Consider the following 57,671-nt stretch of genomic DNA (forward strand, 5'->3'; position numbering starts at 1 on the left):
CGCACATCGGCGTGTATCCGCCGGTGAGCGGGGATGAGGAGCTGCAGCGCGAGCTGGCGCCCTTCGCGGGGCCCAAGGGAAATCTGAAGTTTTCCCTGGACCAGCCGATTCCGCTGGAGCTGATCGCGCGCGTCGTGCGCCAACGGCTGGTGCTGGATCAGGCCCGCCGACCCTCGCGACGCAAGGCTCCACCCACGACCTGACTCACACACTCAGCATGTTCAAGCGCGGCGGCGGGCCAATGCCACGCCCAGGCCGAAACTGGCGGCCCCGATGGCCAGCAGCACGGCACCGGGCACCAGCATTTCGGCCAGGCTGAAGCCCCGCCAGATCGCGCCTTCCAGAGACACCACCACCCAGCGCACGGGGCTGATCCGGCTGAGGGTCTGCATCCAGCCGGGCATGAAGATCAGCGGAATCATGCCTCCGCCCAGCATGGCCAGCAGGGACATGATGCCCCAGCCGATGCCGCTGGCGGCCTGCTCGCTCTTGCCCAGCAGCGAGAAGCAGAGGCTGAGCCCCACGAAACAGAGCGAACTCTGGAACACGGCCAGTACCAGCAGGCCCCAGGAAGCGGGCCGCAGGCCAAAGACCAGGGCGGCCACCGCGAACAAGAGGACACTGATCAGCAGCATGCTCAGCAGGGCGGCCAGCGCGCGCGAGGCCAGCAGCTCGAAGGCGCCCAGCGGGGCGTGTTCCAGGCGTGCGGTCAGACCGTTGCGCCGCTCGCCCACCATGGCCACCCCGAAACTGGCGGCACAGGCGATCAGGGCCCAGACCACGCCCTGGGGGAACGAGACGGCAAAGGAACTGGCAGGGCCCTTGCGAATCACACTTTCCTCGTGTGTCGTGATCTTCAGCGGCACGAATCCGTCGCCCGTGTTGGCCCGGGCCGCGCTGTCGGCCTGCGCGTGATTTCCCGTGGCCTCGACCACGGCGGAAAGGCTGTCCAGACTCTGATAGAATCGGTCCAGGCCCGCGAGCCAACCGGGCACCTGACCCGCCGGATCACGCAGCAGTTCACGCTGGCGCTTCAGCAGGGAGGTGGTGTTCTCGTTGAAACTGAAGAGGGTGTTGAAGCGCTGGGCCGCCTGCTGCTGAAGCAGGCCCTGCAGCAAACCGCCTTCGGCCTTGCGGCTGGGGTCCAGCCCCAGTTCGGCGCTGGGTGGCTGGCCCATGAAGAGGTTCTGGCTGTCGTCGCCAAAGCCCTGCGGCAGGCGCAACCAGGCGGCCACCTTGCCCCGGCGCACCAGAGCACGGGCGTCGTCGAGCGACGCACGCCGCACGGCGAGCCCCGGGTTGCCTTCCAGGCCCGTCACGAAGGCCTGGCTGGCGGCGCTGGAATCTTCGTCGGCCACCGCCAGACTGATCTTCGCGCCGCCGCCGCTGCCCCCGCCCGAGAACATCAGACCGAAGAACACCGAGAACAGCAACGGAAAGAGCAGCACGCTGAACAGCGCGCCGCGATCGCGCCAGAGCAGGCGCAGGTCTTTGTGTGCCAGCAACAGGATGCGGTCGAGCATGCGGGAACTCCCGAATTGTATGACAGACAGGGCGGGCCGGGGCCCGGGACTCAGTCGCGCAGGGCGCGGCCGGTGAGGTCCAGAAAGACCTGTTCCAGGTCGGGGCTTTCCACGCGCACCCGGCCCGGGTGGCCGTGGGCGGCCAGTTCCTGCAGGTCGCGCCAGGGCTCCTGGCTGAGAATGGGCTCGCGCCCCGGCAGCAGAATCCGGTGCGGACCGCCGTGGTTGGCCAGCAGGGTCTCCAGACTGTCCAGGGCCAGCAGGCGCCCGTGATCCATGATCCCGATGCGGTCGCAGAGCGCTTCCGCTTCCTGCAGGTAATGGGTGGTGTAGAGGATGGCCGCCCCGCGTTCGCGCAAATGCTTGACGCCCTCGAGGATCGCGGCGCGACTCTGGGTGTCCACGCCCACCGTGGGCTCGTCCAGAAAGAGCAGGCCCGGGCCGTGCACCATCGCCAGAGCCAGGTTCAGGCGTTGGCGCTGGCCGCCCGACAGCTGGCCCGCGGGGCGGTCCTTCAGATCTGCCAGCTGGGCAAAGTCCAACGCGTCATTGCACCCGCGGCGTCGTTCGGCCCCGCGCAGACCGTGCAGGCCGGCGAAAAGCTCCAGGTTCTCGTGCACGCTCAGGCCTTCGAACACCGAGCCGCCCTGGGGCGCCACGCCCATGGCGGCGCGGGCACGTGGCAGGCAGGGATCGAGCGGGCCACCTTCAGCCGCGATGCGCACCTGGCCCGAGTCCGGTGTGAGCTGGCCCGAGCAAAGGCGCACGAAAGTGGTCTTGCCCGCGCCATTGGGGCCCAGCAGGCCGACGATTTCTCCGGCGTGCACCTTCAGGCTCAGGCCAGCGACGGCCCGGACCTGCCCGAAGGACCGCACCAGCGTGTCCGCTTCCAGTTGTGGAGTCTGCATGGAATTCCTTTCCTGTAGGCCGCCAATCTGGCACAATGGCCGCTGGCGAGGAACCGGGAAAAAGCATTTGCGGAACTGACACTTGCGGCACCCGCCGGATTTCAACAGGATGGGGGTGCGTCCGCGGTCAACGAAGGACGCGTTCATAGCGGGAAAGGGCCTTGCGTGATCCAGATGGTCGATATCCGGCTTGCCCCCGAGCAGGCGGGCGACGAGCAGCTTTGCCGCCAGGCCGTGGCCCGCGTGTTGAAGGTGAGCCCCGCCCGGATCACGGAACTGCGGCTGCGCAAGCGCAGTCTGGACGCGCGCCAGCGCCAGATCGCGCTGCAGTTGCGCTATGAGGTCTGGGTGGACGAAGCCGCGCAGCCCGAACCGCCCTTGCTGCCCGCGCTGCCCGCCGTGCATGCGGCCCCGCGCGTGCTGGTGATCGGGTCCGGCCCCGCGGGGCTCTTCGCGGCCCTGAGCCTGATTGAGGCCGGCCTGCGCCCCGTGGTGCTCGAACGGGGCAAGGATGTGCGCGCACGGCGGGCCGACCTGGCCGCGATCCAGCGCCGGGGCGAGGTGCATCCCGACAGCAACTACTGTTTCGGTGAGGGCGGAGCCGGCACCTACTCCGACGGCAAGCTCTACACGCGCGCCACCAAACGCGGCGACGTGCACCAGGTGCTCTGCACGCTGGTGGCTCACGGAGCCCCCGCGGAAATTCTGGTGGAAGCCCATCCTCACATCGGTTCGAATCGCCTGCCCGCCGTGGTGCGCGCCATGCGCGAGCGGGTGCTGGAGCGCGGCGGCGAGATCCGCTTCGGCAGCCGGGTCACTGCGCTGCTGCGGGATGCGGGGGGCGCCACCGCCGGGGTGCGGCTGGAATCGGGTGAGGAACTGGACTGCCCGGCTGTGATCCTGGCCACCGGGCACTCGGCCCGGGATGTGTTTCAGCTGCTGGCGGCCGCCGGAGTGCGGCTGGAGGCCAAAGCCTTTGCCCTGGGAGTGCGCATCGAGCATTCCCAGGCCCTGATCAATCGTCTGCAGTACGGCGACCGGGCCAGCGACGAGCGCCTGCCCGCGGCCTCCTACCGTCTGGCCACCACCGTGGAAGGCCGGGGCGTCTTCAGTTTCTGCATGTGCCCCGGGGGCTTCATCGTGCCCGCCGCCACAGCCCCCGGCGAACTGGTGCTCAATGGGATGAGCCTGGCCCGCCGGGACTCGCCCTTCGCCAATTCCGGACTGGTGGTGGCCGTGGAACCCGAGGACCTGCCGGGCGACGACCCCTGCCGCGGTCTGGAGTTCCAGAGCCGCGTGGAAGTGGCGGCCTGGCAGGCCGGAGGCGGCACCCAGTGCGCGCCCGCCCAGCGGGCCCGGGATTTCGTGGCGGGCAAGGTCAGCCGCGCGCTGCCTGCCACCAGTTATCACCCGGGGGCCACCTCGGTGCCGCTGGAAACCGTGCTGCCCGAGAGCATCGCGCGCCGCCTGCGCCATGCCCTGCAGGATTTCGAGCGCCAGCGCCCGGGCTATCTGGCGGAGGAGGCCCTGCTGCTGGCCACCGAGTCGCGCACCAGTTCACCGGTGCGCATCCCGCGGGACCCCGCCAGCCTGGCCCATCCGGATGTGCCCGGGCTCTATCCCTGCGGCGAAGGTGCGGGCTACGCGGGCGGCATCGTGAGCGCGGCCATCGACGGCAACAAGGTGGCCAGGGCCGTGGCGGCCTTCATGGGGCGCTGACGAACGAAGCCATGCCTGACGCACGCGAGTGAAGGAGAGATCGGATGAGTCTGGAAACCTTGCTGAGCTACCGGATCCTGCAGGTGGATTCGCTGCAGATCACCGGTTACAAGGTGGTGCTGGTGATTCTGATCGTGCTGCTGGGGCGCGTGACTCTGTTCCTGATCAAGAAGGCCCTGCTGCGGCGCACGGAGGATTCGGTCTGGGACCGTGCGCGCCGCATGTCGATCTACCTGCTCTGCCGCTACATCATCTGGGTGGTGGTGATCCTGCTGGTGCTGCAGACCCTGGGCATCCAGCTGACCCTGCTGCTGGCCGGTTCCGCCGCTCTGCTGGTGGGGTTGGGGCTGGGCATCCAGCAGATCTTCAACGACATCGTGTCCGGCATCTTCCTGCTGGTGGAAGGCACGATCAAGCTGGACGACGTGCTCGAGGTGGACGGGCTGGTCTGCAAGGTCAAGGAAATCAGCCTGCGCACCAGCAAGGTCGAGACGCGCGACGACATCATCCTGATCATTCCGAATCACAAGTTCATCAACGACAACGTGATCAACTGGAGCCGCCAGCCCAGCATGCACGCGCGGTTCCATGTGGCGGTGGGCGTGTCATACAATTCCGATCCCGAGCGTGTCCGTCAGGTGCTGGTGGACAGCATGCTGGCCCAGTCGGACATTCTGGTCGAGGACCCCTGGCAGCCGACGGTGCGCTTCACGGGTTTCGGCGATTCGGCGCTCGAGTTCGAGATGCTGTTCTGGAGCACCCAGACCTTCCGTATCGAGAACATCAAGAGCGAGCTGCGTTTTGACGTGTTCCGGCGGCTCAAGGAAGCCGGCATCGAGATCCCCTTCCCGCAGCGGGACCTGCACATCAAGTCGATGCCCTCCGCGGAACACGGCTCGTCACGGGCACCTTCCGGAATCTGATTGCCTGCGCGGTCTTGGCCGGGCGCGGGATCTCAGGCGTCGGCAAGGGGCAGGTAGCGGTGTTCGACGAAGCGGTTCCAGCCCTTGCTCGTCCGTGATTCAACCACCCAGCTGAAGCCACCTTCCGCTTCGGGCCAGAACACCATGCGCGCCAGTCCCGCGGGCATCCGGGCTTCAAAGCCGATGGCCTCGGGATGCAGGTCGATGGCATCCGTCAGGTGTCCGTGCGAATGTTTGCCGTCCGAGGTGAAGGACCAGAATTCCGGCTGGCCGGAATCACCCACTCCGATCAGCGCGTGTTCTTCGTAGACCTTCGCCGAGCCCCCGGGACCGAATTCCCAGCGCACCGTGTGCTGCAGGTACTTGCCACCCAGCACCGGTTCCAGCCTCCGCAGGCAGCGCAAAGGCCCCATGGGTGAGTCCGCGCGGGCAATCCAGTGGCCCAGCAGGGGCTGGAACAGACCAAGTCTGCCCCGTCCTTTCTTCCAGAGTGAGGCCATCGGCTCTCCGGTTTCGTGTTGCATTCTGGAACGCCATGCCCGACGGATCAGTCGGCAAACGGACCCGCCGGTTCCTGGGGAATGATCAGCCACAGCAGCAGGTAGACCAGGATTCCCGGAAACGCCACCGAGACGATCGAGCCCACCACATAGATCACGCGGGCCATGGTGTGATCCATGCCGGTGCGGTTGGCCAGACCGGCGACCACGCCGGCGATCATGCGCGTATTGCGCGGGCGTTGCAGGAGAGTCGGATGAGCGGACATCGGGGGTCCTTTCGGATGGGTGTGCCTGAGAATGGAGCTGGCTGCAATCTGCTGTCCCATGATACGGGATCCGGCGGACGGCACGCAAGCCCGGGCATTCCATTGCGAAAGGATTTCACCACGGCGCAGCGGAAGAGTGAATCCTCCGCCGAGGTGGGTGTTGCGGTTGGTTGCAGGTTCCTGGGAGCACTCAGAGCGAGGCCCGGGGCAGATCCTTGAGCACGGTGGGGCAGACCCGCAGCTGGACATCGATCCTGCAGATGTGATTCACGAGCCAGTCTTCAAGTGACTTGACCAGCTCGGTGGCCACCGGGAGACTGAAACCGTCGTTTTCGAAGTCCTGCTGGAAGCGGGTCACGTACTGCACGAACTGGGCGTGGGCCAGCTGGTTGTTCTGCGCGGCCGGACACTTGTGCACGTGCATGCAGGTCTCTTCCAGCCCGAAATGCTCGAGGGCATAACTGGACAGCAGGTTGAGCCCGAACTGATAGATCGAGGAACAGTCTTCGCTTTGCAAGGCCAGCTTGAGTTCATCCACCAGAGCAAAGAGTCGCTGGTGCTGTTCGTCGATGGCTTCGATGCCCGTACAGAATTCGTCGCGCCATTCCATGATGCCTGTCTCCGGGTTGGCCCTGGCCGGCTTCTTTGCCATGCTGATGAAGGCACTATCGGCAGAACCTTGCTCAATCCTGCCCGAAACGGAGCCAGGTGTCCCCGCCGCATGTGCGCGGTGGGGACACCCGGCTGCAATCGACGGCTCATTTCCTGAACAGCGATTCCAGTTGTCCGGACACACGGGTCACATTTCTGGCCGCTTCCTGTGAGGTGGCGGCGTTCTTCTCGGCTTCGGCCGCAGCGGTGGCCACGCCCTTGATGTTCTCGACCACATAGCCCACGCCGGTGGAGACTTCGCTGGCGTTGCGCGCGATGCTCTGCACCGTGGTGGACTGTTCCTCGACGGCGGCGGCGATCGAGGTGGCGTAGCTGTCGATCTGGTCGATGACCTTGGCGATGCCTTCGATGGCCTCCACGCTCATGGCCGTGCCGTTCTGGATGGTCACGATCTGGTGGCCGATCTCCTCGGTGGCTTTGGCGGTCTGCTTGGCCAGTTCCTTGACTTCGTTGGCCACGATGTCCAGCCAGAAGGCCGCGCTGTCCAGATTGGTGACGATCTCGGCCGCCAGCTTGGTCGCGGTCAGGTCTGTGGCGTATTTGACCACCTTGACTCGAGGCGATAACCGAGCACGTCTGGGAAGTTCTGGTTGGCGGTGAAAATCGTGCCGTCCAGGTGAACTCGATCACAGCCTGGGCTTTGGAGATCGCGGCCAGCTGGCCCCGGAACCGCAGGCTGAGCGCGTCGCGACTGCCAAGGCGGACCACGAGTCCGATCCGGGCCAGCAAGCCGCGCATGTGCCTGCTGCTTGTGCCACCCCGGATACCGATCCCGGAACTGCGGCGGGCGTCATCAAGTACCCCCACCGGCATGACGCTCGGGCCGCTCCGGATGGCCGTTCAACCGCGCGAGGCACTCGAGCCCTGACCTGACTCACCGAAAGGAATTCACGATGCATGTTCAGTTCAGCACCGACAAGAACATCGAAGGTCTCGAGAAGCTTTCCGCCCATGTCACGGAGGTGGTGGAGAGGGCGCTGAGTCATTGCGGCGATCGCGTGACGCGCGTCGAAGTCCACCTGGGCGACGAGAATGGCCCCAAGGGTGGCCAGCACGACAAACGCTGCATGATGGAAGCCCGGCTCGAGGATCACAAGCCGCTTGCCGTCACACAGCACGCAGCCAACGAGAGCCAGGCCATCAGCGGCGCGGCGGGCAAACTGGCTCGCCTGATCGAGAGCACTCTCGCCAAGCGCAGCGACCAACAGCTGCGCCGGTCCGACCCCCGCTCCCCGGTTTCCGATCTCTCATGAGCGACACCACGGCCAGCCTGTGGCACAGCGCTCTGTCGCCCAAGGGCCGGGTCATGGGTGAGCCCATGCACGCCCAGCCTGATCCGCCTGATCGCTGGTGAGCGTGAGGTGCGCTTCCTGGTGGTCGGAGGCGGGGCCCTGAGTGGGTCTCACGATGGCAGTGGCATGAGGCGGGGCGGTCAGGTGGCCGGTGTGCACTGGATGTGGTTCCCCACCATGGTCATGGTCGGAGTCGGCCTGCTGCTGGGCTGGGTTCTCTTCGGCAGAAAGTAGCCGGGCGCGTGGGGAGCCGAAGCACGATTTCTGCCTTGCGGCAAGGCTGTTGCCTGCCCGTGGTTCGCAGCTGGAGCCGTGATGCTCGGTTGGTGCGCGCCGGCCGTTGGCTCAGCTCACCGACTGGCCCGTGTGTCACGCCCCATCCGTCAGGGAAGCGCCCCACTGGCGGGGAAGAGACGCAGGCGGGCCGAGATCGAGGCATTTTCCTTGACGTCCCCACCGAACAGACCCACCACGTCAAGGGTGTGGTTGGCACCTGACAGGGCCAGCTCCGAGCGCCAGCAGCGGTTGACGGAGCCGATGCGGATCTTGCTGCCGCGGTTCGCCATCAGACCCCAGATCACGAGGGAACCGAGCACGGGGATCACCGACAGCAGCGCCATCATCACGCCCCAGAGCAGGGGTGTGGACATCCCCAGCCACCGGAACATCAGCCCTCCCCGCAGGCCATGGGCGGCTGAGACCACCAGAGTCCGCAAACGGCGGCAAAGAGCGGTTCTTCCAGACGTGCCGACTTCCGGACTTGGATCGCAGGAGTGGCTCTGGACCCCGATCCATATGACCGCTGGGAACCATCAGAATGAAGGAGTGAGATGCCGGGGCAAGCCGAGAACCCGAAGGTTGGGGGATGGGCCGCGGAAGCCGACCTGTGGCGGAGCAGAACACAAAGGGTTGCGAAGCATTCGCAACCCTTTGTGTTGAGTCAAGGCTTTCAGCCACTACCCCGCCAGGACTCGAACCTGGAATGTCTGAACCAAAATCAGAAGTGTTGCCATTACACCACGGGGTAAGATCACGAGGCTTCCGGAGCGCGAGACTTCCCGAGAAAAGAACAGGAATCACACGCGTTCCGGAAGCCTCGCGCCGCGCAAGCTAAGATCCTGCCAGCAAACTGTCACGGGGTGCCGCTGCCGCTGCTCCAGCCGATGTGGAATTCCCGGACCCACTCGCCGCCGGGGGCGAGCGCATGGCCGTTCCAGCGGGCGACCGCGAGGTCCAGCTGGAGCACACCGGCCGGGCGCTGGCGGCCGGAGAAGGCCAGGCTCAGGGGCTGACGGCAGTCCAGGCGCAGGCGGCGCCAGTCCTGGCGTTCGAGGATGCCTTCCAGCAGGCGTACGTGGTCGGGGTCGATGCCTTCGCGGTGGCCTTCGTCGATGCGGCCACCAATGTTCAGCCCGGGGGGATTGGCGCCGTGCAGCGATTGGCCGCCTTCCAGTGACAGGCCCAGCAGGCCCGGCTCAAGGGTGATCGCTCCGATGCGGGTGCTGCTGGTGCGCTGGTCCAGTTTGAGTGCCAGGTCCAGCAGGCGGCTGTTGGGTTGCCCGGCGCCCATCAGGCTCTGGCCACCGTGGGTGTAGCTGCTGATCTGGTGGAAGTGGCTGCCGAACCAGGGGCGGATCCGGCGTTGTTCGGCGATGAACCAGATGCTGCGCCTGCCCGTTCCGCCCAGCGGGTTGAGGACCTCCAGCGGGGGCGCCCAGGCCAGGCCCAGCAGGGTGGCGGTTTTCTGGCCTTCGGCGTCGCTGCCGAAATCGCCCAGAGTGTAATCGTCCATGCTCAGTTCGCCGTAGAGCATCCCGGGGCCGGGCAGCCAGCGGGGAAGACGGACACGCAGGTCGGCGAAGAGCAGTGTGTTGTCGCGGTCGCCCGAGGCGTGCTGCTCGCTCCAGAGGAAGTTCACCGGGTTCAGGTAGCCGGGGCCCGGGAACTCGTCGCCCACCACCACCAGTTCGCCCAGACCGGCAGCCCAGCTTTTGCCACGCAGGTCCAGGCGATGTCCCACCAGCCACTTCTGGCGCCAGGGCTGGCGCACACGGACCGGATCCGCGTGCAGGGCCAGCGAGTCCACCAGCTGGCTCTCCAGTTCGGCCGTGATGAAGGTGAAAGCCAGGTCCCCGGAGTCAAGGCTGGTGCGGAAAAGATTGATCCCGGGGGCGCGTTCGCCGCGCAGGATCACTCCACCCAGCAGACCGGGCCCCCAGGTGGGCTGCTCACGTCCGATGCTGACGCGCAGCGTGCTTTCGCTGCCCAGCGCATGAGCCCAGCCCAGCCGGGCCAAGGTCTCGTCGTGGGTCAGGCTCCGGCCATCCGGGGAGGTTTCCTGCCAGAGCCAGCTGGTCGAGCGCTCAAAGCCCGGGTGATTGCGCGCGGCCAGGTCGCCCGTGAGCTGGGCATCGCGGAAGCTGAGCTGCACCGCCCATTGATCCAGCCAGAGAGCTTCCAGATCCAGCCCGTTGCCCGCTTCCTGCATGCCTGACTCGCGGGATTTCCAGTCCCGCACGGTCAGCACGGGTGCCAGCGCCAGCGCGAGATCGGGCTGAGTCCAGCGAGCGGGCGCCCAGCGTGCCAGGCCATTGGAATCAAGATCCTGACTGGCCAGACTGGAACGGGGACCCGATTCTGCCGAAAGAACAGGACTGCGAGCCGCCGGCCAACTGGCTGCAGGCGCTCGCCGATCCCTTTCCAGCAACCAATCCAGGCCCGCATGCAGGCGCAATTGCGGGTCAGCCGGGTGGTCCAGCGGCGAGATGGACCGAGCCTCGGCTGCTGCCAGCGGGAGCAGCAGAAGCAGCGATTTCAGGAACCGATTTTTCATTCGGCGAATATAGTTCCGGTGTTCCTCGCCTGGAACCGCACCTGCCGGGAAACGGTCGGGCGTTGGAAGCACCCTGTTTTTGTGGTACTTTCGCGCTTCGCGGTGGTGCGGCCCAGCTTGAATCGGGGCCGGTTCCCCCCATCGCCCGGCACAGGCGCCCATCAGAAGCTTGAGCCAATCCCGATAGATCAGGGTCCTGAATCTGCAGGACGAACGCACCGGACCCAGTCTGGACTCACCGTCGCACAAGCCTTTCGTATAACGACACTGGAGGGAATTGAACCCATGAAACGACTGCTTCTTGCCTCTTTGCTGGTCACCGCCGCTGGCGCATTCGCCGCGGGCCATCTTGGTACCAGCCACAAAGGGCCGTCCGAACGTCTTGACAATGCGTCCCGCGATGGCGAGCGCACCGACTCCCTGTTCTTCTTCGAGGACTTCGAGAACGGATTGAACGGCTGGACTTCCATTGACATCACCGCCGTGCAGCCCGCCTGGCACATCGACGCAACAGGCGGGTTCGATGGCAACTCCTGGTGGAGCGGCGACGCCACCATCGGGGGCTATGACAATCATTGGCTGCATTATCTCGAAACCCCCACCATTGACCTGACGGGTACCACCGCCCCGACCATGAGCTTCCAGATCAACCACTGGGTGGAAGCACCCGGCGGCGAGCCTGCCGGCTACAACGCCTGGGACGGCGGCAACGTCTGGGTGTCCGTCGACGGTGGTGACTGGACCGTGCTCGACGGCTTCACTGGCTATCCCTACAACGCCACCAGCCTGTATTCCTTCGGGCTTGAGTTCGGCATGGGTACAGGAATCGCCGGCTGGGTCGGCAATTCCAGTGGCTGGCATGCCGCTGCCAAGGACCTCAGCAGCTACACGGGATCGACCGTCCAGTTCCGCTTCGCCTTCTGCAGCGATCCCGGTGCCAGCACCGTGGACGGGGGCAACGTCGACTGGTTCGGTTTCCGCGTGGATGACATCCTGATCATGGATGGCAACACCACCCTTTTGAGCAACAATGCCGACGACGCTCCGGTGCCTTCCGAATTCACTCTGGTGAATGGCGAAGAAGCCTCCGGCGACTGGTGGGAACTGACCACCGACTATTCCCACAGCCCCACCACGGCCGCCCGTTGCAGCGTGTTCCCCAACCTGCGTGACGGACTGACCACGCCCTGGATCACCCTTCCCGAAAACTGGGAGTACTGGTTCCAGTGGTGGCTGATTTCCGATCTGCGCGACTTCGCCGGTTCCGGCGGCACCAACCTTGAAGACTATTACCGCGTCGAGGTGCAGGTGCAGGGCAGCATCGAATGGACCTACCTGCTGCACGACTACTCCGATGTGGGTCGTCCGGGCTTCAATGTCGACGAGAACAACCTGGCCTGGGATCAGTACGACCCCCTGCTGGATCCCTTCAACGACGGCACCGCCAGCCTGACCCCCTACGCCGGTGAGACAATTCGCCTGCGCTTCGTGGTGATCACGGACGACAACGACGACGGCGGCACGGGTGCTGGCCTGATCATCGACGACTTCCAGATCTGGGGCAGCAACGTGCTGGCCAACGATCTGGGTGTGACCGGCGTGTGGGGCTCCTGGCCGCGCACCCAGGGCGTGCCGATGGATGTGGGCGTCGACCTGCGCAACTACGGCAGCAACGCCGCTCAGCAGGTGCTGACCTGGGTGGATGTCAATGGCAACCACGTGGGCTTCATCAATCCCCGTCTGGACGTGGCACCCCTGAGTTCCGCCAGCGGCCAGATCCAGTTCACCCCGTCGATGTCCGGCGACATCAGCGTGCGCAGCTACGCCGTCTTCGGCGACGATCAGAACGCCGTCAACGACACCAGCTACGCCGACTGGACCCTGGGCACCAGCCCCGACCTGACCTTCGGTTACTACTACCATGGTGACGAGATCGCCACGATCTTCTTCGTGGAGCCCGGCGAAGGCCCCTTCTGCTACTTCGACCTGGCCGAGAACTTCGGCGCCGGCGACATTTCGCTGGACACCATCACCGCCGTGCTGGGTGACAACAATACCCCGCACAACGGACACAGCGTGGTGATTCACATCTACGCCGACAATGGTGGTACGCCGGGTGCCGAGCTGCACAACCAGACCATCAACCTGACCAATGTCCAGACCGGTGCCGTGCTCTACGAGTGGGCCCTGAGCACTCCCGTGACCGTGTCCGGTGCCTGCTGGATCTGGCTCGAGATGCCCGACGGTTTCCCCGATGCCATCGGACACGATCTGGTCTGGAACGGTGGACACTACGGCATCAGCGATGGCACCAGCTGGGATCTGGACTGGTCGACCCCGGCCGGCCAGGACGCCAGCCTCTACCTGTTCGCCAGTGGCTCGTCCACCGGCACCGACGTGGTCGTGGGCCCCAGCCGCCCCGCCAGCTTCGAGCTGTCCGAAGCCTACCCCAACCCCTTCAACCCGAGCACCCGGATTGACTTCCGTGGCCCCGCCGGCCAGGAAACCAGTCTGAAGGTCTTCAACCTGATGGGCGAGGAAGTGGCCACCCTGTTCAGCGGCACCACCGACGGTGCCAGCCAGAGCGTGAGCTTTGACGCCAGTTCCCTGTCCAGCGGCGTGTACTTCACCCGCCTGGTCAGTGGCCAGCACGAAGCCACCCGCAAGCTGCTTCTGGTCAAGTAGCCCAACGCATCACGCACAATAAGGCCCCCGGCACCCAAAGGCCGGGGGCCTTTTCTTCTGAAAGACCGGCCACTTTGCGACGCGCCCAGCTCCCGAAAGGAGCACAACCGGCCAAAACCAATTGCCCGCCCCGAATTGTCCCATCCGCCAAGTTCCCGAAGGGAACACAGGCGCACACAAAAAGGACTCCGCGGGGCCAAAAGGAAGCAGCAGTTTTTCGCAGCGCGAAAAACTGCGCCTTCTGACACGGTTGTTGCGAAGCGACAACCGTGTCAGAAGCCGGGGTGGTGGAACTGGTAGACACAGGAGACTTAAAATCTCCTGGCCCTCGGGCCGTACGGGTTCAAGTCCCGTCCCCGGTATGCTGGCCCTGAACGGAGAAGGCCCGGAGTCCACAGGATTCCGGGCCTTCTTGATGCATGCAGCATTCGGCTCACCCTTCGAGCAACTCGCTCAGGTCGGGGTCGTCGCCGTTCTCGTCCCGTTCGATCAGCAGGATGCCGCCCAGTGGCACCAGCAGGTACTCGCTGTCGGCGTAGCGGATCTCGATCGCACTCTTCTGCAGGAAGAGCACGTAGTCGCCCACTTCCACTTCCATCGGCAGGTAGCGCGCTCGCGGTGTCGTCTCACGCCAGGCTTCACCGCTGGAGGACTCCGGGTCGGGCAGGGGAGTACCGGGGCCGACGGCCACGACCCGCCCGCCCTTGACGGTCTGACCGGCTGTCACACTGGGTGGCAGATACAGCCCGGCTCCCGTGCGCGCACCTCCGGTATCCGGATCGATGAGAACCCGGTCGCCCACCACGCGCAGTCTTTGCAAGGATCGTGTCATTCTCCCTCCCTGTTCCAAGGAGTCGTGTGTCAGGACTGGGGAACCAGCACCAGCAGGCCCAGCGGCGGCAGGTTGAGGCTGAGTCGGGCCGGGAATTCGCCCCAGTGTTCATCCCAGGCCACCGCGCTGCCGCCATTGCCGTGATCGGTTCCGCCATACAGTGAGCTGTCCGTATTCAGACGTTCCTGCCACGTGCCCGCGTGAGGCACGCCAAGCACGTACTGGTTGCGGGGCACCGGAGTGAAATTGCCCACCACCAGCACACTGGCGCCCGTGCGCGGATCCCTGCGGATGAAGGCGTAGACGGAATTGACCGCATCGTCCACCACCACCCACTGGAAGCCTTCCTGGCGGTGTTCGGCCACGTGCAGCTCGGGGCGTTCCCGCAGCAGACGGTTCAGGTCACCCACCAGACGTTGCACACCAGAATGGGCCTGGTGATTCTGCAGGCGCCAGTCGATGTCCTTGCCCTCGCTCCACTCGCTGTACTGGCCCAGTTCGCCCCCCATGAAGAGCAGCTTGGCGCCCGGGTGGCACCACATCCAACCGTAGTACAGGCGCAGGTTGGCCAGCTTCTGCCAGGAATCGCCGGGCATTTTCGAGAGCAGCGACCCTTTGCCGTGGACCACCTCATCGTGGGAGAGCACAAGAATGAAGTTCTCGTGCCAGGCGTACATCATCGAGAAGGTCAGCAAGTCATGATGGAAGCGCCGGTGCACGGGATCCAGCTGCATGTAGCGCAGGGTGTCGTGCATCCAGCCCATGTTCCACTTGTAGTTGAACCCCAGCCCGCCTGTGTACACGGGACGCGAGACGGCTGGCCAGGACGTGCTTTCCTCGGCGATCGAGAGCACTCCGGGGAATTGGCGGAACAGCTCGGTGTTCAGTTCCCGCAGGAAGTCGATGGCATCCAGATTCTCGCGGCCCCCATAGGCATTGGGCAACCACTCGCCTTCCTTGCGACTGTAATCGAGGTAGAGCATCGAGGCCACCGCATCCACGCGCAGGCCATCCACGTGGTATTCGCTGATCCAGTAGAGGGCGTTCGAGATCAGGAAGTTGCGCACTTCGCGGCGGCCATAGTTGAAGATCAGGGTGCCCCAGTCGGGATGCTCGCCCAAGCGTGGGTCTTCATGCTCGTAGAGGGCACTGCCGTCGAAACGGGCCAGGGCGAAATCATCCTTGGGAAAATGCGCCGGAACCCAGTCGAGGATCACACCATACCCGCGCTGGTGCAACAGGTCCACGAAGGCCCGGAAATCGTCGGTGCTGCCGAAACGGCGGCTGGGCGCGAAGTAGCCGGTGACCTGGTAGCCCCAGGACCCATCGAAGGGATGTTCCATCACGGGCAGCAGTTCCACATGGGTGAAGGCGGTGCCGTCCAGATAGTCGGCCAGCTGGGCCGCCAGTTCCCGGTAGTTCAGCCAGGTGCCTTCGGCATCGGGATTCCAGGGCCGGCGCCAGCTGCCCAGGTGCAGCTCGTAGATCGAGAGCGGCTGCCCCAGCGGCTCGCGTGTCGTGCGGGCATCAATCCAGGACTCATCGCCCCAGGTGTGTGCACTGCCGCTGGTCACGATGGACGCCGTTTCGGGCCGCAGGCAGGTTTCATAGGAATATGGATCGGCCTTGGTGATCCGGCGGCCGTCGGCCACCAGCAGGCTGTACTTGTAGCGCAGTCCCGGTTGCTGATCGGGCAGGAAGAGTTCCCAGAGTCCGCTCTCGCCCCGGTTGCGCATGGGATGGGCCTGGGGATTCCAGCCATTGAAATCGCCCACCACGCTCACCTGGCGCGCATTGGGCGCCCAGACCACGAATCGCAGCCCATCGACGCCCTGATGGGTGCAGGCACGCCCCCCCATGCTCTTCCAGCTTTCCAGCAAGCGTCCTTCCTTGAACAGGTGCAGTTCCATGTCGTCCAGCAACGGCGCGAAGAGCCAGGGAGAATGGGCGATCCAGTCCGGTTTGCCGGCGACCACATGGCGAAAAAGAACCGTGCTGGCATCGAGGGTCGTTGTCAGTTCCAGCTCGAACAGCCCCTGCCCGTTCCCTTGCAGCTCGAGTTCCTGTCCACCTCGTGCATCCTGCAGAAAAAGAGAGTCGCAGCCGATCTCGAGCAGACGCAGCTGAAGCCCGCCACGGCGTCCGGGGCGAGGGTGTTGGCCCAACCACTGGAAGGGATCGTGAAGCGGCAGCTGGGGAAAGTTCTGGAAGACATTCATGGCGGATCCTGTTCGAGTGTCCGGATTTTCCGGAAGTTAAGGCAAAGTCCGTCCTGTTGGGCGATTCGGACCATGGGAAATGCGCGGGATGACGCATTGGAAATTCAGGTTCCAGGCTCGAATGGCTTGCCTGAGTGCCGATGCCGGATTAAGTTCAGGCTCCACCAGATCCTGACCTCACATTCGCCTTGTCAAGTTCCGGTTTTTCACTTCGGAAAGATGCCCTGTGTCCCTTGATACGATCATCTGGTGCGTGGCCCTGCTGCTGACGCTGCTGGTGCCGCTGTTCTATGTCCTGCGGGAGCGCAATCGCTCGGCCCGGGCCCAGGAAGCACTGGAGCTTTCCCGGGAGACCGGGCGCGACGAACCCCCCTCGCTGCACCCCGTCATCACCAGCCGCTGTGCGGGGATGGGCGCCTGCGAGCGGGTCTGCCCGGAAGGCAAGGTGATTGGCCTGATCCAGAACCGGGCCCATCTCATCGATGCCGCCCGCTGCATCGGCCACGGAGAATGTGCCGAGGCCTGCCCCGTGGATGCGATCCGTCTGGTCTTCGGCACCGCGCGTCGCGGGGTGGATCTGCCCGAGGTGGGCGGCGATTTCCAGTCCACCGTCCGTGGAGTCTACGTGGCCGGCGAATTGGGCGGGATGGGGCTGATCCGCAACGCCTTCACTCAGGGGCGACAGGCCATGCAGGCCATTTCGGCCGACCTGAAGAACGATTCCGCGAAGAGCGATGCCGAGGTCCTGGATGTGGTGATCGTGGGAGCCGGCCCCGCCGGGCTGAGCGCGGCGATCCAGGCACGCCTGGATGGGCTGAAGGTCGAGTTGCTCGACCAGTACGGGCTGGGGGGTGCGGTGTTGAGCTATCCACGGCGCAAGCTGGTGATGACCCGTCCGGTGGAAGTCCCGGGTCAGGGTCAGTGGAAGCATCACAAGATCGGCAAGGAAGAGCTGCTGGAACTGTTCCAGACGGCAGCCCACAACGCGGGCATCGAGGTGCGCGCCCCATGGCAGGTCACCAAGGTTCTCGGGGAGCTGAATCAATTCGTCGTGCATGGCCCCGAAGGCGCTACCCTGCGTGCGCGGAGAGTCCTTTTGAGCATTGGCCGACGCGGCACACCACGCAAGCTGGGCATTCCCGGAGAAGACTCGAACAAGGTGTCCTACCAACTGCTCGAGCCGGAAATCTGGGCCGGCAGCAAGGTGCTGGTGGTCGGTGGTGGCGACAGTGCCCTGGAGGCGGCCGTCGCCCTGGCTGGAGAAGGCTGCGAGGTGAGTCTTTCCTATCGCCAGGACACGCTGGCCCGGGCGCGCGAAGCGAATGTGGCCTCCTTCGAGGGGGCCGTGGCCACTGGCCGGATCCGTTCATACCTGTCGAGCCAGCTGGTGAACATCCAGGGCTCCTGCGTGCTGTTGAAACAGAAGGACACGGACGTGCTGCTCGAGAATGACCACGTGTTCATCTTTGCCGGCGGCGAGTTGCCCACGGCCTTTCTCGAAGGCTGCGGAATCGGCATGCGACGCCATCACGGGAGGCTGGATGACTGAGCGATTCGGGATGCTGCCCTTGCTGGTGGCTCTGGTTCTGGCCAGCTGCGGGGGGCCGCAGAAATCCACACCGGCTCCCGCACAGGAGTCTCAGGATTCGCTGGCGAGTGCGCCCACGGATTCCATCGCCGTGCTGAGCGTGCTCTGGGACCGCCACCCAGGGCATGTGCCGGTGGCCCAGCGCATCGGGCAACTGCTGGAAGAGGCGGGCCGCAACGAAGAGTCCCTGGTCTGGTGGCGACGGGCCCGGGAGGCGGATGCCCCTGAGAACAAGCCTGCCTATTGGCTGGATCACGCGCGCCTGCTGCACGCACTCCGCCGCGACACCGAAGCCGCCGCCTGTCTCGACAGCCTGCTGGAGAGTCGTCCCGATTGGCCCGAGGCATTGTACAACCGGGGCGCGCTCTGTGTGAACACAGGAGATGCGGCCGGGGCACGCCGCCATTGGAGCCGCTTGCTGGAACTGGCTCCCGACCATCCCATGGCCGAGCGCGTGAGTGCCTGGATGTCCAGCCAGGGTGGCATGCAGTGATCCGATGTCCGTTGCGCATGGGCTGGCTGTTGCTGGCGTGTCTGCTCCTTGCCCTGCCCGCGGGAGCACAGCTCTCACCGGGCAAGCTGGCCAGGCCCCACGCCGCCCTCGAGGGCCTGACGAAATGCACCTCCTGCCACGAGCTCGGGAAGTCGGTCAGCGATGACCGCTGCCTCGTCTGCCATACGGAGATCAAGGACCGCGCCGGTGCCGAGCACAGTGTCCACAGTCGCAAGGAGCTGTCTGGCAAGACCTGCGCCAGTTGTCACTCGGACCACCACGGGCTGGACTTCGAGTTGATTCACTGGCCCGATGGTCAAGAAGCCTTCGATCATTCCCGCACAGCGTTTGAATTGAAAGAAGCGCACGGGGAACTTGATTGCCGGAAATGTCATAAGCCGGAACTGCAGCGCACGGATCTGGTGACACGTTACCCCAATCTGGTTCCCGAGCGCAGTTTTCTGGGCCTGCAGAGCGAATGCCAGGCCTGCCACACGGATCCTCACAAGGAAAGCCTGGGAGCGGATTGTCTGCGCTGCCACGGCCAGACCGCCTGGGACAGACTGCCCGGATTCAAGCATGAGGACAGCTGGCCCCTGGAAGGCGCTCACAGCAAGGTGGAGTGCGCCAAATGCCACAGGTTTCCCGCAGGCATGACGGACAAGGATCCCCTGAACGGTGCCCGGACCTGGACCGGGCTGGCCCATGATGCGTGCGTGGACTGTCACACCGACCCGCACGAAACCCGTTTCGGCAACAACTGCCTGGACTGCCACAGCATGTCCAGTTTCAAGGATGCGGGTGGCGGATTCGATCACTCGCGCACCCGCTGGCCCCTGACCGGAGCACACGTCAAGGTCTCCTGCGCCAGCTGCCATGGCAACAGGCGCCAGAAGATGACCATGGCCTTTGCCGCCTGCAAGGATTGCCACGACGGCCCGCACGGGACACAGTTCAACCTGCCTGCGGAAAAGGCCAGGGCCTGCGAGGCGTGTCACAACGATGCACGCTGGAAACCGGCCCGGTTCGGCTTTCAGGCCCACGCGGAAGCGGGCTGGCCCCTTGAAGGTGCCCATGGCGCGATTCCCTGTGCCCTTTGCCACACGCTCGAGAAAGACAGCAAGGTCATCCAGTATCGAGGACTGGCCAGCGCCTGCGTGGACTGCCATGATACTCCGCACGGGGAACGGCCGGCGGAGGAGAGTTGCGAGCAGTGCCATACCCCCAATGACTGGACCCTGGCGGACTATGATCATGGTGAGACCAGGTTCCCGCTGAAGGGCAAGCATGCCCAGGTTTCGTGCCGGGACTGCCATCGGGCGGAAGAGGAAGCGACGGCAGTGCCCCTGTCGGGCTGGGATCTGAGCTGCCTGGGCTGCCACGAGGATCGCCACGATGGCCAGTTCGCCGAAGGAGAAACACACGGGGCCTGTGAAAGCTGTCACAGCGAGGATGGATTCAAACCCGCAACCTTCGATCACCAGTCGCAAAGTCGTTTCGCGCTGGATGGTGCCCATCAGGGGCTGGCCTGCGCCCTGTGTCATGCATCGCGCGAGCGAGCCGATGGCACGCAGGACCGGATCTACCGACCGCTGCCCTTCGCCTGTGTGGATTGTCACGGAAAGACGGGTGGCCCGGACGACGAACTGAAAGAGGGGGGAACCGCCCCATGACGGACAGATCATTGTTTCTGGTGCTTCTTGGGTGTCTGCTGTTCGGGCTGTCCCCGACGGTTGACGCTCAGGACAGCATGTCCGGCGAGAACCCCCACGGCGACCTCAAGGGCATGGCCTGTACCGTCTGCCACAGCACCGAGGCCTGGACTCCGCTGTCCAGCTCCCTGCAATTCGAGCACGGGCGTGATACGGGCTATCTGCTGGAAGGCAGCCATGCCGAGCTGAGCTGCAGCGAGTGCCATGGTCTGGAGTTCGCGGGTCTGCCTTCCAACTGCGAAGGTTGTCATACCGACGTGCACCATGGAACCGCAGGAGTCGACTGTCAGCGCTGCCACAATCAGGAATCATGGCGCGACGAGGGCGGTTTCCGGCGCGCACACGACAGCAGCGCCTTTCCCCTGACCGGCGCCCATCGCGGCCTGAGCTGTACGGCCTGTCACGATGGCCAGAACTTCAGCGAGGCACCACTCGAATGCGCGGGCTGTCACAGTCTGGACTACCTGAACACGAGCACTCCGGCGCACACCAGCGCAGGATTCTCCACGGACTGCTCCAGTTGCCATTCCCCGACGAGCAACGACTGGAGTTCGTCCTTCGACCATCCCGCCAGTTTCCCCCTGAGTGGAGGACACTCGGGTCCGGCCTGCAACGCCTGTCACCTGCCCGGCATTCCCATGGAACAGGTCGAGCGTGAGTGCTCGGGCTGCCACAACGCCAGCACTCTGGTCAGCGACCCGGATCACGGCGGCAGCCTGTTCGCGGGGACCTGCAATACCTGCCACAGCACCAGTGCCTGGAATCCGGCCGAGTTCGACCACGGGTTGAGCAGATTCCCGCTGGAGGGCCAGCACGGCACCACCGACTGCAACGCCTGCCATCAGGTGGGCAGCACGCCGCGTTTCACCGGGCTGGACGATGCCTGCGTGGCCTGCCATCAGACCGATGCGGATGCGACCCCCGATCCCGACCACTCGGGTCCGGCCTTTGCCGGAGACTGCGCCACCTGTCATACGCCCGCCGACTGGAGTCCTGCGGAGTTCGACCATGAGCTCAGCAGTTTCCAGTTGACCGGCGCCCATGTGGACGCCGAGTGTGCCGCCTGCCACCAGCCCGGTGGCAGTGTGCAGTACACGGGGCTGGATGATGCCTGCCTGGCCTGCCACCAGACGGTGGCCGATGAGACCACTGACCCGGACCATTCATCCACGGCTCTCAGTGGGGATTGTGCCGTGTGCCATACCACGGATGCCTGGGCGCCTGCCGAATTCGATCATGCCCTGAGCACCTTCGCCCTGACCGGCGCCCACGTGCAGACCGACTGCAACGACTGCCACGGACTGGATGCCAGTCCCCGATTCAGCGGCCTGGACGAAGCCTGTCGCGCCTGCCACCAGGCAGTGGCCGACGAGACTCCCGACCCCGACCACTCCAGTCCCGCCCTCGGCGGCGACTGCGCGATCTGTCACTCCACCGATGCCTGGACCCCGGCGGACTTCGACCACAACCTGGCCCGCTTCCCTCTGACCGGCGCGCACATCAACAGCGACTGCGCCTCCTGCCACGGCGAAGGCGACGCCACCCAGTACTCGGGACTGGATTTCGAGTGCGTGGCCTGCCATCTGGCCGATTACGACGCCGCCGAGAATCCGGATCACAACGACCCGGCTCTGCCCACCGACTGCCAGGTCTGCCACCAGACTTCGGCCTGGCATCCCGCGGAATTCGATCACGGACTGACCGACTTTCCGCTGACGGGGGCGCATACCAGCCTGGATTGTGCCGCCTGTCATACCGGCGGGATCTACGACCCGATCGACCCGGCCTGCGTGACCTGCCACCTGGACGACTACAACGATGCCGATGACCCCGATCACCAGGGCGAGGGTCTGCCGCTGGATTGCACGCTGTGTCACAACACCAGCGACTGGGACGAAACCACCTTCGACCATTCCCAGACCGATTTTCCCCTGCTGGGGGCCCATCAGCCACTGGCCTGTGTCGCCTGTCACGCGGAAACCTGGTCGGGCACTCCCAGCGCCTGCCAGTCCTGCCATTTGGACAACTGGCAGCAGGCGACCCTGCCTCATGAGGAAAGCAGCTTCACCCTGGATTGCACACGCTGCCACAGCCAGACGGCATGGGTGCCGTCGAGCTTCAATCACACGACCATGACCGAGTGGGAGATGACGGGCGCCCATCAGGGCATGGCCTGCGTGAACTGCCATGACGGCGGCAGCTACACGGGCACGGCCGACCAGTGCTGGGGCTGTCATCAGCAGGACTGGCTGGACGCCGATGACCCCAACCACCAGCAGGAGAACTACCCCGAGGACTGCACGATCTGCCACAGCACCCAGGACTGGGAAGCCACTGCCTTCGATCACAGCCAGAGCGCTTTCCCATTGGTGGGCGCCCATGTGAGCGTGAGTTGCCAGTCCTGCCACGCCCAGGGTTACAGCGGCACGCCGACCGCCTGCCAGGCCTGCCACGAAGACGACTGGGACAACGCCACGCCCCAGCACGACGAGGCCACCTTCCAGCTGGATTGCCTGCGCTGCCACACCCAGACGGCCTGGACCCCGTCCACCTTCGACCACGGTAACATGACCGATTGGCCGCTGACCGGTTCCCATGTCCAGACCAGTTGCGTGGCGTGCCACAGCGCGGGGCAGTATGCCGATACTCCCGATGCCTGCCAGTTCTGCCACATGAGCGATTACAACGACGCCAACAATCCCGACCATTCCGGCGAAGGATACCCCCAGGACTGCACCATGTGTCACAACACGACGGTCTGGGACCCTTCGCCCTTCAATCATGACAACCAGTACTTCCCGGTCTACACGGGAGAGCACCGCAACGAATGGCAGACCTGCACCGATTGCCATCTCGGGGGGGGCAACATGGACACCTTCTCCTGCACACACTGCCACGAGCACCGGCAATCGCGCATGGACAGCGAGCATCAGGATGAAGATGTGCAGGACTATGTCTGGGAGAGCTCGGCGTGCTTCTTCTGCCACCCGGATGGCCGCGCCGATGACCGCAGCCTTCACATGCAGCCCCGTCCCGGTTTCCTCAAAGACAGGAAGGACTTCTAAGGGTGATCTTGAATCCGTGGATCCGCGGAGCCTGGCTCCTGCTGCTGTGTGCCGTCTCGGCCCAGGCCTTCGAACTGCTGGCCCGGGTGGAATACGTGGCCGTGGATGTGGTCTTCATCGACAAGGGCAGCGAGGACGGCCTGCGTCTGGGTGACATGGGGCGCGCGATGCCCATGGGCCAGAACTCCCAGGCCCTTGAAGTGGTGCATGTCAGTTCCAATCGCGCCTCGCTGCGCATCCCCGAGGACAGCGTCGGTCTGGAAGAAGGCGTGATGGTGCGATTCGAGTTGCCCGAGGAGCGCCTCATCAAGGAAGTGGCTCCGGCCGAACCCGTGGATACGCTGATCGCCGAGGTGGCGCCCACACGCAAGCGCCGGGCGCTGCGCGACCGCAGCAATCGCTTGCGAGGTTTCATTTCGGTGGAACGGTTCCAGGAATCGGGCGAGTTCGACAGCTGGGACCAGTCCCTGCGCGGCAGCCTGCGTTCCGACAGGCTGATGGGCCTGCCAATCGGCTTTCGCAGCCGTTTCCGCCTGCGTCAGGAAGAGGATGCGGGCGGCGCTCGGCGCTGGACCAGCCGGATTCCCCAGCTGGAATTCGCCTGGCAGTCGCCGGGATCGCCGCTGGAATTGCGTGCGGGCCGCCTGGCCGGTGCCGGTCTGGGGCGTGCGGGCAGCCTGGATGGAGTGGAAGTGGGGACCCGGGACGCCGCCGGCCAGCGCTGGCAGGGCTGGGCCGGTCTGGGCACCGATCCTTCGAATGACCGACCGGATGCCACCCTGCAGAAACTGGGGCTGGCCTGGCGCCGTCAGGACAAGGCCCTTGGCGGAGAACTGACCAGCGGTCTGGCCCTTGCCGGCAGTTATCGTGAGGGCGAAACCGAACGGGAATTCGTGGCCCAGCAATTCAGTCTGACTCTGCCACTCACGCCCGGTCGCCTGAGTCTGGGCCAGGAGAGCGAGCTGGATTTCAATCGCGGTTGGCGCTCCGAAAAGCAGAACAGCATCGCGCTCAATCGCTTTGACCTGCGGGCACGGCAGCAATTCGGGCGCGCCTTCAGCATCAACGCAGGCTGGCGCCGCCAGCGCAGCCCGCTGACCCTTGAACAGAAGGACCTGGCCGACAGCCTGGTGGCCCTGCACGAGAGCGGCTCTCTCAGCCTTGGGGGTGACTGGCGCGTCACGCGTCCCTTCAGCATCTATGCTGATGTATCACGCCTGCAGGATCGCGCGGGTCTCAAGGAGGGCCGCAGCATGCGCATCGGCCTGCGTCATACGGGGCTGCCGCTGGCCATCTCGGGAGGGCTCACGGGCCATCTGTACCACAACAGCGTCAGTGACAGTCGACAATTCCAGGCGGATCTGGTGCGCAGTTTTGCGCGAAGCACCCGGGTCAGTCTGAGGGCGGGACAGCAAACCCTGGACAATGGCGGGCAGTCGCAAAGCCGGAATTGGGTCGGAATGGCCCTGGATCAGGAATTGTGGCGGGGCGCCTACATCAGAGGAGAAGGCGAGCAGGAGAGAGGAGACGGTGCCAGCCAATTGCGCCTGAGTGCGGAGTTGGGCTGGCGGTTCTAGGAGTCGACGATACCGGATCGGCCGGGTTCGCGGTCCCATGCATCGGGGGGCGCGGACACGACGAGCAAGGTGATGTCGACGTTGATCGGCCGGTAAGCTGACGGACGTGGTCCCGCTGGACGGACGCGCTCCATCCCTCGTCTCACGAGCTGGATGGGTGCATCAGGAAAGTGGCTCACGATCGATCTTGAGGAACGATCCATGAACACCCGCCTTCCGGCACGTCTGCCGCTGCTGGCTCTGTGTCTCTTTCTGCTCGCTGCCCGGGCCGTCTGGGGTGCACAGGACACTGCGGACTCCGGGGGAAATCCCCACGGCGACCTCAAGGGCATGGCCTGCACGGCCTGTCACAGTACCCAGGCCTGGACTCCCCTGGCCACGACTCTCAATTTCAACCACAGCAAACAGGGCGGCTGGCCCCTGCAGGGAGTGCATGGCACGCTGCGTTGCACCCAGTGTCACGCACTGCAGTTCGCGGAGGTGGAAAGCAGCTGCGCTGGCTGTCACACGGATGTGCATTCGGGCAGTGCCGGCAGCGATTGCCAGCGTTGCCATACGCCGGAGAGCTGGCGTGACCCGGGTGGTTTTCGGCGGGCCCACGAGGGCAGTGCCTTCCCGCTTGAAGGGCCGCACCACAGTCTGAGCTGCACCGCCTGCCACACGGGCCAGAACTTCAGCGAGTCGCCGCTGGCCTGCGCCGGCTGTCACAACCAGGAGTATCTGGCGACCCGGGACCCGGGCCACTCCAGTCTGGGGCTCTCGGTTGACTGTCAGCAATGCCACAATCCCGCGGCCAATGGCTGGCGCGCGGACTTCAGCCATCCCGCCGAATTCCCCCTGGAGGGTGCCCATCGCGGACCGGCATGCGTGGCATGTCATCTGCCCGAGCAGCCCCTCTCGGCCCTCGAGCGTCAATGCGCCGGCTGCCACGTCGCTCCCGGTGCCCAAGGCGACCCCGACCACCGGTCATCCGCCTTCACGGAGAACTGTGCGACCTGTCATACGATCCAGGCCTGGGCTCCGGCCCAGTTCGACCACTCGGCCAGCGCCTTCCCGCTGACCGGACGACACCAGCAGGCCGAGTGTGCCTCGTGTCACCAGCAGGACGGCGGTTCGCGCTTCAGCGGTCTGGACACCGCCTGCGCCTCCTGCCACCAGCAGGATGCGGAGGATGCCGCCGATCCTGACCATTCCGGCAGTGCCCTGGCCGGGGACTGCGCGATCTGCCACGAGACCAGCGATTGGAACCCTGCCCGTTTCGATCACGCTCTGAGTACTTTCAGCTTGACTGGCGCGCACCGGGATGCCGAATGCACTGCCTGTCATGTGCAGGCGGGGCAGAGCCTGTTCACCGGGCTGGATGATCAGTGCGCAGCCTGCCATCAGGCCGATGCCGATGCCACCACGGATCCCGATCATGCCGGTGCGGCGCTCTCCGGGGATTGCGCCCTCTGCCACACCACCGAGGCCTTCAGCCCGGCGGAGTTCGAGCACCAATTGAGCCGCTTCGCCCTCACCGGTGCCCACCTGGAAACCGATTGCCTTGACTGCCACCGGCTGGACGCCTCTCCGCGTTTCACGGACATGGATACCCAGTGCGCCAGCTGCCACCAGCAGGACGCGGACGATACATCGGATCCCGATCACGCCAGTGGACCTCTCGCGGGCGACTGCGCCCTGTGCCACACGACCACTGCTTTCAGCCCCGCCGAATTCGATCACGGTCTGAGCGCATTTCCCCTGACTGGTGCCCACCTGTAAACGGACTGCAATCTCTGCCATGGCAGTGGTGAGTCGGCCCAGTTCACCGGATTGGATACTCGCTGCGAGGCCTGTCACCTGCCCGACTGGGATGAGGCCGAGCCCGTGCACGAGGAGAGCAGCTTCCAGCTGGACTGCACGCGCTGCCATACGACCGCGGCCTGGGTGCCTTCAAGTTTCAACCACACGACCATGACCGACTGGCCGATGACCGGCGCCCATCAGGGCATGAGCTGCATCAGTTGCCACGCCGGCGGCACCTACACCGGCACGCCCGACCAGTGCTGGGGCTGTCACCAGAGCGATTATGAGGGCACCACGGACCCGGACCACACGGATGGGGCCTACCCGCAGGAGTGCACACTGTGTCACAGCACGGCGGGCTGGTCCGGAGCGGACTTCAATCACGACGGCACCGGATTCCCGTTGCTTGGCCAGCACCTCACTGTCGCCTGCGCCAGCTGCCATACCAGTGGCTACGCCGGCACGCCTTCTGCGTGCGAAGCATGTCACATGCCTGACTGGGACAGTGCCGAGCTGATTCACGAGGAGAGCAGCTTCCAGCTGGACTGCGCCCGCTGCCACACGCCGGCTGCCTGGGTGCCGTCCGTTTTCAATCACACGACCATGACCGACTGGCCGATGACCGGCGCCCACCAGGGCATGAGCTGCATCAGTTGCCACGCCGGAGGCACCTACACCGGCACGCCCGACCAGTGCTGGGGCTGTCACCAGAGCGATTATGAGGGCACCACGGACCCCGATCATGTGGATGGCAACTACCCGCAGGACTGCACGGTCTGCCACAGCAACACCAGCTGGGAAGGGGCCAGCTTCGACCATGATGCCACCGCATTTCCGCTGGTTGGCGAGCATCTCACGGTGGCCTGCACCTCCTGCCATACCCAGGGCTACAGTGGCACACCGGCAGCCTGCGAAGCCTGTCACATGCCCGATTGGGAGGCTGCCGAGCCGCTGCACGAGATGGACAGTTTCACCACGGACTGCGCACGCTGCCATACTCCCATGGGTTGGACGCCCTCCGCTTTCGAGCACTCGAGCATGACCTCCTTCGAGTTGACCGGTCGGCACACCAGCGTGAGTTGTGCAGCCTGTCACGAGGGCGGTACCTACACGGGAACGCCCAGCGACTGCTGGAGCTGCCATGAGCCCGACTGGCAGGATGCCCGCGATCCGGACCACCCCGGAGATGGCTATCCGCAGAATTGCGTGCTTTGCCACACACCCGCGGACTGGAGCCCCTCGAGCTTCAATCATGGGACCCAGTACTTCCCGATCTATTCCGGTCGGCATCGCAATGAGTGGAACACCTGCACCGACTGCCACCTCAGTGGAGGCAACATGGACACGTTCTCATGCACCCACTGCCATGAACACCGACAGTCCAGGATGGACTCGGAACACAATGGGGAGAATGGCTACAGCTGGCAGAGCAGCGCCTGTCTGCAATGTCACCCCAATGGCAACAGCCGCGGCCAGATGCTGCGTCCGGAACTGCCCCTGCATGAGGACAGAAAGGATTTCTGAAGCGATCTTGGTGTGTGGATTCCGCTGGTGCGGAATCCACACATTCGGATTCCGCGCGGGCGCGGAATCCGGGTACTCGGGGCTGCTGGGTGCGGAATCCGGGTACTCGGGGCTGCTGGGTGTGGAATCCGGGTATTCGGGGGCTGCTGAGTGCGGAATCCGGGTACTCGGGAGTTGCTGGGTGCGGAATCCGGACATTCCGGGCCCGGGCGGGACCCGGCAATTTGGATCACGGCTCGTGCGATGGGGAGCACGGTCCGCAACCTGGAGAGCGTTCAATGAAACGGCCGATCTGGCTCCGCATTCTGCTGTGGGTGCTGTACAGTGCGACCATCGCCAGCGGGACCTGGCTGGCGCTGCGCGGTTGGTCCTACTACATGCTGCCCGACGAACTGCGCCCCAGACATCCCATGCACGAGCTCTGGCGGCCCGCCGGATTCCTGGGGCATGGCATCGGCATCCTCGGCACTCTGTTGATGATCCTGATGCTGCTCTACATCCCACGCAAGCGCCTGGATTTCATGCAGAGCTGGGGGGACATCCGCCACTGGCTGGACATTCACATCTGGCTTGGGATCACGGGCTCGATGCTGGTGTGTTTCCATACCGCCTTCAAGGTGGGCGGCATCGTCTCGATCGCTTTCTGGTCCATGGTGGCCGTGGCGCTCTCGGGCGTGCTGGGGCGCTATCTGTACCTGCAGATTCCGCGTGGCATCGACGGGCACGAACTGAATCGCCAGGACCTGGAACGGCAGTTGGGAGAAAGTCTGAGCGCTCTGCCCGATGGTGCGGCGCTGCTGGCCCGTTACAGCCCGCAGGAAGAAGGTGGGCTGTTCCAGTGGGTCATCGATGATCTGAAGCGTTTGTTCAAGATGCGCCATTTCCAGTCGGACCTGGTGCGCTCGGGGCATGACCTCGCCGAGGCGCGGCGGCTGCTGGTGATTCTGCGGACCGCCCTGCGCCTGCGCCGACGGATCCGCCGCCTCGAGCAGGTACGCGCCCTGCTGCATCACTGGCACGTGATCCACCGGCCCTTCGCCTTCGTGATGTATGTGATTCTGGTGATCCATGTGGTGGTTGCCGTGCTCTTCGGTTTCACCTGGATCTGATCACCCGCCAATGGCCTGGCGACCGGTGCTCAGGATTTCAGCCAGCGCAGCAGAAAGAACAGACCGCCCAGGAGGGCCAGAGCCATGGGCGCCGAGGCCTGGAAGCGCCGCCAGCGACGGCGGGCTGGCGAGGTGAACTTGCGTTCCGGGTCGATGGAGGAGTCATTCATCCGCGTGGTTCCTGATGAACGGGATTGGGCACTGCCCTGCGAGTGCCGCGGGTGACACATGCGGCCTGCAAGGTGCGGGGCCGAAAGGAAATGGCCCGCCGAAAGGCGGGCCATGGAGCAGAAGGGGATCGAACCCTCGACCTCAACATTGCGAACGTTGCGCTCTCCCAACTGAGCTACTGCCCCGAGGCCTCCGTTGCCGGGAAAAGACTCCCGAGTGGACTTCTTCCACAACGGAGGACCGAAGATAGCGTCAGCCCGCTGAAACTCCAACAAAGCTCCGGAATCGGTCGAGACGAAAACGGGACGCGTGATGCGTCCCGTTGTATGCGGCGGCCGTTGGCTCAACCCTTGGCGGGCAGCACCTGCTCAGGGTTCTCGCAGGCCCAGGCAAAACCCTTGCCTTTGCCGAAGCGCGACTGAAGCCAGGAATCCACCGTCATGCTCAAGGCTTCATCAACGCTCATCTGGCGCTGCACGTACTTGAGGATCTTGCGCTTGGGGCTGGCCACCCGAGGGGCCTTGGCCTTGACGCCCTTGCGGTTGGGACCACGTTTCCAGCCCTGGACTTCCTTGGCCAGCTTGTACTGGTATTCCATGTAGTCAAGCAGTTTCCAGTAATCGCAGGCATCGGAAATGCTGAACACATCATAGGCCTTTTTGTGTTCGCCTTTCTTGAAGGTATCCTCAAGCCGGATCTTTTCTGGTTCTGCCATCAATGCGGTGCAAGCCTGGAACAGGTCTTGAAGTGCGGACATTTTTTCTTCCTCTCTTTTTCTATACAAGGCGCGAAAGATAGGAGTATTCGACCAAAAAATGCATGGCCAGATTTTGTCGATCAGTCAGGGAAGAAACCCTGTCAGAAAATCTTGACGATCCGAAGTCACCGAATCACGAATTACCAATTGAACCTTCTGCGGAAAGTCAGAAACAACGCAAAGATTCAAGCAGCAGACTGGTGCGTTCTTTGTTTACAAATTCCGATCAGAATTCTTGAATGCCTGTCCGCTATTCTGTCGTGGAAGCGCAAGTGGCAGCATGGATTCCAGGATCTGCATCACGTGGAGTGCGTCTTGGCACCCGAGTCGAGCGGCCCGGGCGTCACTCGGCATGCAGCCCTTCGGTCGACCATGGAGCGCGAACAATCGATATGCGGGAGCCGCCAGTCAGGCCGGCGTGAAGGAGGGTGAATGTTGCGGATCGTCTCGTTGACCGTGGTGCTGCTGGTGATCAGCAATGCATTCATGACGGTGGCCTGGTATGGCCACCTCAAACACCTGCGGGGCAGTTTCTGGCTCTGGGCAGCGCTGATGTCGTGGGGCATCGCGCTGTTCGAGTACCTGTTCCAGGTGCCCGCGAACCGTCTGGGGCACCAGGTTCTGCGCATCGATCAGCTCAAGATTCTCCAGGAGGTCATTGCGCTGGCGGTCTTCGTGCCCGTCTCGATCTGGGTGCTGGATGAACGTCCCCGGCTGGACTATCTCTGGGCCGGGCTCTGCATGCTGGGGGCGGTGTACTTCATCTTCCGGGCCCGCTGACGAACGTGGACACCGGGCGCGTGCTCAATTCGAACGGGGGCCCCGGCTGAGTCCAAGAATCAGACCCAGTGCCACGGACCAGAGCGCGGCAAGGCCCAGCTGGTACTCGGTGGGCAGGCTGAAGGTGAGGGTGTGTGCGGGAATCCAGAACCAGATCAGGCTCTTCCAGGCGCGGTCGAGGCCCTGCCAGTTCCGCGTGCCGGCGATCAGGTTGTCTTCCAGGCGGTGAAAGGCCATCATCTGCGGGCCGAAGAACAGATTGGTGAGCACGGAAACCAGCAGCGCCCGGCCCACTCCCGTGCTGAGCAGCGCGGGCTCGCCCAGCCATGCCAGCAGGCCCGCGCTTGCCCCTTTCATCATCACGAAGCCCAGCTTGATCACCACACCCAGCACGGCCCAGGCCAACATCTTGGCGGGCAGCCAGGCCAGGGGAAACGGCAGTCTGCGGGTCGCCAGCCAGCCTGCCAGCACTTCACCCAGAGTGCCCAGCAGGGCGAACTGGAGGGCCGCACTCAGCAGGGGCCATTGATGCACCCAGTGGGCATATGCGTTCACGTCACAGCTCCTTGCCGATGGGCAGTTCCTGGATTCGGTAACTGGCGAAGCGGCGCTTGAGCCAGAAGATGCCCACCAGGTCGGCCAGCCCCACCCAGAGCCGGTTGTGCAGGCCGTACTTGGTGGTGCCCGCCGCCCGTTCGCGGTGATTCACGGGCGCTTCGCCGATGCGGAAGCCGTCCAGGGTGAAGAGCACGGGCAGAAAGCGGTGCATGCCTTTGAAGGGCGGCAGATTGCGCGCGCATTCGCGGCGGAACACGCGCAGCGAGCAGCCCACGTCGCGCACGGTATATCCGGTGACCGCATTGCGCGCGCCATTGGCCACCCGGCTCGAGAAGCGGCGGAATCCCGTATCACGACGGCGCTGGCGGTAGCCGTTGAGAGCATCCAGCCCACTGGATTCCAGTGTGGCCATCAGGCGCGGCAGATCGGCGGGATCGTTCTGGCGGTCGCCGTCGAGAGTCGCCAGCAGATCACCGTGCGCCGCGCGGAAACCCGCCAGCATGGCCGCACTCTGTCCGCTGTTGTGTGCCATGGCCAGCACCCGATGGCGCGGATCGGCGGCCGCCAGGGTCAGGGCCGCGGCGCGACTGCCATCGCTGCTGCCATCATCGATCCAGAGGCATTCCCAGTCACAGACGCCTTCCAGAGCGGCCCGGATCTCCTCGGCCAGCAGTGGGATGTTGTCCTCTTCGTCCTTCACCGGGACGATCACGCTCAGGCGGGGTCTGTCACTCATCATCGTTCCTCGAGCTGGTCGTGTCCGGGGACTGGGGGCTCCAGCGCACCAGCCACCAGGTGCGCTGGCGACCGGGCAGCAGGGGGTCCTGGAACTCCTGGGCGTGAATCCGCTGCCAGCTTCCGGGCAGGGCGGGGGCATCCTTGGCCTGCATCAGCAACCAGGCGCCCTCGGGGGCCGCCTCGCGCAGGGCCTCTTCGGTGGCAACCGGGCGTACGGGCCGGCGCAGCTGGAAACTGGCGGAGTAGCGGTCGTTCTTCCAGTTGAGCACGGGCAGGCCGGGCTCCGAACTGGCGGATACGCGCTGTCCGGCATCCAGATAGAAGGGGCCGGGGTTGCGGTAGGCGTCAATGGTCGGCAAGAGGGTCTGGCCGGCCAGGATGTAACACAGGGCCACGACCAGCGCGCCGTCGGGCAGCAGCCTTGCCGTACGCGCCGCGAACAGCGCCACACTCAGCAGCAGGATCGCCCAGGGCAGTGCCTGCAGGCCGTCGAGCCGCACAATGACCGCCATGAGGGCCAGCGGAACCAGCACCAGCACGGTGCGCGTGATCCAGAGGCCATGACGGCGCCAGCCCGCGACCAGCGACCAGGGGCCGCTGTCAGCCACCAGCAGAGCCACAACAGGGGCCAGTCCAAGAAGGTAGTGGGCGCGTTTGCTGCTGGCCAGGCTGAGGATCAGCAGTGGCAGCAGCAGGGCAGGCAGCAGGGCGCGCCAGGCATGTGTCCGTTGCTGGCGCAGGCGTTGCCCGGGCGGCCAGGCCACGGCCAGCAGGGGCAACCAGGGCAGAAAGACCACCAGATTGGGCAGGTAGTACCAGAAAGGTTCGCGGTGCACCGAGAAATCCGGATCGCTGACCCGTGCCACACTTTCGCCCAGCCAGACATCCAGCGCACCGGGAACCCGCTGAGCGACCAACAGAAACCAGGGCAGCACCAGCAGCAGAGCGAACACCACCCAGAGCAGGAAATCGCGCCAGCTCAGCCGGGGAGTCGACCAGAATTCGCCGACGGCGAAGGCGGGCAGCAGGAAGATCCAGATCAGAGGACCCTTGACCATGAATCCCCCACAGAGCGCCACGGCCAGCAGCATCCGGCGTGGCCACTGTCCTGAACGACTCTCGAGGCCCAGCCAGGCCCAGAGCCCCAGTGTGATCCAGAACAGCAACTGGGCTTCGGTTTCGGCCTGCTGACCCATTCCCAGCACCAGTGGAAGTGCAAGGAAGGCCGACGCGGCCCGCACTCCGTGTTCCAGCCCGCCCAGTCGGCGTCCGGCATCCGCCACCAGCAGCAGGGCCAGCAGGACACTGAGCATGGCGGGGACCCGCGCCGCCAGTTCGCTGATCCCGAAGACCCGCATCGAGGCGGCCATGGTCCAGTAGGCCAGTGGTGGTTTGGTGATGAAGGGCTCGTCCAGCAAGGTGGGCACCAGCCAGCGATCGTGAGACACCAGCTCGCGCGCCACTTCGGCGCGCCGCGATTCACCGTGGGCACCCCAGAACCCCTTCTGTTGCAGGCCCGACATCAGCGCGGCCGCCATCAGCAAGAACAGGGCGAGTACGCGCACAGGATAGCCTGGAGTGCTCAGGCGGCGCCAGTCAAGCTTCATCGGATTCCACCGGATCGTTGCCTGCCCGCTGCGCCAGCTGCAGGTTGCGCGTGTAGGCCAGCAGCCCGACCGCCTGACCCAGCAGGATCACGATGTCGTGGCGGGAAAGCGCATACACGGCGATCAGCAGCGAACCGATCAGCGAGATGGTCCAGAAGGAGGTTCCCAATTGGGTGCGTCCGTGTGTCTCGAGAGCATGCCACTGCAGCGGGAAGCGGCTCATGAACAGCCCCTGGCCCACCCATCCGGCCAGCCAGGCGGCGGTCAGCCAGAGATCGTGTGCCACTGGCGCCGAGTCGATCAGGGTCAGCGACAGCCCCAGGGCCAGCAGAAGTGCCAACAGAGGCAAGGCTCCGCGCAGCCCGGCGGGAAGCCGCGACCGCCCCCTGCGACGCATCACCTGAAGGTTGCGCAGATAGATCAGCAGGTTCAGGCTCTGCCCCGTGGCGATCACCGGATCGTGGCGCAGATGGGCATAGGAGAGCAGGCAGATTCCGCCCACGGTGCTGAGCATCCAGTACCAGCCCGGGGTCACGGAACGGCCCCTGCGCTCGCTCTCGATCCACTGGAAGAAGGTGCGCAGGAAGTAGGCGCCCTGACCGGCGAAGCCGATCACCAGCACGATGGTGGATGTCACGGAATTGGAGTGTCCTGAAGTGGGGTGACCCGTTGCCCGGGAGGGCACGGAGCGGAACCATTTGCACCGACCAAGTCCTAAGTTATGCCTTCAATTGGAAAATGCCATCTCCGGCGGCCTCGATGGTCCGTGATACCCCCTCTGCCCGGACCCGGGATGCTCGCCGTTGCCAGCCATAATTCTGGAGCGGGAAACCGTGCCGATCCTTGTCCTGATACTCACCCTCTGTCTGGCCGGAGCGGGCCGGTCGGCGGGGTGGGTCGAACAGACCGGGCTGCCCGTGCTGGCCGCGCTGGAAGCCCATCCGGACTCGGGGCTGCTGGCTCTGGCACCCCTGCGGGACAAGCTGCTGCAGCTCTCGGCCAGCGGAGAACTCTGGCACAGCACAGGGGGCAGCGGGCGCGGCATGGGCTCATTCCGCGCGCCCGGCGACGTGGACGCCTCCCAGGGGCTGCAGATCCTGGTGGTGGACCGGGACAACCGCCGGTTGTGCCTGCTCAATCGCACGCTGCAGACTCTGGATGTGATCGCGCTGCCCCGCGAGGGAGACCGCGACTGCGACTGGCCCGATCTGCTGGCCAGCGGAGGGGCCGGGGTCCTGCTGGTGGCCAGCGCCGCACCACCGTGTGTGCGCCTCAGTGACGACCGCGGTTCTCATTGGAAGCCGCTTTTCGGATATGGCCGCAATGGCTCGGGTCTGGCCCGCATCGACGCGATGGCTCTGGACGGGCTGGATCTCTGGCTGCTTGAACGCCGGGCCACGGAAGGGCTGTTGGTCCGCGTTGGCATCGACGGCACTCGCGGCGAGGCCCGCAGTGTACCGGGCCTGCTCCTGATTCGTGCTGGCCGCGACGGCCCCGTACAATTGATCCGCGATGAGGCTGGACTGAAACTCCAGGAGTCCGGAGCCAGCATTCGCCTGCCCAGGCTGCCCGAAGGAAGTCTTCCCCTGGACTTTCTGCATCTCGAGAACCAGGTCTGGATCAGCCGCGAAGGCGCTCCGGCGCTGCGCTGTACCCTGCCCTGGCAGGACTCCGGTACACCATGAAGTGTCTGTGGGCGGCGCTGCTGCTGGTTCTGCTGCTCGTGGGGTCGGGGCTGGCCCAGTCGGAGTCCTCGGCCGCTGACAGCCTTGGGATTCCCGGCCTGGATCTGCTGCTCGACCGCGAGTGGCTGGTCCAGGCCAGCCCGGAAATCCAATTGCCCGAGTTTCCCCTCGATCCCGCCTCCCTCGTGGTGCGCGCCGAAGGTCGTCGGCTGGAGCCCGGTGTGGACTATCTGCTGGAAGCCCACAGCGGCCGGATCCAGTTGCTGTCGTCGGGCGACCTGGGCAAGACCCTGCTGATCAACTGGCGCGTGATCCGGCTGTCCCTGCCGGCAACCGAAAGCCTGCACCCTGAGGGCAGTCTGCCCTGGGTGGGGCCGGAAGGAGTCGAGGAAGACAGCCTGGCCCCCGCGCTGGATCCACTGGACGGCGACGGCGAGAACACCCTGCGCTACAGCGGCAGTTTCCTGCGGGCGATCCGGGTCGGAGGCGGCTCGGGCGTGGGCATGGAATCCGGGCTGCGGCTTCAGGTCGAAGGCCAGTTGGGCCGCAATGTGGATGTGGAAGCTTTTCTCAGCGATCGCAGCACTCCACTGCTTCCCGAAGGCCGCAGTGAATCTCTCGAGGAGATCGACCGGATCCATGTCTCCGTGCGCAGCCCGCACTGGCACACGCTGATGGGCGACTTCGACCTCTCCCTCGCGGACAGGCATTATCTGGAGTACCAACGTACCGTGGATGGTCTGGAAGGCGGCTGGCGCGACCGGGACAATCTGCTGCGGGCCTGGGGGGCGCTGGCCCGCGGGCGCACCCGCCGCCTGGAACTGGCCGGACAGGACGGTGTCCAGGGGCCCTGGCAGCTGCTCTCCGATCAGGGCCGCGACGACATTCTGGTGCTGGCGGGCAGCGAGCGGGTCTGGCTGGACGGACTGCCCGTGAGCCGCGGGGAAGACCGGGACTATACCATTGATTACAGTCTGGGCCAGCTTCACTTCACCGCGCGGCGCCCGATCACCGCGGATACACGGATCACGGTGGAGTACCAATACAGCGAGCGGGTCTACAACCGTCGTCTGCTGGGTCTTGAGGGGCAGGCCAGCCAGGGCAACTTCAGCGTCACGGTGGCCGCGGCCTCCGAACGGGACGACCCCGACAACCCGCTGGACCAGTTTCTGGGGGACGAGGATCGCCTGCTGCTGGCGCAGGCCGGCGATTCCCCCGAAGGTCGCCTGGGCAGTGGAGCGCGCCTGACCGACCCCGGCGACGGCAGTTACCGCAGACTCTCGGACGAAGGGCAATGGGGGCGCTACGAGTTCAATGAGGACCCGCCCGACAGCCTGGCCGCCGAGTACATCTGGGAGCTGCGGTTCACCGAACTGGGGCGGGACAGCCAGGGACAGTTTCTGGGGGACTACGAACGCCGTTTCACCACGGCCGGCCGCCCCTGGTGGAGTTTCGTGGGCGAGCGTGCGGGAGCCTGGGCACCTGTCGTGCCGCTGGCTGCGCCCCAGCAGCTGGACGTGGTGGATCTTGTGACACGCTGGCAGCCCGGAATCTTCCGGCTGGAACTGGAGAGCGCCGTCTCACGCCAGGACCAGAACCTGTTCTCGGGCGAAGACGACCAGGACAATCTGGGCGGGGCACTGCGTCTGGGGCTGGGTCTGCAGGGGCGACGCGCGCTCGCGCTGGGCCGCGTACCACTGGGGCGCCCCCGGCTGAACGCCACCTTCGCCGGCGAACGCGCCGAGTTCCGCAGCTTCTCACCCAGCGACGAGATCGAGTTCGAGCGAACCTGGGGGCTGAGCCGGCAGGGCGCCGAGGATCTGCTGCGCCTGGATCTGGAGGCGGCCATCGAGCAGGGTGACAGTCTGGCCCAGCGTGCGCGTGTCTCCCTGCTGGATCGGGGAGATCTCACCAGCCGCATGCTCAGCCTGCGCAACCGTTTTTCCCCCTTGCGCCATACCCGCGTGGATCATGAGGGCAGCTGGCGCCGTCTGCGCGAAGGTTTGCGCCGTTCCGACTGGCAACGGGTGAGCGGTGGAGTGGAGCAGGATCTGGGCCCCAACACCCTGCGTGCCGGTCTGGACAGCGAAACCAGCCGGGAACTGCCCGCAGCGGCCAGCGCCAGCGGCCTGCGTCACACCGAATGGCAACTGGCGGGCTGGCGCCCCCTGGGGGACTGGTTGACTCTGCGTCTGGACGGCAGCCGCCGCCTGCGCCAGACTCTGGAAGGAACCCCCGGATGGCAGGACCTGAGCACCACGGATACCGGACGCCTGCGCATGCGACTCAACACGGGCAATGGTCTCGATGGCGAAACCGACTGGAGCCATCGCGAAACCCGCTGGGTGCGCGGAGATTCCGCCTCGACGGTCAGCGATCTGGCTCTGCTGGACCTGCGCCTGAGTGCTCGCGATGTGGAAGGCAGCCTGCTGTATCGGGCCGAAAACAGCCTGGTGCAGGACCGCATCACCCAGTATGTCCAGGTGGACAGCCTGCAGGGCGATTACAGTCCGGACCCCTTCGAACCGGGGATCTTCGTGCCCGACCCGGACGGCTCCTGGGTGGCGCTGAGCTACGATACCGGCACTCGCCGCCGGGTGGCCGCGGTCAGCCTGGAAGGCAGTCTGCGTCTGACCCCGCCCGCGTTGCCCGGGGTGGCCAGTGACACACACCTCGAACTGGAAGGACGGGGGCCGGTCTCCAGTCCCGCGCGGCTTTACACCCTGCAGCCGGGGACCGTGCTCGGGGACTCGATCCTCAGTGGTGCGATCCGCGTGCGCCAGGATCTTGAACTGGAAGATCGCGCCGACCGCACCTGGCGTCTGCGCTGGAACGAGGAACAGGAACTGGACCGCCGCCAGTTGCAGAACCCGTTGCGACGCACCCTGCGTGAATGGGGACTGCGCTGTCGCACGCGCACGGCCAGCACCACGCGCGTGCAGCTGGAAGGTCTGCGCCGGGCCCAGGCCACGCGCTACCTGAACACGGCCTCGGCCAACCGTGAGGTGCTGGCCTGGGCGCTGGAGGGCGAGATCACGCGGGATCTGCGCAAGGACCTGCAAGTGCGCACCACGGTGCGCGGCGAGCGCGGCCGCGAGGCGGTGCTGGATCTGCTGGCCACGACCCTGCGCGTCGATCCCCGGCTGGAGTGGCGGCGCGGAATCAAAGGGTCGCTGACTCTGGATTTCAGCTGGCAGCAGTGCTGGTCTGACGCGGAACGGATTCCCTACGAGCTGCTCAACGGAGCGCGCGTGGGACAGACCATCCGGGCCGGCGCCGAGGCCCGCACGCGCATCGGGCGGGCCACCAGTTTCAGTCTCTCCTGGCACATGGACCGCCTGCCCGAGCGCCAGGCCGTACACAGTGGCCGGGCTCAGATCCAGAGTTTCTTCTGATGGGCGCGCGTCTCACGACCTGGGTCCTGCTGACCCTCTGCCTGCTGGGCCTGTCACGTGTGACTTGTGGCCAGATCGCGGTCCTGCCCGACAGCCTGGTGATCGCGCGGGAACTGCAGGTCGAAGGCAACCAGCAATTCAGTGTGGATGTCCTGCGGCAAGTGCTGGGCGCCGGTCAGACCGTCAGTCAGCGTCACTGGCAGGCCAGCCTGGACAGTCTGGCCAGGCTCTATGCCGACGCTGGTTTTCCCCAGCTGAGCCTGCGGGCTCCCGGGGCGCTGGGTGGAACGGTCGAACGGGTGCGCCTCGAGGAAGGTCCCGTGCTCGTGCTGGGCCGTGTGACGCTGAGCCCCGACAGTCTGCCGGATCTGGCCGGTCTGCGTTTGCTGCAGCCGGGCCGCCCCCTGCGCGCCGGTGTGCTCGACGATGCCTTCCTGACCATTCTGGAAGAACTCGAGAGTGATGGGCGTGCACTGGCCACGCTGGAGATCCGCCAGGCCGCCTTCTTCCCCCGGGATGACAGGCTGGAACTGGACCTTGATCTGGTGCTGGGCCGGCTGGAAACCATTCGTCCCCGAGCCGTGCGTTTCGTGGGTCTGAGCAACAGCCTGCCGCTGACTCTGGAGCGGCTGGGGCGGCTCAGGAGTGGCGAGGTCTGGTCGCCCAAACGCAACCGCCAGGCCCGGCTGCGTCTGCAACGCAGTGGTTGGTTCAGCTCTGTCACAGGACCGAGACTGGCGCGGGGGCCCGAGGGACATCTGCTGCTGGTGGAAGTGGAGGAGTTGCCCAGTTACCATTTCGAGGGTCTGGTGGGCCTCCTGCCCGGGCGCGAGAACGAATCCTCGCGGGTCAGCTTCCTGCTGGCTCTGGACCTGGAGAATCTGCTGGGCACCGGGCGGAGGCTCAATCTCAAGGCGGCCCGCCCCGACGGTGTGTCACAGGAACTGCTCTTCCGCTATCGCGAACCCTTCGTGTTCGGACTGCCCCTGGGTCTGGGCGGACAGGTGATCCAGCAGATCCAGGACAGCACCTGGCTCAGCCGCAGCGGCTCGCTGGAAGCCGACTGGGAACTGGTGCCCGGGCTGGAAGGCGGTGCCTCGCTGGCCCTGCGCGAAATCCTGCCCGACTCGCTCAATGGCTGGGTGACTCTGGGCATGGATCACAGCAGCGCCGTGGTGGCCGGCGGCTGGCTGGAAGCGGACTTTCGCGATGACGCGCTCAATCCCACGCGGGGCTGGCGTGCGGGGCTGCGCACCGAGAGTGTGTCGCGCAAGGCCCTGACCTTCCGGGGGCTGGCCGCTCGTGGAGAAGACGAGGTCTTCTGGCGCCAGCAGAGTGATTTCCAGTTCTACCTGCGCCCGCCCGGGGGCTCGAGTGGGCTGGGGCGTCTGGTGTTCTCGCTGCGACTGGCGGCTGGCAGATTGTCGCGTGCGGACCTGCAGCTCGAAGAGCGCTTCGCTCTGGGCGGAGCCGCCGGTCCACGAGGGTACCGCGAAAACCAGTTCCGGGCCAGCACCTGGGGGTTGGGGCAGGGCGAGCTGCGCTGGCGCCTGGGGCGGGCCAGCCGGACCTATCTGTTCTGGGACTGGGCACGCATGGAAGCGGGCACGGATCCGGCCTTCACGCGGCAGGGCAAGGGTGCGGGCATCCGCCTGCCGATCCCGCAGGGAGTGCTGGCCGTGGAGTACGCTTTGGGCGAAGGCCTGGGGCTGCGTGAGGGATTGATTCACGTGAAATTGAGCAGCCGCTTCTGATGATGCATCACGACACCACAACCCGAGACACGGCTGACCTCCTGCGGGGCTTGCTGGCGCTCTGCCGCCCGCAGAACGTGCTGCTGAGCGTACCGGTGGTGATGCTGGGGGGCCTCTGCGAAGACCCTGCGGCCCTGGCGCATCCGACGGGGCGAGTCACGCTGCTGATCGCGGCCGCGGTCACGGCTCTGGCGCTGGCCGCGGGCAATGTGCTGAATGATCTGGCCGACCAGACCGAAGACCGGATCAACAGGCCCGGGCGCCCGCTGCCCTCGGGAAAGGTCCGCCCCGCGGAAGCCTGCCTGCTGGCGTTGGGCCTGCAGACAGGCAGCCTGATCCTGGCGGGTCTGCTTTCCATGCGGCTGGCATCCCCGTGGCCCACGGGGATCGCAGCGGTCTGTTTGCTGCTGCTGTGGCTGTATGCATGGCGGGGCAAGCAATGGCCCTTCGTCGGAAACCTCCTGGTGGCCCTGCTGAGCGCGGCGGCCGTGATCTATGGAGCACTGGCTCTGGGCCTGCCCGGCGGACCAGGGTGGCCGGCCCGTTCGCTGATGGGCTTCGCACTGGTGGTCAGCTGGATCCGGGAAGTTCTCAAGGATGCTGAAGACCGCGAGGGCGACCAGCGAGCCGGGCGGCGCAGCCTGCCGATGCTGGTGTCCGGTTCCGTGTTGCGTCGCCTGCTGCTGGCCGTGGCCTGCCTCGTGCCCTTGACCGGTCTGTTGCTGGGGCTGCTGTCGCATCAGTGGGGGCTGACCTGGGCACTGTGCCTGCTTCCCGCACCCCTTGGGCTCTGGGCCATCTGGAACTGGCAACCGGATTCGCCGCGCTCGGCCGGTGGGGCCCAGCGTCTCTGGAAGGTCGTGATGCTGGTGGGCCTGCTGATCTACAGTGTCTGGATCTGGCAGACCTCGGCTCGCACCGACCGACCAGAGGCCCATGCGGCACGTTCTACGCAAATGGAGAGTCTCCCATGATCGACAACCCCGACTGGCTGCCCCCCATGATCCTGGCTTCGGCCAGCCCTCGGCGCCGCGAACTGCTGCAGCGCATCGGGCTGGACTTCAAGGTGCTGGTCAGGGAAGTGGACGAACACATTCCCGACGGCACCGATCCGGCTGAGGCCGTGCAGGCACTGTCGCGCCTCAAGGGTGCCGCGGTGGCCCTCGAGAATCCTTCGAGTCTGGTGATCAGCGCGGATACCATCGTGGTGCTGGATGGGCAGATCCTGGGCAAACCGGGCAGCCCGGAGGAAGCGGAGCGGATGCTGGCAAGCCTTTCGGGGCGCTGGCACCGGGTATACACGGGCTATGCCCTGCATCTGCTTGACCATGTGCGTCCGGTGGAGAGTGACCAACAGAGTTGCGACGTGCGGTTTCACCCGCTGAGTGCGGCCCAGATCCGCCAGTACGTGGCCAGCGGCGAGCCGATGGACAAGGCGGGCGCCTACGGCATCCAGGATCTGGGAGCCCTGCTGGTTCAGGAACTGCGCGGAGACTATTTCACGGTCATGGGCCTGCCCGTGTCGCGCCTCTATCGCCACCTGCTGGAATTCTGTGCCAGCCATGCACCAAAAAGCACGGAGTGAACAACTAGTGGCACTTAAAATTTTCTGACTGATGAGATTGCCCTAAATTCGCCCCCTATGCCGGAACCTGCCACACCGTCCCATACGCCCTTGCAGGCATTTGTCCAGGAACTCAAGGTCGCCCGCGAGTTCAGGAAGATCACGCTCAAGGAAATCGCTTCCGAGACCATGATCAGCCTGAGCTATCTCACGCACCTGGAAAATGGCGAGTGGCAGGAGGTTCCATTCCCGTATCTGCGCGGCTACCTGATCAGCTACGCCGAAACGGTGGGCATGAACCTCGACCGGGTGCTGCGCAACTTCGACGAGCTGGACTGGAAACCCGCCGAGGGCGGACGCCCCCAGACCCGTGATCTCAGCGGACCCGTGGTCCGGCCCGCGGGAGGAGGCGGACACGCCGAACTGGTGCCGCCCCTGCTGGCACTGATACCCATGCGCAAGAAACTACTGGTGCTGTTCGCCTTCCTGCTGGTCGTGGCTGGCAGTTTCTGGGTGGTCTGGCTTTTCACTCACACCGCGAATCCCGCGGACGCGGGTCAGCCCAGTTTCAACCGGACCCTCGAACGGGTGCGTGCCGACCAGGAACGCACCAACTGGCTGCAGTCCTCAATGACCCCGCGCCGGATCCAGATGCGACTGGCCAGCAGCGGCACCCTGAAAGTCAGTTCGGGCGACAGTGTCTTCTTTTCGGGCACCCTGCGTGCCGACAGTCTGCTGGCGCTGGAAACCACGGCCGAAATCACCGTGCTTGTCGAGCGCTGCGAAGATCTGAGCGTCTTGCTGGACGGCGCCCCGCAGTTCCTCGATTCGCTGAGTGGCCCGGGTGAGATCCATCTCTCGGGGCGGGGCGTGCGCACGTCTCCACGCTGAGGACCGCTCCGGACCCGCCATGTGGATGTGCCCTCGAGTTCCATTGACCATCCCCCACCCGAAAGCTGCTGAACTGTCCGCGTGACGGGACGATAAGGAACCATGCCTGACACTCTGCGCAACACTCCGGACCCTGCCGGCCCTTCCGGGGCCCTGCCACCCGCACGCATTCTTGTGGTGGACGACGACGTCTTCAATGTGGATCTGCTGCTCTTCGAGCTGCAGGACGCAGGGTTCGAAGGCATTGGTGCGGGCAGCGCGCGGGAAGCTCTGCGCATCATCGAACAGGAACCGGAACTGGACCTGATCCTGCTGGACGTGATGATGCCAGGGATGGACGGCCTGGAGCTGACCCAGCTTCTCAAGACGCGCCCTGAAACCCGTGAGATTCCCGTGATTCTGCTGACCGCCCGTGGCGAACTGGGCGACAAGGCCCAAGGCTTCTCTGCGGGCGCCGAAGATTACGTGGTGAAGCCCTTTGACTCCGACGAATTGCGGGCACGCATCGAGGTGCAGCTGCGCATTCGCCGCCTGCGCCTCGAGGAAGAACGTCTGGGCAGCGCACGGGCGCGACTGGCGATGATCGGCACGTCCGCACACCAACTGAGTCAGCCCCTGTCGGGAGCCACCGGATTTCTGCAGCTGCTGCAGGTCATGATCGGTCGCGGCAGCCAGCACGAACAGGAACGCGAGCGACTGCTGCAGGTGGATGGCTGCCTGGAACGCACGATGAATCTGGCGGCCCAGTTGGCGACCCTGCACAGGTTCCGCACCGAAGATTACGCCTGCGGCACCGAGATCGTGGACCTGGATGCCTCGTCGGGACCCGCTGATCCGGGAGATCGGGTGGATGAGGAAGGTCCCTTGATCCTGGTGGCGGATCCCATCAGCGAGCAGCTTCCCGCCTGGTTCATGACTCTGCGTCAGGACGGCTGGCGCATCCTGCGGGTCAGTGGCACCGAGGAGCTGGAGCCCGGATTGCGCCCCTGGGTGCTGGTGCTGAACCAGGTCCTGCCAACCGAGATTCCGCACTGGCTGTCGACTTTCGCCTCTGCAGAAGGCATCACCCCGTTTTCGCTGCTGATCTCGCGCGCCCAAAGTGGTGATTTCCGCGGCCGTGCCCTGCGCGCGGGCGTGGATGACATCCTCACTCACCCGCCGAATCCCGAGGAACTGCTGATGCGGGTTCGTGCGCGTGTCACACTGTTCGGGCTGCAACGTGGACACTTGCGCCTCACCGCTCTGGAGCAGGCACGAGCCGTGGGCGAACGGGCCTTCATGAGCTTCCAGCCCACGCTGGACACCTGCCGTCTGCTGGTGGCCGAGCTGATCTCCGAAGCCTCCGTGGAACGCCGCAAGGCGCTGCTGGCCGATCTGGCGGGCAGCCTGGAGCGGCTCACCGGCACGATCCGTCTGCTGCAATCCCGACGTGTGCCCGAACTGCCCGGCAGGCCTTCCACCACACCCGGTGAACCTGGATGATCCTGGTTTCTGGCATCGTGCTGGGGCTGCTGCCTTTCCTGCTGGTACTGCGCGCGCTGCATCGCAGCCAGTCACGCGCTCTGGCCCTGGTGGGGCCTTCGGGGCAGGCCTGGCTGCGCAACAAGGCCTTCCGCCAGGCCTTGCCCACGGCCGAATTCTCCATGGAACACTCCCGGCTTTCCGGCCCCGCCGGACCCCTGCGCGCGGTGGAACTGCTGCGGATCGCGGGCACTCGCCTGGTGCTGCTCGAGTCGGCCCGGGTCGCCGAAGTGGAACGTGCGGGGCTGCTTGAACGATTGCTCGTGCGATTCGAGGAAGGTGGAGCCGTACACCATCTGGTCCAGCAGGTGCTGGACGATTCGCGCCAGGTGCTGGATGTGGCCTATCTGGATCTGTTGCTGCGCAATCCAGCCGAGGACGAAGCCCGCGATCCTTACTCCGATGCGGAACACTATCTGGCCAGTGAGGAGCAGGTCCTGCTGGCGCTGCTGGAGCAGACCGTCCAGGAACGGACGCCCGACCGATTGTGGCGTCTGCAGGACATTCCCCGGGGTGCCGAGTGGGTTCCCTTGGTGGATTTCATGCGCAGCCGGGATCTCGACCGTCTGCTGGTGATTCCGCTGAATGCCGAGCAGACCTGGCAGGGAGGCCTGCTGGTCGGCTGGGCTGCGGGAGCCTACTCCGGGGGGCGCCATCGCCTGGCACTGGAACTGTGTGTGCTGCTGCAGACCCAATTGCAGAACCGGCGGACCCTGCGTCAGCTGAAGCTGCTCAACCGTGAATTGCGCGACGGACTGGCCCAGCAGTCCCTGCAGGTCCAGCAGCTGGAACTGCGCCTGCGGGCCAAACAGCGCGAACTGGACGACGCCGAAACCGCGGCCGCCGAATCCTCGCGGCTCAAGGTGGAATTCCTCGCCTCGATGTCACACGAACTGCGCACACCGCTGAACGCGATCAAGGGCTATACCTCGATCGTGCTCAAGGAAGAAGGCCTCAGCGCGCGCCAGCAACTGAGCCTGGAACGGGTGCGCACCAGTTCCGACACCCTGCTGAAACTGATCAACGACATCCTCGACTATTCGCGCATGGAATCCGGCAAGCTCAGCCTGGATCTGGAACTGGTGAATGCCAGTTCGATCGCACGGGAAACCGTGGCCCATCTGGAACCCCTGGCACACGAGCGGGAACTGGACTTCGGCCTGCAGTCGCCGGACCCCGACATCTACGCGGTGCTGGATCGCAGCAAGCTGGAACGGATTCTGATCAATCTGCTGGGCAACGCGATCAAGTTCACCGATCGGGGTTCCGTCGCCCTGGTGCTGTTCCGACGCGAAGGCATGCTGGTCTTCGAAGTGCGCGACACGGGCATCGGGATCCATCCCGACGAGCGTCAATTGATCTTCCAGCATTTCCGCCAGGGTGACGGCTCCAGCAAGCGCCAGCATGGCGGAACCGGGCTGGGTCTGGCGATCACCGCGCGCCTGGTGGAACTGCTGGGCGGGCGGCTGGAGCTGGACTCGGAACTGGGCCGGGGCAGCACCTTCAGAGTCTACCTGCCGATCTTCCTGGACCTGGACACCGCCCGTCAGGTGCTGGATCCGCGCAGTGAGAGTCCCCAGCCGGCCTGAGGCCCCGAAAACCCGGGCCGGCCCCACGCCTTTCCATGCTGGCCCCACATTCCGCAGCCATCTTTTCCTATCTTCAGCGCTTTGCTTCCGAAGCACGCTTCGGACAGGCCTGGCCAAGGGATGGGAATGAACCGTTTGCTCTTCTTCGCCTCCGAGCGACAGGGGGACAGGGTGCTGCTCAGTGCGGCCCAGGCGGTTCACCTGCGCGAGGTTCTGCGGGCCACCGCGGGCCAGCGTCTGCGGGCCGGTATCGTCAACGGGACTCCCGGCAGCATTCTGGTGAACGACCTGTTGCCCGGGGCGGAGGCCCGTTTCCATGAGGAAGCGGATCAGCCGCAGGAAGACAGTCTGGGCCTTGATGTGGTTCTGGCCCTGCCCCGACCCCAGACCTTGCGCAAGGTGCTGCTGGCTCTGCCCCAGCTTGGCGTCGAGCGCCTTTTTCTGGTGCGCAGCGCCCGCGTGGAGAAGAGCTTCTTCGCCTCGCCCCTGCTCAGCGACGGGGAATGGCGACGCCACCTGCTGGCGGGCATGGAGCAGGCAGGAAGCTGTCGGATGCCGCGCATCGAACTGCATCCATTGTTTCGCCCCTTCGTGGAAGACCGGCTGCCGGAGGTGTTGGCACCCTCGACTCGCCGCCTGCTGCCACACCCGGGTTCCGCGCCCGGACTGGGTGCCTTGTGGGGACAGACCCTGCCAGGCCGGATCTGTCTGGCCATCGGCCCCGAAGGCGGGTGGCAGGACCACGAGCTGGAACATTTCAACGCGGCGGGTTTTGAAGAGCATAGCCTGGGTGCCAGGATCCTGCGGGTCGAAACCGCCCTGAGTGTTCTGGCAGGCCAGGTGGCCTTGCTCAGGCAGGGTGCGCCAATGCAGGCGTCACCCGTCAAAAGCAGTACCAAGGAGACACGTTGAGCGCCTATACCGACGCACATGCCCGCAGCCACGGGCAGCGGCCTTCGATCGAGGCCTGGCCCAACCAGTTCCCGGAAAGCGACACGGAAATCGAGATAACCCTGCCGGAGTTCACCTGCCACTGCCCCAAGACCGGCCAGCCGGATTTTGCCACCCTGCGCATCGTGTATGTCCCCGACACACTCTGCCTGGAGCTGAAATCCCTGAAGGAGTACGCCCAGTCCTACCGCGAGATGGGCGTGTTTCACGAGAACGTGGTCAATCTGTTCCACCAGGATCTCAGTGCGGCGCTGAAACCTCGCCGGCTGTTGGTGGAAGGGCGGTTCAACGCACGGGGCGGCATCTCCACCACCGTGCGACGTGGCAGTGCCGGCGCATGAACACAGTGGTCACACGCGGAGTGCTGTCCCGGGGTCTGTTCTGCCTGGTGCTGTTGCTGGGGCTGTTGCAGGCCGCGCCCTCGTGGGCCCAGGCCGGTACCAATGTCCTGCTGGGCATCACGGTCGAGGGCAATCTCGCCACCGATGAGAACCTGATCCGGATCAACAGTGGCCTGGTCAATGGCCAGTCACTCACGGGCGAGGACATCCAGCACGCGATTCGCCAACTCTGGAGCCTGGAGCGCTTTTCCAATGTGGAAATCCAGATCGCGCGCGAGCTGCCCGAAGGTCTGTATCTGCTGATCCAGGTCGAAGAGAAACCCCTGCTGGCCGGCATCGAGATCCTGGGCAACAAGAAGCTCAAGAAGCTCAAGCTCAGTGATACACTCAAGGACGTGGTCACCACGGGCAAACCCATCGGCGAGGCCGAGGTCTTCCGGGTCCGCAAGACCCTGCTGGATCTGTACCAGGGCGAAGGCTATGAACAGGCCGAGGTCGAGGCCACCCTGCGCGACGTGCAGGACTCGCGCGGCACCCTGTATGTGGTCATTTCCGAAGGGCGCCGCACACGAATCCGGGAAGTGGTGTTCCACGGCAACCAGGCCTTCAGCGAGCGGCGCCTGGCCCGCCAGATGAAGAAGACCCGCACCAAGGGCTTTCTGCGCAAGGGCGAATTCGATCCGGCGGCCTTCGAGGAAGACCAGAAGAATCTGGTGGATTTCCTGCGCAAGCAGGGGTACCGCGACGCCCGTGTCGAGCGCGACAGCGTGAGCTTCAATGACGACGGCAAGGCGCTGCGTGTGGACGTGTGGGTCTACGAAGGCCGCCAGTACACCTTCGGCGACGTCAGCTTCACGGGCAACACGGTCTATCCCGGCGAGTTCCTGGGCAACCAGCTGCTCTTCAAGCCGGGCGACACCTACAACGAGCAGAAGTACCAGCGCAGCCTGGAGAGCCTCCAGGATCTGTACTACAACCGTGGTTACATCCAGGTGCGTGTCGACCCCATCGAGGAGCCCCGCGGCGAGTCGGTGGTCGACATCCGTTTCCAGATCACCGAGAACAACATCTTCTCGGTGCGCCGGGTGGAATTCGCGGGCAACGACAAGACCAAGGAAAAGGTGCTGCGCCGCGAGATGAGCCTGCACCCGGGCGACACCTTCGACGTGGGGCGGCTGCGCCGCAGCCTGCGGGACATCACGATCCTGAACTACTTCGACAAGGTGGAACCCAACGTGGACATCGCGGGCAGCGACCAGGTCGACCTGACCGTGTCCGTGAGCGAGAAGACCACCGACCAGATCTCGATGTCGGCCGGGTACAGCGAGCGCGACAAGCTGGTGGGCTCCCTGGGCTTCACCCTCAACAACCTGATGGGCAATGGCCAGAAGCTGACCCTGGACTGGCAGTTCGCCAAGAGCTATCGCAGCATCCGGATGGACTTCGAGGAACCCTGGCTCTTCGACCGTCCCGTGCTGGCGGGCATCAGCCTGTACGACACCTACAACAACCGCACCACGTCCGACGGCTTCAACCGCCGGATCCGTGGCGGCAGCCTGAGTCTGGGCAAGCGTCTGAACTGGCCGGACAACTACTTCCAGGCCCGCAGCACCTACGCTCTGGAAGAGGTGGTGTACACCGACTTCATCGAGAGCGAGCGGGAAAGCCTGATCGAGCGCGGCTTCAAGGAAGACGATCCCGAACTGTCCTCGACCATGGCCCTGGTGCTGCAGCGCGACAGCCGCGACCACCCGGAATTTCCCACCACGGGCTCGACCCTGCGTCTGCAGTCCAAGTTCGGCGGTGGGTATCTGGGCGGCAGTTACGACTTCCAGAAGTACACCATGTCCATGCGCAGCTACAGTCCCTTCTTCGGCAAGTTCGTGTTCTACAATTCCATGGAGACCGGCGTGGTGGACGGGCTGTCCGCCAACGACGAGATTCCCTGGTACGAACGCTTCTTCATGGGCGGCACGGCGCTGTCGGTGGGCACCAGCCTGCGCGGTTACAACGAGCGCGACGTGGGCACCGGGGACGACGGCGGCCGCACCATGGTCAAGCTTGGCAGCGAAGTGCGCGTGCAGCTGATCCCCAGTCCCACGGTCTACGGGCTGGTCTTCGGCGAAGCGGGCAACGTCTGGAAGAACGTGAGCTCGGCCAGCCTCAACGATCTGGCGCGCAGCGCCGGCATCGGCATGCGGCTGCACATGCCCCTCGTGGGCCTGATCGGTCTGGATTATGCCTACGGCTTCGACCGCCTCAACGGGTCCACCGGGTTGCGCGAAGGTCAGTGGGAATTTCACTTCCAGTTCGGACGCGAGTTCTAGGACGCCCGGCGTCCCCGAAAGCGTGACCCGACTGGGCACACACAGTCAACGGAGTACCCCGTGAAATCTGCAATCAGCCTGCTCTGCATTCTTCTGCTCAGTTCACTGAGCCTGGCCAAGGACATGAAGATCGGTGTGGTGGACAGCCGCCTGATCATGGCCGAATACCAGGATTACCGCAACAACCTGCGCATCCTCCAGGAGGAGAAGCAGGACTGGGACCGCCAGCTCAACACACGCGAGCAGGAGATCCAGGCGGAAGTGGACGACTTCATGCGTCAGGAAAACGCGATGACCCCGGCCAAGCAGAAGGAAGTGCGCGACCGCATCGACGGCAAGATCAAGCAGCTCGAAGACCTGCGGAAGTCCTTCTACGACGAGGAGACCGGCAAGGTGGCCAAGCGCAACCGCGAACTGCTTGAGCCCCTGATCGAGAATGTGAACACCGCGATCCAGAGCGTGGCCGAGGAGCTGGGCTACGACCTGATCCTGGACAACGCCATGGCCGTTGTCGTGTTCGCCTCGGAGAGCAGCATCGATCACGAGCTGTCCGCCAAGGTGCTCAACAAGCTTCAGGGCGTGAAGTAACATGGCGGCTTTCCGGCTGGCGGATCTGGCCCGCGAGCTGGGCGCGCGCGTGGTGGGTGATCCGGACCTGGTGCTGAACGGCCCCGCGCCCCTCGATCGCGCCGGCCCCGGGGACCTCAGTTTCCTGGCAAATCCGCTCTATCGCAACCTGGCGGCGTCCTCCCTTGCCGGGGCGGTCCTGCTGCGGCCCGCGGATCACGCCGCACTCGAGAATCCCGAATCGCGCAGCTGGCTGTTGCACGACAACCCATACGAAGCCTTTGCACGCGCACTGGAGCTGTTCTTTCCTCCGCGCACCGAATGGCCGGCCACGATTCATCCCAGCGCGGTCATTGCCGAGGACGCTGTCCTTGGCGAAGGCTGTCATGTGGGGCCGCATGTGGTCATCGAGGCGGGGGCGAGCATCGGTCGCGCCAGCGTGCTGCTGGCCGGTTGCGTGATCCACGAACAGGTCCGGATCGGTGATCACTGTCTGTTGCACGCGGGCAGCCAGGTGCGTGAACGCTGCGTGCTGGGCGATCGGGTCGTGCTGCAGAACGGGGCCGTGATCGGCAGCGAAGGCTTCGGATATGCACCCGGGGCCGACGGCGTGATTCGCAAGATTCCCCAGACCGGCATCGTGATCCTGGCCGACGACGTGGAAATCGGCGCCAATGCGTGTGTCGATCGCGCCACCATGGGCGCCACCGAGATCGGCGCGGGCTGCAAGATCGACAACCTGGTGCAGGTCGCGCACAATGTGCTGATCGGCGCGGGCACCATGGTGGCCGCACTGACCGGCATTGCGGGCAGCGCACGTCTGGGAGCCCGCTGCGTGATCGGCGGGCATTCGGCCATTTCGGGCCATCTGAAGATTGGCGATGGAGTGATGCTCGGCGGTTTTTCAGGCATCACGGCCTCCGCGCCCGACGGGGTTCGCCTGGCGGGATTTCCCGCCGTGTCCCACGAGAGTTTTCTGGCCCAGAGCGCGGCACTGCGCAAGCTGCCCGCCCTGCGCAAGACCATCAAGGATCTGGAAGAACGGCTGGCCCGGCTGGAAGCTGGCAGCGCCGGAGAGGATGAATGATCAAGAACCAGCGTTCCCTGGCCAATCCGGCCACCATGTCCGGCATCGGCCTGCACACCGGCGTGCCCGTGACCATGACCCTGCATCCCGCACCCGCCGACCATGGGTTGGTGTTCCTGGTGCCCGACGCGGAGGGCAAACCGGTCCGGATTCCCGCATTGGTGGACCATGTGGACGACCTGACCCGCAGCACCTGCCTGCGCTCCGGCAGTGCCACCGTGCACACCGTGGAGCACGTGCTGGCGGCCCTGGCCGGTCTGGGCATCGACAACTGCCTGATCGAGCTGGATGCTCTGGAAACGCCCATCGCCGATGGCTCGAGCCGTGAGTTCATTCGCCTGATCCGCGGGGCGGGCATCCAGGAGCTGGATGAGCCCCGGGTGTTCTTCGTGCCCGACCGCCCGATCTCTTTCCGCAACGATGCGGGTGTGGACATCGTGGTGCTGCCCTCCGACGAATTCCGCGTGACCTACATGGTCGACTATGCGGTGCCCGGCATGGGTACCCAGTACACCTCGATGTACGGCATGGAGGAGTTCGAGGAAGAGTATGCGGGAGCGCGCACGTTCTGCCTGCTCTCGGAACTGCTGGCCCTGCGCTCGGCGGGCCTGATCCAGGGCGGCACGCTGGACAGCGGGCTGGTGCTCGTCGATCGGCAGCTGGACGAGCCGGCCCTGGACGAACTCAAGTCCGAGTTCGGTCTGGCCGGTCGCCCGCTCGAGCCCCCGGTCAATGGGGTGCTGGACAACCGCGAATTGCGCTTCGTCAACGAGCCCGTGCGTCACAAGGTGCTTGATCTGATCGGGGATCTGTGTCTGCTGGGCCATCCGCTCAAGGCCCATGTCCTGGCCGCCCGCGGCGGACATGCGACCCATGTGGAACTGGTGCGCCTGCTCAAGAAGGACATGATGCGCCAGAGTCTGCAGCGCGAGTACCAGGACCAATTGCACGCCGATCGGGTCTTTGACATCGCGGCCATCGAGCGCATCATGCCCCACCGCTACCCCATGCTGCTGGTGGACCGGATCCTGGAACTCAAGCCCGGCGAATTCGTGCGCGGCATCAAGTGCGTCACACGCAACGAGCCCTTCTTCAACGGCCATTTCCCCGACCATCCGATCATGCCCGGCGTGCTGATCGTGGAAGCCATGGGACAGTGCGGCGGAGTGCTGATGCTGAACAGCTACGATCGGCCCGAGGAGAAGGTGGTCTACTTCAGCGGGCTCGACAACGTGAAATTCCGCAAGCCCGTGGTGCCCGGAGATGTGCTGATGCTGGAACTGACCATGCTCAAGCAGCGGCGGGGTTTCTGCTCGATGAAGGGCCGGGCCCTGGTCGACGGACAGCTGGTCTGCACGGCCGAGATGTCCGCAGTGGTCATGGACAAGAACTCGTGAGCGCGTCACCCCTGATTCATCCCACGGCCGTGATCCATCCCGAGGCCCGGCTGGGCGAGGGCGTGGTCGTCGAGGCCTACGCCATCATCGAAGAGGATACCGTGCTCGGCGATGGCTGCTGGATCGGCCCGCGGGCCCAGATCTCGGCCGGTGCCCGTCTGGGCCGCGAGGTCAAGGTCTTCCACTGCGCGAGCGTGAGTTGCGTGCCACAGGACCTCAAGTTCGGCGGCGAGCGCACCACGCTGGAAGTGGGCGACCGCACCGTGATCCGCGAGTTCGTGACCCTCTCCCGGGGCACCGAGGAAGCCGGTGTGACCCGTGTCGGCGCCGACTGCCTGCTGATGGCCTATGTGCATGTGGCCCACGACTGCCAGATCGGGGACCGGGTGATCCTGGCCAACATGGTGCAGGTGGCCGGCCACGTGAAACTGGGCTACCACGTGAGCGTGGGCGGCATGGTTCCCATTCACCAGTTCGTGCGCGTGGGCGATCACGCCTTCATCGCGGGCAATGTCAGCGTGACCAAGGACGTGCCGCCTTTCGTGCTGGCCAACGACACGCCCCTGCGGTTCTGCGGACTCAACTCGGTCGGACTGCGGCGACGCGGCTATGATGGCGATCGGCTGCTGGCCATCAAGCGCCACTATCGCCTGATCTACGGCAAGGGAAGCACCACTCCCAGTCAGGCGCTGAGCGAACTGGAAGAGCGGGCTCACACCGACGAAGACGCTCGCGTGATGGCCGACTTCATCCGCTCCTCGGAGCGTGGCATCATCCAGGGGTGAGAATGGCTGCAACCCCGGCAAGGCTGATCCTGGAACCGCACGGCGACGGCCTGCGACAGATGGCCGCCGACGCCTGGCTCTGCCGTTCGGGGCGTGATCCCCTGCATCTGCGCCTGTATCAGTGGACCCCCTGGACCCTCTCGCTGGGCCACAGCCAGGCCTGGGACCCCGCCCTGGCCGAACGCTGCCAGCGCGCCGGGGTGCCGGTCGTGCGCCGCGAAACGGGCGGACGGGCCGTCTACCATGCCGACGAACTGACCTATTGTGTCACGATTCCCGTGGATTCTCCCTTTCATACCAGCAGCCTGCCCGAGGCCTATGCGCGCATCAATCGCGCTCTGGCCCGCGGCCTGGAGCGCATTGGCGTACCCTGCGGGCAGGAAAGTCGCCGTGTGGACATGGCGGCCGCCTACAGACAGGAGCTGGGTGGCCTGTGCTTTGCGGCCACGGCCCGTTCCGAGGTGCTCTGGGACGGACGCAAGCTGGTGGGCAGCGCCCAGCGCCAGTTGCGACACGGCCTGCTGCAGCACGGCAGCCTGATGCTGGGCGACGCGCATTACGGCATCGCCGAGTTGTTCTTTGACGACGCCGAGCTGCGCGCGCGCTCGCGCGAGAAACTGGCCCGCTCCACCACCTGTCTGAGCGAGATTCTGGGGCAGGCGCCTGAGTTCCGGGTGCTTGCCGCGGCTCTGGCACAGGGATTCGAAGAAGAGTATCACGTGACCCTGACCGAACGCCCCTTCGATTCTGCCGAAGAGGACGCCCTGTTGGCCCTGCGCGACGAGTTTCTGCCCGAGGCACGCAACCTGCCAGCGTCACGATGAGTGTGCGAGGCAACAGCCCCACGGCCCGAGTGCTGCACGCTCTGGAACGGGTCGACGGAGGGGCGCACAGCGACAAGCTGATCCTGGGCGAGCTGACCCGTCAATCCGGCTGGAACCGGGCCGAACGCGGTTCCTTCGTCTCGCGCTTCCGGGGAGTGCTGGAACTGCGTCGCGACCTGGATCGCCGCCTGGGTCCGCATCTGCGCCGCCCTCCTCGGTCCACCTTGCTGCAGGCCCTGAGGCTGGGACTCCACGATCTGGATGCGGGAGTGCCACCCTGGCGTGTGCTGGCCCCCTTGCTGGCCGAACTGGAATCGGTGTCGGCGCCCGAGCGTGGGCTGGTCAACGGTGTGCTGCGCGGCATGCTGCGTTCCGGAGAAACCCCACGTGCCGAATCGGCAAAGGCCATGGGCCGCCTGCCCGCATGGTTGACACCCGCCCTGGCCAGTGAGGGCGGCCCTGAGCCGGAGCTTCTTGAGCAGCGGGCCGCGGCCTTGCTGGCCCAGCCGGACCTGTGGTTGCGGGTGCGCCGTGAGATGATTGAGCCTGACACAGCCATGGCGCGCCTGGAGGAGGCGGGGCTGGAGCCTAGGCGTGATCCGTGGGGTGGTGACTTCATCACCCTGGGCAGACTGCCCGAGGACGGGCTGGCCGGTCTCGAGGGACTGAACCAGGGCTGGCTTGTGGTTCAGGATGCCAGTACGCTGGGAGCGGTGGAATTGCTGGATGCCCGACCTGGCATGAGGGTTCTGGACGCCTGCGCGGCTCCCGGCAACAAGAGTCTGGCGCTGCTGGATCGCTGGCCCGGAATCGAGCTGACCGCCAACGAAGTGGACGAAGGGCGCGCCCGGTCAATGGCCCGACGTTTGGGCAAGCGGATCAGGGTGCAGCAGATCGACCTGCGCGAGATTCCGGCACTGCCGGCCTGGCCCAGGATCCTGCTTGACTTGCCCTGCAGTGGCAGCGGCAGTGTAGCCCGTCGCCCCGAGATCCTGCTGCGGGACTCTTCGCCCATCGAGTCGGGCTTGGCCGTCCTGCAGGAGGAATTGCTGGAAGCCGCGTCCCGGCTGCTGGAACCGGACGGTGTGCTGGTCTACAGCACCTGCAGCCTGCTTGACGAGGAAAATGGCCAGCGTATCCGGAATTTCCTGGCGCGCCACCCCGAATTCCGTGTGGACGGGGCCCGCGTACCGGATGAGGTCCGTGATACCGATGGCGCCTGGGCCTGGTTGCCCTGGCGTCAGTCGGGTGCCGGTGGCGCCTGGGCGATCGCTCTGAGGAAGACGTGAAGAAGATCCGCGGCTCCAGGTCCATGCCGACCCTGCTCAAGCCCCTGCTGGGCCTGCTGCTGGCCTGTCTGCTGACATTCGCCCTGATGGATTGGCTGGTGATGCCCGCCTACACGCGGCATGGCAAGGAAACCCTCCTGCCGCGGGTCGTGGGTCTGGATGTCACACGGGCCCGGGCGGTTCTCGACAGTCTGGGTTTCGAGGTGGAGGTGGAACATCGCAAGGCCGACCCCGCTGGCCGCTTCAAGGCCGACGAGGTCATCGAGCAGTTTCCGCGGGGAGGAGCGCTCACCAAGAGTGCACGCACCGTGCATCTCACCCTGTCCGCCGGGCAGAGCGCATTTCCGCTGCCCGACCTGACGGGGCAGGGTGAGCGTCAGGCAGGCATGCTGCTGGCCGACCTGGGTCTGCAACTGGACACGACGGCCACGCGCTGGGAGTTCGCCGAGCTGGAAGCAGGCCTCGTGCTAAGCCAGGTTCCAGCCCCGGCCCACAAGGTCAACCGCGGCACCAAGGTCCGATTGGTGCTGAGTCTGGGGCCGATCCCGGAGAGCGTTCTTGTGCCCGGGCTGCTGGGAAGCGGGCTGGAAGCTGCCAGCCGACGCCTGCAATCGGTGGGGCTGACTCTGGGCAGCGTGGAGGAGGAGCATCATCCGGGGCGGCCGCGGGGCATTCGTGCCCAGGTGCCCGTTGCCGGCAGTCGGCTGGCGCCGGGCGAATCCGTCTCGGTGCGACTCAACGTCGCCGGTGGACGCGACAAGACCAGCGAGGATCCAGAATGAACACGGTACGCATCGCACCCTCCCTGCTTTCCGCTGATCTGATGACTCTGGAGCGCCAGCTTGAAGCCTGTCGCGCGGGGGGCGCCGAACTCCTGCACCTGGACATCATGGACGGACACTTCGTGCCGAATCTGACCTATGGTCCGGACTTCGTGCGTGCCGTGGCGGCGGCCAGTCCCATTCCTCTGGACGTGCACCTGATGGTCTCGGAACCGGAGCGCTGGCTCGAGCCCTTCATCACGGCCGGCGCCAGCATGGTCAGCGTGCACCTCGAGTCCGGCCCCCATGTCGAACGCCTTCTGGCCAGGATCCGCGATCTGGGCGCCCAGGCCGGCGTGGCTCTCAACCCGGGCACCGATCCGGCGGCCCTGGAATGGCTCTGGGAGCGCCTCGATTTCGCGCTGCTGATGACCGTCAACCCTGGATTCGGCGGGCAGCGCTTCATTCCCGCCGTGCTGCGCAAGATCACCAGGCTGAAGGAGATGGCCAGAGCAGCCGGTTCGGGACTGGTCATCGAGGTGGATGGAGGCATCGACGAGGAGACGGCCCCGCTTTGTATACGGGCCGGTGCGGAGATTCTGGTATCGGGATCCCACCTCTTCCGCCAGCCCAGTCTTGACGACGCGATCCGCGCCCTTCGCCAGGCCGCTCTGGGACCTTGTGCCTGATGGCTATTCGGTTTCCGAACCCCGGGGAAACCTGTAACTTGCGCCCCGTACGTCGTACCCAGCGCCGGAAGTTTCCTGAAACAGACACCTACAGACCGGGAGTATTCATGCCTGTGAAACTGCTGCTTGCCGGATTTTCCATGCTCCTGCTGGCTGCCTCCACCCTTCATTCCGAGGGGCCGGGACAGGTTCGCGGGCGTGTGGTGTTTCTGGAAGGCGATCTGTCGCTTCGCAACGCGGAAACCACGCGATCCGCCTGGCAGCCCGCAGGTCTGGACAGCTCCTTCAGTCAGGGAGATTTGCTGCGCACCGGTCGCAGCAGCCGCGCCGAGCTGACCATTCAGCAGCAGAGCCGGATCCGTCTGGCCCCGGAGACCCAGCTCGAGGTTCAGCGCCTCATCGGCGAAGGTGAGGATGA

51 protein-coding genes and 3 tRNA genes (2 of these 54 running past the window's edge) are annotated in these 57,671 nt (G+C 65.3%); 36 read left to right on the forward strand and 18 right to left on the reverse strand.

From position 1 onward, the window contains the following. Positions 1 to 203, forward strand: the 3' portion of a protein-coding gene (locus tag H6678_12260; protein ID MCB9474573.1) for a DUF1801 domain-containing protein. It extends 187 nt beyond the left edge of the window; only the last 203 of its 390 coding nucleotides appear in the window; its start codon lies off the left edge, out of view; its stop codon occupies positions 201 to 203. Between the two features lie 18 nt (positions 204 to 221). Here H6678_12260 and H6678_12265 read toward each other — a convergent pair whose 3' ends face one another. Together H6678_12265 and H6678_12270 are read right to left on the reverse strand one after the other, a co-directional pair. Then, positions 222 to 1,523 (reverse strand): ABC transporter permease, encoded by a 1,302-nt coding sequence (locus tag H6678_12265; protein MCB9474574.1) that lies wholly within the window; start codon positions 1,521 to 1,523, stop codon positions 222 to 224. Positions 1,524 to 1,573: 50 nt separating this feature from the next. Continuing rightward, positions 1,574 to 2,431, reverse strand: coding sequence for an ABC transporter ATP-binding protein (locus H6678_12270; GenBank protein MCB9474575.1), 858 nt, complete (start codon positions 2,429 to 2,431; stop codon positions 1,574 to 1,576). Between the two features lie 174 nt (positions 2,432 to 2,605). Here H6678_12270 and H6678_12275 point away from each other — a divergent pair, with 174 nt between their 5' ends. After that, positions 2,606 to 4,150, forward strand: coding sequence for an FAD-dependent monooxygenase (locus H6678_12275; protein ID MCB9474576.1), 1,545 nt, complete (start codon positions 2,606 to 2,608; stop codon positions 4,148 to 4,150). 44 nt (positions 4,151 to 4,194) lie between these two features. Then, positions 4,195 to 5,073 carry a mechanosensitive ion channel gene (locus tag H6678_12280; GenBank protein ID MCB9474577.1) on the forward strand — a complete coding sequence of 293 codons (879 nt, stop codon included), beginning with the start codon at positions 4,195 to 4,197 and terminating at the stop codon, positions 5,071 to 5,073. A gap of 32 nt (positions 5,074 to 5,105) precedes the next feature. On the opposite strand, the gene H6678_12285 is transcribed toward H6678_12280, so the two are convergent. The 4 genes from H6678_12285 to H6678_12300 all read right to left on the reverse strand — a co-directional run bounded on the left by H6678_12285 (position 5,106) and on the right by H6678_12300 (position 7,059). Continuing rightward, the gene (locus H6678_12285; GenBank protein MCB9474578.1) at positions 5,106 to 5,573 is read right to left on the reverse strand and encodes a hypothetical protein; all 468 of its coding nucleotides are present in this window, start codon (positions 5,571 to 5,573) and stop codon (positions 5,106 to 5,108) included. A 47-nt stretch (positions 5,574 to 5,620) separates the two neighbouring features. Beyond that, complete coding sequence (locus H6678_12290) at positions 5,621 to 5,839, reverse strand: PspC domain-containing protein (GenBank protein MCB9474579.1); 219 nt, start codon at positions 5,837 to 5,839, stop codon at positions 5,621 to 5,623. A 190-nt stretch (positions 5,840 to 6,029) separates the two neighbouring features. Further along, positions 6,030 to 6,449, reverse strand: a complete 420-nt coding sequence (locus H6678_12295) for a hemerythrin family protein (protein MCB9474580.1) — start codon at positions 6,447 to 6,449, stop codon at positions 6,030 to 6,032. A 148-nt stretch (positions 6,450 to 6,597) separates the two neighbouring features. Beyond that, positions 6,598 to 7,059 (reverse strand): hypothetical protein, encoded by a 462-nt coding sequence (locus H6678_12300; GenBank protein ID MCB9474581.1) that lies wholly within the window; start codon positions 7,057 to 7,059, stop codon positions 6,598 to 6,600. Positions 7,060 to 7,404: 345 nt separating this feature from the next. On the opposite strand from H6678_12300, the gene H6678_12305 reads away from it, so the two are divergent. Both H6678_12305 and H6678_12310 read left to right on the forward strand, forming a co-directional pair. Continuing rightward, positions 7,405 to 7,764 (forward strand): ribosomal subunit interface protein, encoded by a 360-nt coding sequence (locus H6678_12305; GenBank protein ID MCB9474582.1) that lies wholly within the window; start codon positions 7,405 to 7,407, stop codon positions 7,762 to 7,764. A 57-nt stretch (positions 7,765 to 7,821) separates the two neighbouring features. Beyond that, the gene (locus tag H6678_12310) at positions 7,822 to 8,037 is read left to right on the forward strand and encodes a hypothetical protein (protein MCB9474583.1); all 216 of its coding nucleotides are present in this window, start codon (positions 7,822 to 7,824) and stop codon (positions 8,035 to 8,037) included. A gap of 149 nt (positions 8,038 to 8,186) precedes the next feature. Here the strand turns inward: H6678_12310 and H6678_12315 are convergent, their stop codons facing one another. The 3 genes from H6678_12315 to H6678_12325 all read right to left on the reverse strand — a co-directional run bounded on the left by H6678_12315 (position 8,187) and on the right by H6678_12325 (position 10,636). Then, positions 8,187 to 8,471: a hypothetical protein gene (locus H6678_12315; GenBank protein ID MCB9474584.1), complete on the reverse strand. Its 285-nt coding sequence runs from the start codon at positions 8,469 to 8,471 to the stop codon at positions 8,187 to 8,189. Positions 8,472 to 8,759: 288 nt separating this feature from the next. Then, positions 8,760 to 8,830: transfer RNA gene (locus H6678_12320), tRNA-Gln, on the reverse strand. Positions 8,831 to 8,935: 105 nt separating this feature from the next. Beyond that, entirely contained in the window at positions 8,936 to 10,636 is a 1,701-nt protein-coding gene (locus tag H6678_12325) for a hypothetical protein (protein ID MCB9474585.1), read from the reverse strand. 285 nt (positions 10,637 to 10,921) lie between these two features. On the opposite strand from H6678_12325, the gene H6678_12330 reads away from it, so the two are divergent. After that, positions 10,922 to 13,321 carry a T9SS type A sorting domain-containing protein gene (locus tag H6678_12330; protein MCB9474586.1) on the forward strand — a complete coding sequence of 800 codons (2,400 nt, stop codon included), beginning with the start codon at positions 10,922 to 10,924 and terminating at the stop codon, positions 13,319 to 13,321. A 278-nt stretch (positions 13,322 to 13,599) separates the two neighbouring features. Beyond that, a tRNA-Leu gene (locus H6678_12335) sits at positions 13,600 to 13,683 on the forward strand. Positions 13,684 to 13,754: 71 nt separating this feature from the next. Here H6678_12335 and H6678_12340 read toward each other — a convergent pair. Both H6678_12340 and glgB read right to left on the reverse strand, forming a co-directional pair. Further along, on the reverse strand, positions 13,755 to 14,153 hold the full coding sequence (locus H6678_12340; GenBank protein MCB9474587.1) for a co-chaperone GroES: 399 nt from the start codon (positions 14,151 to 14,153) through the stop codon (positions 13,755 to 13,757). Between the two features lie 29 nt (positions 14,154 to 14,182). After that, positions 14,183 to 16,372 carry a 1,4-alpha-glucan branching protein GlgB gene (gene glgB, locus H6678_12345; GenBank protein ID MCB9474588.1) on the reverse strand — a complete coding sequence of 730 codons (2,190 nt, stop codon included), beginning with the start codon at positions 16,370 to 16,372 and terminating at the stop codon, positions 14,183 to 14,185. A 226-nt stretch (positions 16,373 to 16,598) separates the two neighbouring features. On the opposite strand from glgB, the gene H6678_12350 reads away from it, so the two are divergent. The 8 genes from H6678_12350 to H6678_12385 all read left to right on the forward strand — a co-directional run bounded on the left by H6678_12350 (position 16,599) and on the right by H6678_12385 (position 29,225). Beyond that, on the forward strand, positions 16,599 to 17,921 hold the full coding sequence (locus tag H6678_12350) for an NAD(P)-binding domain-containing protein (GenBank protein ID MCB9474589.1): 1,323 nt from the start codon (positions 16,599 to 16,601) through the stop codon (positions 17,919 to 17,921). Continuing rightward, positions 17,914 to 18,453 carry a tetratricopeptide repeat protein gene (locus H6678_12355; protein ID MCB9474590.1) on the forward strand — a complete coding sequence of 180 codons (540 nt, stop codon included), beginning with the start codon at positions 17,914 to 17,916 and terminating at the stop codon, positions 18,451 to 18,453. The genes H6678_12350 and H6678_12355 overlap by 8 nt, the downstream gene beginning before the upstream one ends. Next, positions 18,450 to 20,126 (forward strand): hypothetical protein, encoded by a 1,677-nt coding sequence (locus H6678_12360; protein ID MCB9474591.1) that lies wholly within the window; start codon positions 18,450 to 18,452, stop codon positions 20,124 to 20,126. The genes H6678_12355 and H6678_12360 overlap by 4 nt, the downstream gene beginning before the upstream one ends. Further along, positions 20,123 to 23,230, forward strand: a complete 3,108-nt coding sequence (locus H6678_12365; protein MCB9474592.1) for a hypothetical protein — start codon at positions 20,123 to 20,125, stop codon at positions 23,228 to 23,230. Before H6678_12360 ends, H6678_12365 begins: the two co-directional genes overlap by 4 nt. Positions 23,231 to 23,232: 2 nt before the next feature. Further along, the gene (locus H6678_12370) at positions 23,233 to 24,807 is read left to right on the forward strand and encodes a hypothetical protein (protein MCB9474593.1); all 1,575 of its coding nucleotides are present in this window, start codon (positions 23,233 to 23,235) and stop codon (positions 24,805 to 24,807) included. 201 nt (positions 24,808 to 25,008) lie between these two features. Next, positions 25,009 to 26,568 (forward strand): hypothetical protein, encoded by a 1,560-nt coding sequence (locus tag H6678_12375; GenBank protein MCB9474594.1) that lies wholly within the window; start codon positions 25,009 to 25,011, stop codon positions 26,566 to 26,568. Positions 26,569 to 26,619: 51 nt separating this feature from the next. After that, positions 26,620 to 28,116: a hypothetical protein gene (locus H6678_12380; GenBank protein ID MCB9474595.1), complete on the forward strand. Its 1,497-nt coding sequence runs from the start codon at positions 26,620 to 26,622 to the stop codon at positions 28,114 to 28,116. 278 nt (positions 28,117 to 28,394) lie between these two features. Further along, complete coding sequence (locus H6678_12385) at positions 28,395 to 29,225, forward strand: hypothetical protein (GenBank protein ID MCB9474596.1); 831 nt, start codon at positions 28,395 to 28,397, stop codon at positions 29,223 to 29,225. Positions 29,226 to 29,254: 29 nt separating this feature from the next. Here the strand turns inward: H6678_12385 and H6678_12390 are convergent, their stop codons facing one another. The 3 genes from H6678_12390 to H6678_12400 all read right to left on the reverse strand — a co-directional run bounded on the left by H6678_12390 (position 29,255) and on the right by H6678_12400 (position 30,153). After that, positions 29,255 to 29,395: a hypothetical protein gene (locus tag H6678_12390; protein ID MCB9474597.1), complete on the reverse strand. Its 141-nt coding sequence runs from the start codon at positions 29,393 to 29,395 to the stop codon at positions 29,255 to 29,257. A 113-nt stretch (positions 29,396 to 29,508) separates the two neighbouring features. Continuing rightward, positions 29,509 to 29,581: transfer RNA gene (locus H6678_12395), tRNA-Ala, on the reverse strand. 158 nt (positions 29,582 to 29,739) lie between these two features. Beyond that, on the reverse strand, positions 29,740 to 30,153 hold the full coding sequence (locus tag H6678_12400) for a hypothetical protein (protein ID MCB9474598.1): 414 nt from the start codon (positions 30,151 to 30,153) through the stop codon (positions 29,740 to 29,742). A gap of 432 nt (positions 30,154 to 30,585) precedes the next feature. On the opposite strand from H6678_12400, the gene H6678_12405 reads away from it, so the two are divergent. Beyond that, positions 30,586 to 30,933 (forward strand): DMT family protein, encoded by a 348-nt coding sequence (locus tag H6678_12405; GenBank protein MCB9474599.1) that lies wholly within the window; start codon positions 30,586 to 30,588, stop codon positions 30,931 to 30,933. A 24-nt stretch (positions 30,934 to 30,957) separates the two neighbouring features. Here H6678_12405 and H6678_12410 read toward each other — a convergent pair whose 3' ends face one another. From H6678_12410 to H6678_12425, 4 genes are read right to left on the reverse strand one after another with little or no spacing between them, the layout of a single operon-like run. Then, positions 30,958 to 31,488 (reverse strand): hypothetical protein, encoded by a 531-nt coding sequence (locus H6678_12410; GenBank protein MCB9474600.1) that lies wholly within the window; start codon positions 31,486 to 31,488, stop codon positions 30,958 to 30,960. 1 nt (position 31,489) lies between these two features. Continuing rightward, the gene (locus H6678_12415) at positions 31,490 to 32,227 is read right to left on the reverse strand and encodes a glycosyltransferase family 2 protein (GenBank protein MCB9474601.1); all 738 of its coding nucleotides are present in this window, start codon (positions 32,225 to 32,227) and stop codon (positions 31,490 to 31,492) included. Continuing rightward, positions 32,220 to 33,836: a glycosyltransferase family 39 protein gene (locus tag H6678_12420; protein MCB9474602.1), complete on the reverse strand. Its 1,617-nt coding sequence runs from the start codon at positions 33,834 to 33,836 to the stop codon at positions 32,220 to 32,222. The genes H6678_12415 and H6678_12420 overlap by 8 nt, the downstream gene beginning before the upstream one ends. Continuing rightward, on the reverse strand, positions 33,826 to 34,473 hold the full coding sequence (locus H6678_12425; protein ID MCB9474603.1) for a lipid-A-disaccharide synthase N-terminal domain-containing protein: 648 nt from the start codon (positions 34,471 to 34,473) through the stop codon (positions 33,826 to 33,828). Before H6678_12425 ends, H6678_12420 begins: the two co-directional genes overlap by 11 nt. A gap of 196 nt (positions 34,474 to 34,669) precedes the next feature. On the opposite strand from H6678_12425, the gene H6678_12430 reads away from it, so the two are divergent. From H6678_12430 to H6678_12525, 20 genes are all read left to right on the forward strand, one after another. After that, on the forward strand, positions 34,670 to 35,521 hold the full coding sequence (locus tag H6678_12430) for a hypothetical protein (GenBank protein MCB9474604.1): 852 nt from the start codon (positions 34,670 to 34,672) through the stop codon (positions 35,519 to 35,521). After that, complete coding sequence (locus tag H6678_12435; protein MCB9474605.1) at positions 35,518 to 38,916, forward strand: hypothetical protein; 3,399 nt, start codon at positions 35,518 to 35,520, stop codon at positions 38,914 to 38,916. The genes H6678_12430 and H6678_12435 overlap by 4 nt, the downstream gene beginning before the upstream one ends. Next, positions 38,916 to 40,670, forward strand: a complete 1,755-nt coding sequence (locus tag H6678_12440; GenBank protein MCB9474606.1) for a BamA/TamA family outer membrane protein — start codon at positions 38,916 to 38,918, stop codon at positions 40,668 to 40,670. Before H6678_12435 ends, H6678_12440 begins: the two co-directional genes overlap by 1 nt. Next, the gene (locus tag H6678_12445) at positions 40,670 to 41,644 is read left to right on the forward strand and encodes a UbiA family prenyltransferase (GenBank protein MCB9474607.1); all 975 of its coding nucleotides are present in this window, start codon (positions 40,670 to 40,672) and stop codon (positions 41,642 to 41,644) included. The genes H6678_12440 and H6678_12445 overlap by 1 nt, the downstream gene beginning before the upstream one ends. Positions 41,645 to 41,661: 17 nt before the next feature. Then, positions 41,662 to 42,255, forward strand: a complete 594-nt coding sequence (maf, locus tag H6678_12450; protein ID MCB9474608.1) for a septum formation inhibitor Maf — start codon at positions 41,662 to 41,664, stop codon at positions 42,253 to 42,255. A 90-nt stretch (positions 42,256 to 42,345) separates the two neighbouring features. Further along, a complete protein-coding gene (locus H6678_12455; protein MCB9474609.1) occupies positions 42,346 to 43,125 on the forward strand; it encodes a helix-turn-helix domain-containing protein in 780 nt (259 codons plus the stop codon). A 102-nt stretch (positions 43,126 to 43,227) separates the two neighbouring features. Next, entirely contained in the window at positions 43,228 to 44,607 is a 1,380-nt protein-coding gene (locus H6678_12460; GenBank protein ID MCB9474610.1) for a response regulator, read from the forward strand. Continuing rightward, positions 44,604 to 46,235 carry a hypothetical protein gene (locus tag H6678_12465; GenBank protein MCB9474611.1) on the forward strand — a complete coding sequence of 544 codons (1,632 nt, stop codon included), beginning with the start codon at positions 44,604 to 44,606 and terminating at the stop codon, positions 46,233 to 46,235. The genes H6678_12460 and H6678_12465 overlap by 4 nt, the downstream gene beginning before the upstream one ends. Before the next feature lie 126 nt (positions 46,236 to 46,361). Continuing rightward, positions 46,362 to 47,147: a 16S rRNA (uracil(1498)-N(3))-methyltransferase gene (locus H6678_12470; protein ID MCB9474612.1), complete on the forward strand. Its 786-nt coding sequence runs from the start codon at positions 46,362 to 46,364 to the stop codon at positions 47,145 to 47,147. After that, the gene (gene queF / locus H6678_12475) at positions 47,144 to 47,527 is read left to right on the forward strand and encodes an NADPH-dependent 7-cyano-7-deazaguanine reductase QueF (GenBank protein ID MCB9474613.1); all 384 of its coding nucleotides are present in this window, start codon (positions 47,144 to 47,146) and stop codon (positions 47,525 to 47,527) included. Before H6678_12470 ends, queF begins: the two co-directional genes overlap by 4 nt. Next, positions 47,524 to 49,854 (forward strand): outer membrane protein assembly factor BamA, encoded by a 2,331-nt coding sequence (gene bamA, locus H6678_12480; protein ID MCB9474614.1) that lies wholly within the window; start codon positions 47,524 to 47,526, stop codon positions 49,852 to 49,854. Before queF ends, bamA begins: the two co-directional genes overlap by 4 nt. Positions 49,855 to 49,914: 60 nt before the next feature. Continuing rightward, complete coding sequence (locus H6678_12485; GenBank protein MCB9474615.1) at positions 49,915 to 50,442, forward strand: OmpH family outer membrane protein; 528 nt, start codon at positions 49,915 to 49,917, stop codon at positions 50,440 to 50,442. 1 nt (position 50,443) lies between these two features. Continuing rightward, positions 50,444 to 51,508, forward strand: coding sequence for a UDP-3-O-(3-hydroxymyristoyl)glucosamine N-acyltransferase (lpxD, locus tag H6678_12490; protein MCB9474616.1), 1,065 nt, complete (start codon positions 50,444 to 50,446; stop codon positions 51,506 to 51,508). Next, positions 51,505 to 52,905 carry a bifunctional UDP-3-O-[3-hydroxymyristoyl] N-acetylglucosamine deacetylase/3-hydroxyacyl-ACP dehydratase gene (locus tag H6678_12495; GenBank protein ID MCB9474617.1) on the forward strand — a complete coding sequence of 467 codons (1,401 nt, stop codon included), beginning with the start codon at positions 51,505 to 51,507 and terminating at the stop codon, positions 52,903 to 52,905. The genes lpxD and H6678_12495 overlap by 4 nt, the downstream gene beginning before the upstream one ends. An 11-nt stretch (positions 52,906 to 52,916) precedes the next feature. Next, complete coding sequence (lpxA, locus tag H6678_12500) at positions 52,917 to 53,690, forward strand: acyl-ACP--UDP-N-acetylglucosamine O-acyltransferase (protein MCB9474618.1); 774 nt, start codon at positions 52,917 to 52,919, stop codon at positions 53,688 to 53,690. Between the two features lie 2 nt (positions 53,691 to 53,692). After that, complete coding sequence (locus H6678_12505) at positions 53,693 to 54,514, forward strand: lipoate--protein ligase family protein (GenBank protein ID MCB9474619.1); 822 nt, start codon at positions 53,693 to 53,695, stop codon at positions 54,512 to 54,514. Beyond that, positions 54,511 to 55,803 carry a hypothetical protein gene (locus H6678_12510; GenBank protein MCB9474620.1) on the forward strand — a complete coding sequence of 431 codons (1,293 nt, stop codon included), beginning with the start codon at positions 54,511 to 54,513 and terminating at the stop codon, positions 55,801 to 55,803. Before H6678_12505 ends, H6678_12510 begins: the two co-directional genes overlap by 4 nt. Continuing rightward, complete coding sequence (locus H6678_12515; GenBank protein ID MCB9474621.1) at positions 55,800 to 56,585, forward strand: PASTA domain-containing protein; 786 nt, start codon at positions 55,800 to 55,802, stop codon at positions 56,583 to 56,585. Before H6678_12510 ends, H6678_12515 begins: the two co-directional genes overlap by 4 nt. Further along, complete coding sequence (gene rpe / locus H6678_12520) at positions 56,582 to 57,253, forward strand: ribulose-phosphate 3-epimerase (GenBank protein ID MCB9474622.1); 672 nt, start codon at positions 56,582 to 56,584, stop codon at positions 57,251 to 57,253. Before H6678_12515 ends, rpe begins: the two co-directional genes overlap by 4 nt. Positions 57,254 to 57,360: 107 nt before the next feature. Further along, positions 57,361 to 57,671: the beginning of a FecR domain-containing protein gene (locus H6678_12525; protein MCB9474623.1), read on the forward strand. Its footprint extends 463 nt past the window's final position; only the first 311 of its 774 coding nucleotides appear in the window; the start codon lies at positions 57,361 to 57,363; the stop codon falls past the right edge of the window.

The organism is Candidatus Delongbacteria bacterium (genome assembly GCA_020634015.1).
Taxonomy (GTDB): domain Bacteria; phylum CAIWAD01; class CAIWAD01; order CAIWAD01; family CAIWAD01; genus JACKCN01.

Excerpts from the sequence above, each read along its gene's own strand:
- H6678_12510 (MCB9474620.1), top strand. The coding sequence starts at position 54,511 with ATGAGTGTGCGAGGCAACAGCCCCACGGCCCGAGTGCTGCACGCTCTG.
- H6678_12295 (MCB9474580.1), bottom strand. The coding sequence starts at position 6,449 with ATGGAATGGCGCGACGAATTCTGTACGGGCATCGAAGCCATCGACGAA.
- H6678_12415 (MCB9474601.1), bottom strand. The coding sequence starts at position 32,227 with ATGAGTGACAGACCCCGCCTGAGCGTGATCGTCCCGGTGAAGGACGAA.
- H6678_12305 (MCB9474582.1), top strand. The coding sequence starts at position 7,405 with ATGCATGTTCAGTTCAGCACCGACAAGAACATCGAAGGTCTCGAGAAG.
- H6678_12460 (MCB9474610.1), top strand. The coding sequence starts at position 43,228 with ATGCCTGACACTCTGCGCAACACTCCGGACCCTGCCGGCCCTTCCGGG.
- glgB (MCB9474588.1), bottom strand. The coding sequence starts at position 16,372 with ATGAATGTCTTCCAGAACTTTCCCCAGCTGCCGCTTCACGATCCCTTC.
- H6678_12375 (MCB9474594.1), top strand. The coding sequence starts at position 25,009 with ATGAACACCCGCCTTCCGGCACGTCTGCCGCTGCTGGCTCTGTGTCTC.
- H6678_12265 (MCB9474574.1), bottom strand. The coding sequence starts at position 1,523 with ATGCTCGACCGCATCCTGTTGCTGGCACACAAAGACCTGCGCCTGCTC.
- H6678_12315 (MCB9474584.1), bottom strand. The coding sequence starts at position 8,471 with ATGTTCCGGTGGCTGGGGATGTCCACACCCCTGCTCTGGGGCGTGATG.
- H6678_12330 (MCB9474586.1), top strand. The coding sequence starts at position 10,922 with ATGAAACGACTGCTTCTTGCCTCTTTGCTGGTCACCGCCGCTGGCGCA.
- H6678_12420 (MCB9474602.1), bottom strand. The coding sequence starts at position 33,836 with ATGAAGCTTGACTGGCGCCGCCTGAGCACTCCAGGCTATCCTGTGCGC.
- lpxD (MCB9474616.1), top strand. The coding sequence starts at position 50,444 with ATGGCGGCTTTCCGGCTGGCGGATCTGGCCCGCGAGCTGGGCGCGCGC.
- H6678_12280 (MCB9474577.1), top strand. The coding sequence starts at position 4,195 with ATGAGTCTGGAAACCTTGCTGAGCTACCGGATCCTGCAGGTGGATTCG.
- H6678_12405 (MCB9474599.1), top strand. The coding sequence starts at position 30,586 with ATGTTGCGGATCGTCTCGTTGACCGTGGTGCTGCTGGTGATCAGCAAT.
- bamA (MCB9474614.1), top strand. The coding sequence starts at position 47,524 with ATGAACACAGTGGTCACACGCGGAGTGCTGTCCCGGGGTCTGTTCTGC.
- H6678_12505 (MCB9474619.1), top strand. The coding sequence starts at position 53,693 with ATGGCTGCAACCCCGGCAAGGCTGATCCTGGAACCGCACGGCGACGGC.
- H6678_12390 (MCB9474597.1), bottom strand. The coding sequence starts at position 29,395 with ATGAATGACTCCTCCATCGACCCGGAACGCAAGTTCACCTCGCCAGCC.
- H6678_12435 (MCB9474605.1), top strand. The coding sequence starts at position 35,518 with ATGAAGTGTCTGTGGGCGGCGCTGCTGCTGGTTCTGCTGCTCGTGGGG.
- H6678_12385 (MCB9474596.1), top strand. The coding sequence starts at position 28,395 with ATGAAACGGCCGATCTGGCTCCGCATTCTGCTGTGGGTGCTGTACAGT.
- H6678_12340 (MCB9474587.1), bottom strand. The coding sequence starts at position 14,153 with ATGACACGATCCTTGCAAAGACTGCGCGTGGTGGGCGACCGGGTTCTC.
- H6678_12365 (MCB9474592.1), top strand. The coding sequence starts at position 20,123 with ATGACGGACAGATCATTGTTTCTGGTGCTTCTTGGGTGTCTGCTGTTC.
- rpe (MCB9474622.1), top strand. The coding sequence starts at position 56,582 with ATGAACACGGTACGCATCGCACCCTCCCTGCTTTCCGCTGATCTGATG.
- H6678_12440 (MCB9474606.1), top strand. The coding sequence starts at position 38,916 with ATGGGCGCGCGTCTCACGACCTGGGTCCTGCTGACCCTCTGCCTGCTG.
- H6678_12285 (MCB9474578.1), bottom strand. The coding sequence starts at position 5,573 with ATGGCCTCACTCTGGAAGAAAGGACGGGGCAGACTTGGTCTGTTCCAG.
- H6678_12465 (MCB9474611.1), top strand. The coding sequence starts at position 44,604 with ATGATCCTGGTTTCTGGCATCGTGCTGGGGCTGCTGCCTTTCCTGCTG.
- H6678_12275 (MCB9474576.1), top strand. The coding sequence starts at position 2,606 with ATGGTCGATATCCGGCTTGCCCCCGAGCAGGCGGGCGACGAGCAGCTT.
- H6678_12290 (MCB9474579.1), bottom strand. The coding sequence starts at position 5,839 with ATGTCCGCTCATCCGACTCTCCTGCAACGCCCGCGCAATACGCGCATG.
- H6678_12495 (MCB9474617.1), top strand. The coding sequence starts at position 51,505 with ATGATCAAGAACCAGCGTTCCCTGGCCAATCCGGCCACCATGTCCGGC.
- H6678_12270 (MCB9474575.1), bottom strand. The coding sequence starts at position 2,431 with ATGCAGACTCCACAACTGGAAGCGGACACGCTGGTGCGGTCCTTCGGG.
- H6678_12400 (MCB9474598.1), bottom strand. The coding sequence starts at position 30,153 with ATGTCCGCACTTCAAGACCTGTTCCAGGCTTGCACCGCATTGATGGCA.
- H6678_12355 (MCB9474590.1), top strand. The coding sequence starts at position 17,914 with ATGACTGAGCGATTCGGGATGCTGCCCTTGCTGGTGGCTCTGGTTCTG.
- H6678_12470 (MCB9474612.1), top strand. The coding sequence starts at position 46,362 with ATGAACCGTTTGCTCTTCTTCGCCTCCGAGCGACAGGGGGACAGGGTG.
- H6678_12325 (MCB9474585.1), bottom strand. The coding sequence starts at position 10,636 with ATGAAAAATCGGTTCCTGAAATCGCTGCTTCTGCTGCTCCCGCTGGCA.
- H6678_12445 (MCB9474607.1), top strand. The coding sequence starts at position 40,670 with ATGATGCATCACGACACCACAACCCGAGACACGGCTGACCTCCTGCGG.